At 56.6% G+C, this 57,671-nt stretch carries 44 protein-coding genes and 1 riboswitch (2 of these 45 running past the window's edge); of the genes, 28 read left to right on the top strand and 16 right to left on the bottom strand.

Translation table 11 applies throughout. The features are described 5' to 3' along the window. The 4 genes in view from A8B84_RS20265 to lpxL are tightly spaced (at most 47 nt apart) and all read right to left on the bottom strand, a layout consistent with a single transcriptional unit that may run on beyond the window. A protein-coding gene (locus A8B84_RS20265; RefSeq protein WP_064230294.1) for a glycosyltransferase crosses the window boundary here: on the bottom strand, window positions 1–442 show its 5' portion. 620 nt of this gene lie to the left of the window's left edge; the window shows 442 of its 1,062 coding nt (coding positions 1–442); its start codon is at window positions 440–442; its stop codon lies off the left edge, out of view. Continuing rightward, a complete protein-coding gene (locus A8B84_RS20260) occupies window positions 439–1,554 on the bottom strand; it encodes a glycosyltransferase family 4 protein (protein WP_064230293.1) in 1,116 nt (371 codons plus the stop codon). The genes A8B84_RS20265 and A8B84_RS20260 overlap by 4 nt, the downstream gene beginning before the upstream one ends. Before the next feature lie 2 nt (window positions 1,555–1,556). Then, window positions 1,557–2,546, bottom strand: a complete 990-nt coding sequence (locus A8B84_RS20255) for a mitochondrial fission ELM1 family protein (RefSeq protein ID WP_064230292.1) — start codon at window positions 2,544–2,546, stop codon at window positions 1,557–1,559. Between the two features lie 47 nt (window positions 2,547–2,593). Beyond that, window positions 2,594–3,541, bottom strand: coding sequence for an LpxL/LpxP family Kdo(2)-lipid IV(A) lauroyl/palmitoleoyl acyltransferase (gene lpxL / locus A8B84_RS20250; protein WP_082905244.1), 948 nt, complete (start codon window positions 3,539–3,541; stop codon window positions 2,594–2,596). Window positions 3,542–3,662: 121 nt separating this feature from the next. Here lpxL and waaA point away from each other — a divergent pair, with 121 nt between their 5' ends. Next, window positions 3,663–4,916 carry a lipid IV(A) 3-deoxy-D-manno-octulosonic acid transferase gene (waaA, locus tag A8B84_RS20245; protein ID WP_064230291.1) on the top strand — a complete coding sequence of 418 codons (1,254 nt, stop codon included), beginning with the start codon at window positions 3,663–3,665 and terminating at the stop codon, window positions 4,914–4,916. Window positions 4,917–4,965: 49 nt separating this feature from the next. Here waaA and A8B84_RS20240 read toward each other — a convergent pair whose 3' ends face one another. Beyond that, complete coding sequence (locus A8B84_RS20240; RefSeq protein ID WP_064230290.1) at window positions 4,966–6,348, bottom strand: TolC family outer membrane protein; 1,383 nt, start codon at window positions 6,346–6,348, stop codon at window positions 4,966–4,968. 181 nt (window positions 6,349–6,529) lie between these two features. After that, window positions 6,530–6,652: riboswitch (TPP riboswitch) on the top strand. 88 nt (window positions 6,653–6,740) lie between these two features. Between A8B84_RS20240 and thiC the strand changes: the two genes are divergently transcribed. The 4 genes from thiC to cpdA all read left to right on the top strand — a co-directional run bounded on the left by thiC (window position 6,741) and on the right by cpdA (window position 10,790). Next, the gene (gene thiC, locus A8B84_RS20235; RefSeq protein ID WP_064230289.1) at window positions 6,741–8,618 is read left to right on the top strand and encodes a phosphomethylpyrimidine synthase ThiC; all 1,878 of its coding nucleotides are present in this window, start codon (window positions 6,741–6,743) and stop codon (window positions 8,616–8,618) included. A 61-nt stretch (window positions 8,619–8,679) separates the two neighbouring features. Continuing rightward, complete coding sequence (locus A8B84_RS20230) at window positions 8,680–9,303, top strand: NUDIX domain-containing protein (protein ID WP_064230288.1); 624 nt, start codon at window positions 8,680–8,682, stop codon at window positions 9,301–9,303. After that, the gene (locus A8B84_RS20225; RefSeq protein ID WP_064230287.1) at window positions 9,296–9,781 is read left to right on the top strand and encodes a DUF1249 domain-containing protein; all 486 of its coding nucleotides are present in this window, start codon (window positions 9,296–9,298) and stop codon (window positions 9,779–9,781) included. Before A8B84_RS20230 ends, A8B84_RS20225 begins: the two co-directional genes overlap by 8 nt. Before the next feature lie 202 nt (window positions 9,782–9,983). Further along, window positions 9,984–10,790, top strand: a complete 807-nt coding sequence (gene cpdA, locus A8B84_RS20220; RefSeq protein ID WP_064230286.1) for a 3',5'-cyclic-AMP phosphodiesterase — start codon at window positions 9,984–9,986, stop codon at window positions 10,788–10,790. On the opposite strand, the gene metE is transcribed toward cpdA, so the two are convergent. Continuing rightward, window positions 10,784–13,063: a 5-methyltetrahydropteroyltriglutamate--homocysteine S-methyltransferase gene (gene metE / locus A8B84_RS20215; protein ID WP_064230285.1), complete on the bottom strand. Its 2,280-nt coding sequence runs from the start codon at window positions 13,061–13,063 to the stop codon at window positions 10,784–10,786. The two genes, cpdA and metE, sit on opposite strands and share 7 nt — an antisense overlap. Before the next feature lie 118 nt (window positions 13,064–13,181). Between metE and A8B84_RS20210 the strand changes: the two genes are divergently transcribed. The 3 genes from A8B84_RS20210 (at window position 13,182) to A8B84_RS20200 (ending at window position 15,901) form a co-directional block, all read left to right on the top strand. Then, a complete protein-coding gene (locus tag A8B84_RS20210) occupies window positions 13,182–14,072 on the top strand; it encodes a LysR family transcriptional regulator (protein ID WP_064230284.1) in 891 nt (296 codons plus the stop codon). A gap of 46 nt (window positions 14,073–14,118) precedes the next feature. Beyond that, window positions 14,119–14,511 carry a glycine cleavage system protein GcvH gene (gene gcvH, locus A8B84_RS20205; protein WP_064230283.1) on the top strand — a complete coding sequence of 131 codons (393 nt, stop codon included), beginning with the start codon at window positions 14,119–14,121 and terminating at the stop codon, window positions 14,509–14,511. A gap of 193 nt (window positions 14,512–14,704) precedes the next feature. Further along, window positions 14,705–15,901 (top strand): class I SAM-dependent rRNA methyltransferase, encoded by a 1,197-nt coding sequence (locus A8B84_RS20200; protein WP_064230282.1) that lies wholly within the window; start codon window positions 14,705–14,707, stop codon window positions 15,899–15,901. A gap of 54 nt (window positions 15,902–15,955) precedes the next feature. On the opposite strand, the gene A8B84_RS20195 is transcribed toward A8B84_RS20200, so the two are convergent. Continuing rightward, window positions 15,956–16,612 carry an HAD family hydrolase gene (locus A8B84_RS20195; RefSeq protein ID WP_064230281.1) on the bottom strand — a complete coding sequence of 219 codons (657 nt, stop codon included), beginning with the start codon at window positions 16,610–16,612 and terminating at the stop codon, window positions 15,956–15,958. 172 nt (window positions 16,613–16,784) lie between these two features. Between A8B84_RS20195 and A8B84_RS20190 the strand changes: the two genes are divergently transcribed. The 3 genes from A8B84_RS20190 (at window position 16,785) to A8B84_RS20180 (ending at window position 21,000) form a co-directional block, all read left to right on the top strand. Continuing rightward, window positions 16,785–17,315 (top strand): RNA pyrophosphohydrolase, encoded by a 531-nt coding sequence (locus A8B84_RS20190; RefSeq protein WP_064230280.1) that lies wholly within the window; start codon window positions 16,785–16,787, stop codon window positions 17,313–17,315. 15 nt (window positions 17,316–17,330) lie between these two features. Then, window positions 17,331–19,637, top strand: a complete 2,307-nt coding sequence (gene ptsP / locus A8B84_RS20185; RefSeq protein WP_064230279.1) for a phosphoenolpyruvate--protein phosphotransferase — start codon at window positions 17,331–17,333, stop codon at window positions 19,635–19,637. 121 nt (window positions 19,638–19,758) lie between these two features. Then, the gene (locus A8B84_RS20180; RefSeq protein ID WP_064230278.1) at window positions 19,759–21,000 is read left to right on the top strand and encodes a patatin-like phospholipase family protein; all 1,242 of its coding nucleotides are present in this window, start codon (window positions 19,759–19,761) and stop codon (window positions 20,998–21,000) included. A gap of 53 nt (window positions 21,001–21,053) precedes the next feature. On the opposite strand, the gene hslU is transcribed toward A8B84_RS20180, so the two are convergent. From hslU to A8B84_RS20150, 6 genes are all read right to left on the bottom strand, one after another. Continuing rightward, a complete protein-coding gene (gene hslU / locus A8B84_RS20175) occupies window positions 21,054–22,382 on the bottom strand; it encodes an HslU--HslV peptidase ATPase subunit (RefSeq protein WP_064230277.1) in 1,329 nt (442 codons plus the stop codon). Between the two features lie 12 nt (window positions 22,383–22,394). Then, on the bottom strand, window positions 22,395–22,925 hold the full coding sequence (hslV, locus tag A8B84_RS20170) for an ATP-dependent protease subunit HslV (RefSeq protein ID WP_008170810.1): 531 nt from the start codon (window positions 22,923–22,925) through the stop codon (window positions 22,395–22,397). Window positions 22,926–23,015: 90 nt separating this feature from the next. Continuing rightward, the gene (locus A8B84_RS20165; RefSeq protein WP_064230276.1) at window positions 23,016–23,654 is read right to left on the bottom strand and encodes an SPOR domain-containing protein; all 639 of its coding nucleotides are present in this window, start codon (window positions 23,652–23,654) and stop codon (window positions 23,016–23,018) included. A gap of 5 nt (window positions 23,655–23,659) precedes the next feature. Further along, window positions 23,660–25,345 (bottom strand): arginine--tRNA ligase, encoded by a 1,686-nt coding sequence (gene argS / locus A8B84_RS20160; protein WP_064230275.1) that lies wholly within the window; start codon window positions 25,343–25,345, stop codon window positions 23,660–23,662. A gap of 151 nt (window positions 25,346–25,496) precedes the next feature. Next, the gene (locus A8B84_RS20155; RefSeq protein ID WP_064230274.1) at window positions 25,497–27,383 is read right to left on the bottom strand and encodes an Ig-like domain-containing protein; all 1,887 of its coding nucleotides are present in this window, start codon (window positions 27,381–27,383) and stop codon (window positions 25,497–25,499) included. 197 nt (window positions 27,384–27,580) lie between these two features. After that, window positions 27,581–29,755, bottom strand: a complete 2,175-nt coding sequence (locus A8B84_RS20150; RefSeq protein ID WP_138103209.1) for a primosomal protein N' — start codon at window positions 29,753–29,755, stop codon at window positions 27,581–27,583. A gap of 265 nt (window positions 29,756–30,020) precedes the next feature. Here A8B84_RS20150 and rpmE point away from each other — a divergent pair, with 265 nt between their 5' ends. Both rpmE and A8B84_RS20140 read left to right on the top strand, forming a co-directional pair. Then, a complete protein-coding gene (gene rpmE / locus A8B84_RS20145; protein ID WP_064230272.1) occupies window positions 30,021–30,242 on the top strand; it encodes a 50S ribosomal protein L31 in 222 nt (73 codons plus the stop codon). A 215-nt stretch (window positions 30,243–30,457) separates the two neighbouring features. Further along, window positions 30,458–31,723 carry a malic enzyme-like NAD(P)-binding protein gene (locus tag A8B84_RS20140; protein WP_064230271.1) on the top strand — a complete coding sequence of 422 codons (1,266 nt, stop codon included), beginning with the start codon at window positions 30,458–30,460 and terminating at the stop codon, window positions 31,721–31,723. 66 nt (window positions 31,724–31,789) lie between these two features. Here the strand turns inward: A8B84_RS20140 and A8B84_RS20135 are convergent, their stop codons facing one another. Next, a complete protein-coding gene (locus tag A8B84_RS20135) occupies window positions 31,790–34,318 on the bottom strand; it encodes a penicillin-binding protein 1A (protein ID WP_064230270.1) in 2,529 nt (842 codons plus the stop codon). Between the two features lie 195 nt (window positions 34,319–34,513). On the opposite strand from A8B84_RS20135, the gene A8B84_RS20130 reads away from it, so the two are divergent. From A8B84_RS20130 to A8B84_RS20075, 12 genes are all read left to right on the top strand, one after another. Then, complete coding sequence (locus tag A8B84_RS20130; protein ID WP_064230269.1) at window positions 34,514–35,575, top strand: pilus assembly protein PilM; 1,062 nt, start codon at window positions 34,514–34,516, stop codon at window positions 35,573–35,575. Continuing rightward, complete coding sequence (locus tag A8B84_RS20125; RefSeq protein WP_064230268.1) at window positions 35,575–36,138, top strand: PilN domain-containing protein; 564 nt, start codon at window positions 35,575–35,577, stop codon at window positions 36,136–36,138. Before A8B84_RS20130 ends, A8B84_RS20125 begins: the two co-directional genes overlap by 1 nt. Further along, window positions 36,138–36,749 carry a type 4a pilus biogenesis protein PilO gene (locus A8B84_RS20120; RefSeq protein ID WP_064230267.1) on the top strand — a complete coding sequence of 204 codons (612 nt, stop codon included), beginning with the start codon at window positions 36,138–36,140 and terminating at the stop codon, window positions 36,747–36,749. The genes A8B84_RS20125 and A8B84_RS20120 overlap by 1 nt, the downstream gene beginning before the upstream one ends. Before the next feature lie 2 nt (window positions 36,750–36,751). Then, the gene (locus A8B84_RS20115) at window positions 36,752–37,300 is read left to right on the top strand and encodes a pilus assembly protein PilP (RefSeq protein ID WP_064230266.1); all 549 of its coding nucleotides are present in this window, start codon (window positions 36,752–36,754) and stop codon (window positions 37,298–37,300) included. A gap of 65 nt (window positions 37,301–37,365) precedes the next feature. Next, window positions 37,366–39,432, top strand: a complete 2,067-nt coding sequence (pilQ, locus tag A8B84_RS20110; RefSeq protein ID WP_201257921.1) for a type IV pilus secretin PilQ — start codon at window positions 37,366–37,368, stop codon at window positions 39,430–39,432. Between the two features lie 136 nt (window positions 39,433–39,568). After that, complete coding sequence (gene aroK / locus A8B84_RS20105; RefSeq protein WP_064230264.1) at window positions 39,569–40,135, top strand: shikimate kinase AroK; 567 nt, start codon at window positions 39,569–39,571, stop codon at window positions 40,133–40,135. Then, window positions 40,128–41,222, top strand: a complete 1,095-nt coding sequence (gene aroB, locus A8B84_RS20100; RefSeq protein ID WP_064230263.1) for a 3-dehydroquinate synthase — start codon at window positions 40,128–40,130, stop codon at window positions 41,220–41,222. Before aroK ends, aroB begins: the two co-directional genes overlap by 8 nt. 55 nt (window positions 41,223–41,277) lie before the next feature. Next, entirely contained in the window at window positions 41,278–42,666 is a 1,389-nt protein-coding gene (locus A8B84_RS20095; protein WP_064230262.1) for an AAA family ATPase, read from the top strand. Window positions 42,667–42,878: 212 nt separating this feature from the next. Continuing rightward, the gene (gene gltB / locus A8B84_RS20090; protein ID WP_064230261.1) at window positions 42,879–47,327 is read left to right on the top strand and encodes a glutamate synthase large subunit; all 4,449 of its coding nucleotides are present in this window, start codon (window positions 42,879–42,881) and stop codon (window positions 47,325–47,327) included. Between the two features lie 73 nt (window positions 47,328–47,400). Beyond that, on the top strand, window positions 47,401–48,819 hold the full coding sequence (locus A8B84_RS20085; RefSeq protein WP_064230260.1) for an FAD-dependent oxidoreductase: 1,419 nt from the start codon (window positions 47,401–47,403) through the stop codon (window positions 48,817–48,819). Between the two features lie 128 nt (window positions 48,820–48,947). Continuing rightward, on the top strand, window positions 48,948–50,012 hold the full coding sequence (hemE, locus tag A8B84_RS20080; protein WP_064230259.1) for a uroporphyrinogen decarboxylase: 1,065 nt from the start codon (window positions 48,948–48,950) through the stop codon (window positions 50,010–50,012). 457 nt (window positions 50,013–50,469) lie between these two features. Further along, window positions 50,470–50,838, top strand: a complete 369-nt coding sequence (locus A8B84_RS20075) for a PilZ domain-containing protein (protein ID WP_064230258.1) — start codon at window positions 50,470–50,472, stop codon at window positions 50,836–50,838. Window positions 50,839–50,844: 6 nt separating this feature from the next. Here the strand turns inward: A8B84_RS20075 and radA are convergent, their stop codons facing one another. Both radA and ettA read right to left on the bottom strand, forming a co-directional pair. After that, a complete protein-coding gene (radA, locus tag A8B84_RS20070) occupies window positions 50,845–52,221 on the bottom strand; it encodes a DNA repair protein RadA (RefSeq protein ID WP_064230257.1) in 1,377 nt (458 codons plus the stop codon). Window positions 52,222–52,345: 124 nt separating this feature from the next. Then, on the bottom strand, window positions 52,346–54,034 hold the full coding sequence (gene ettA, locus A8B84_RS20065) for an energy-dependent translational throttle protein EttA (protein WP_064230256.1): 1,689 nt from the start codon (window positions 54,032–54,034) through the stop codon (window positions 52,346–52,348). 147 nt (window positions 54,035–54,181) lie between these two features. Between ettA and A8B84_RS20060 the strand changes: the two genes are divergently transcribed. The 3 genes in view from A8B84_RS20060 to A8B84_RS20050 are tightly spaced (each overlapping or abutting the next) and all read left to right on the top strand, a layout consistent with a single transcriptional unit that may run on beyond the window. Next, a complete protein-coding gene (locus A8B84_RS20060) occupies window positions 54,182–55,453 on the top strand; it encodes a site-specific integrase (RefSeq protein ID WP_064230255.1) in 1,272 nt (423 codons plus the stop codon). Next, on the top strand, window positions 55,450–57,036 hold the full coding sequence (locus A8B84_RS20055) for a hypothetical protein (RefSeq protein WP_064230254.1): 1,587 nt from the start codon (window positions 55,450–55,452) through the stop codon (window positions 57,034–57,036). Before A8B84_RS20060 ends, A8B84_RS20055 begins: the two co-directional genes overlap by 4 nt. Continuing rightward, window positions 57,033–57,671 carry the start of a hypothetical protein gene (locus tag A8B84_RS20050; protein WP_064230253.1) on the top strand. It continues 1,575 nt past the right edge of the window, so 639 of the gene's 2,214 nt are visible here — the first part of the coding sequence; it begins with the start codon at window positions 57,033–57,035; its stop codon lies off the right edge, out of view. Before A8B84_RS20055 ends, A8B84_RS20050 begins: the two co-directional genes overlap by 4 nt.

Below are 57,671 nucleotides of genomic sequence, written 5' to 3'. Positions count from 1 at the left end.
GGTGTGTATGGGGGTGTCGCAGAGATCCCAGGATCCGTGGGCTTACTGCAACGATCTCGTCGAGGCGATCAAATGCCTTGTGGCTGGACTTGGTGCCGTGCACTGTGCCGATGCGCACACGGGCAAGCTTTCCGGTTTTACCGGCCAGTTGCGCTGCCTTATTGCCCTGGGCGTGCAGGATATCGGGCGATAATTCTCGAAGTCGCCGGCGGAGGGCCAGTTGGAGCCAGAGGTTCCGTCGCCCGAGTTGAACCGGCAGTGGATGAAACTGTACGCCGGCAGGGAACTTGTCCCGATAGGTTTTATGGCCCAGCACATGGACGCTATGCCCGCGTACCGCCAGTGCACCCGCCAGATCCGCGGTGTGCTGTTCCATGCCGCCCCAGGTGGTTCCGGGTGTGGCGACAAGAAGGACAATGGTTAATTTGCCGGGAGAAGTCATGATCGGCCGGCTGCGTTTTTCAGCACGTTCTCATAAACCCGCAATGTTGCCTCGGTTTGCGCTTCCAACCTGAACCGATAGGGGATCTCGATGGCCGGCGGTTTGGCATCCAGCAGCCGGGAAACCGCCTGGGCAAATTCCTCCACGTTATCCGGTGTCACCAGCCCCTCCCTGAAACAGGCCTGCAGGGTTTCTGCTGCACCGCCCCGATTATAGGCCACGACCGGTGTTCCGGAGGCCAGGGCTTCGGTCACCGTCCGGCCAAAGGGTTCCGGTTTGGTGCTCATATGACAGACCACCTCGGCGAGCAGGTAAAGGTTGGTCATGTCATTGCGCTGGCCAAGGAAGCTGACCTTGTCGGTCAGATCCAGGCGCGCCCGTTCCTTTTCCAGTTCATCCAGGAAATGCTCTTTGCCGGGTTCCGCTCCACCGACAATGATGCCATGGCAATCTGGCCGGTCCCGCACCAGTTTCGACATCATGGCCAGGAAGTCCAGTTGCCCTTTCCAGCGGGAAATCCGCCCGGGCATCATGATGATTTTCTTCCCGGCAAGCTGCGGATATTGACGGAACCAGCGGTCCAGCCATTGCTGTGTAAGCTCCCGTTGATGGAAGGCATCCACATCGACACCCCGCTGGATGACAGTGAGCTTTTCCTCGGGGACCGGGTAGTTGTTTATCACGTAATCCCGGACACACTGGGACACCGCTATGATGTGATTGGCGCGGGTCATGATGGCACTGTAGGGCGTTACCGAGTACATACCATGGAAGGTAGATACGACCGCCGGGCGTTGCTGCTTTGGAATGCTTTTCAGGGCCAGGAAGATGATCCAGGCGGGCATGCGCGAGCGGACATGAACGATGTCCGGCTTCAATTCAAGAAGCAGTTTTCGCATCGGCAGAATCTGACCGAAGGATGCGGGGGTTTTCCGGTGAATCGGCATGAAAATATGCTTCGAACCCTGTCCCCGCAGTTGTTCCGCCATGGGGCCGCCCTTGGAGACGACAAAAGATTCGTGGCCGCGTTTGACGAGGTCGGCGGCGAACTCGACGGTACCTCTTTCCACGCCGCCGCTGTACAGCGCCGGAAGTGCCTGGAGAATTCTCAAGGTTAGGCCCCCTGGTGCAGGCGTTGATTGGTTTTGTGGCTCTTTGGCAGAAACCCGTTCTCGAGTACCCATCGGGCTGCGCGGTTGGCTTCCCAGATGGACCGGTCGTGGTCGGCCCGGCCTGCCATGACGCTGGCGTGGTCCGTCCACTTGGCAACATACCCGTCCCGTGCCAACCGTTCCACACCTTCCACAACCCGGCTGCCGGATCTGGCCGGTAGCTCGAAAAGTCCCGTTGGCACCCCGGAGGTTGCTGCCTCACAGACCATGGACATGCTGTCCGGGGTCACCCAGGCCGCCCGTGAGGCGGAAAGTTGGTGGCTTAGCCAGTCCTCGTGGGTCTGCTGGGGGTGAACAACGGTAATCCGCAGTCCGGCCATGTCGTCGAGGCGGTCCTGCAGGGACTTCGGTGTTCGCCGTGAGGTACTGATGGTCCAGCGCCAGTCGGGGTACTGACCAATCAGGTGTGATATCTGGCCCAGGACGACATCATCGTCCCAGTCGAAGTGCGGCGAAGGCCCACCAATGAGTAATAGCGCTTCTAGTTTCTCAGTGATTCTGGCCAGGGGTGTGATGGTATTCAGAACGCCCTCGGTTAACAGCACCCGCGGGCCCGGTTGGACGCGATCGTGGGCCGGAATCAGGGCGCCGCTGACCAGAGACAGCGGAAACGCTGGCTTCATAATGACCAGCGTTCGGGTTCCGCGAAGTTTTCGCAGTGCAAGCAGTAGGCGGTGAGTACCAGACCCGGCCGCGATGACCAGATCGGGGCGAGGCAGTGACGCCTCCATGCGTGGTGCGGAACCCAGCAATGCACGCCACAGCGGCACCGGTACCGTGGAAGCATCAACCCAGTAGGTGCTTGCCCCGGCCAGGACACGAAGCCGATTGCCAAGCCCCTTCAGCTGATTCCGGTGGCCCGGCTTGTTGTCGGTGAGAAGCCACACCACGGGTGTGGATGCATCCTGCGTTCTGGGGTCGGGTTTGGCCATGGTGTTCCGGCATGCACTGCCGGCCTCCGTGTTGCCTGAATTCTTCGTTACCGGCGTTTGTAGAATCCCGGATCGTTCTCATCCGGGCGTGTTTTGAAGCGCCGATGCATCCACAGATATTGATCAGGGGCGCGCCGCACTTCCCGCTCTATAGCCTGGTTGATCAATGTTGCATCCTTGAGATCGTCCCCGCTGGGAAAGTTCTCAAGGGCAGGGTGGAAGTAAATGTCGTAACCCGGGCCATCCTCGCGCCGGAAATGACTGAACGGAACCACTGCGCATCCGCTACGCTCGGCAATCCTTGACGTAGCGGTAATCGTGCCCGCTGGTATTCCGAAGAACGGCGCAAAGACAATATCCTTGCGGCCGTAATCCTGGTCGGTGGCATACCAAACCGCCCGGTTTTTCTTCAGGCTGCGAAACAGGCCCCGCAGGTCTCTTGCGCCCAGCACAGTGCCATAGCGGCGTTCACGGGCTCTCGTCATCACGGCGTTCATCAGCGGATTATTGTGATCGCGCTGCATGACGTCTGCCTCAATAAATTCGGTCACCAGGCTCCCGCCCAGGTCCAGGGTGCTGTAATGGCCCCCCAATAATAAAACGCCTTTGCCCTGGGCCAGAGCATGCTCGAAATGCTCAAGGCCATGGACTTGCGTGATGCCTGTCAGTTTGGCTGGATCGCGAAACCAGGCGATGCCCAGTTCCAGCAAACCGATGCCATTGGCAATAAACGCATTCCGAACCAGCGCCGATTGCTGGGCGGCAGTAAGTTCCGGAAAACAAAGCTGGATATTCACCTCGGCGATGTGTCGGCGACTGCGGGCAAAGCGTAGCGCCAGCAGTCCCGCCAGCTTGCCCAGCCACCACTGAACACGTATTGGCAACCGGGACACACACCACATCAAAAAGATTCCCAGCCAGGTGGGCCACCAGCGGGGATGGCGATAGGCCGAGTAATCCGTGTTGCGCGGTAATTTGCGGTATTTCTTTTTCACGTAGAGCACGTCCTGCAACGTCTGAATTAATCAAAGGTGGCACAATGGCCCGAGCGATCAATCGGAAGCAAATCAATAGGTTTTGCGATATGATAACGCACTGCTTTGCCCGGAGTCCTGTGTGCTGCAATTTATCTATTCCCAGCTTATTCGGCTGATTCTGCCGTTCATCCTGCTGCGCCTATGGTGGAACGGACGTCGAGCTCCGGAGCTCAGGCGTAACTGGTACCAGCGCCTGGGTGTTGTGCCCCGGGCAAGCGGCACGGTTGTGTGGGTACATGCGGTTTCGGTGGGTGAAACCATTGCGGCGGCGCCGATGGTTCGGCGTCTTCTGGTCCGGAACCCGGGTATTACTATCCTGATGACTGCCATGACCGACACCGGTCTGTCCCAGGCGCGCAAGATGTTCGGTGATCAGGTGCAGTACGCCTACGCACCCTATGACACGCCCGGTGCCATCCGACGCTTCCTGGACCGGGCCAATCCGCGGATCCTGGTTATCATGGAGACCGAAATCTGGCCGAACATGATTCGCCAGTGCCGGGCCCGCCGGGTTCCCGTGTTCCTTATCAACGCCCGTCTGTCAGAGCGATCCGCTCGGGGGTACGAGCGCATCCGTGGCCTCGCCGCTCCCATCATGCAGAGTATCAGCTGGGTGGCTGCCCAGGCCGAGAAAGACGCTGAGCGCTTCCGGCGAATAGGGGTTGCGCCTGCCAAAGTGGCCGTCACAGGTAGCGTTAAATTTGACGTGGATATTCCAGAGGATTTGCGGGCATCGGCCACGAGGCTTCGGCAGAAACTGGCACGTCGGCCAGTCTGGATTGCCGGCAGCACCCACGGCAGCGAGAATGAGCAACTCCTCGCAGCCCATGGAAAAGTTTTGATTGAACATCCGGACGCCCTGCTTATCCTAGTTCCGAGACACCCCGACCGCTTTGAGCCGGTGGCGGAGAAAGCGGTGAAGGAAGGGCTGACTCTGGCCCGCCGATCGCGCGGAGAGGACCCAGCCCAAGCCCAGGTGTATCTGGGAGATACCATGGGGGAGCTGATGATGCTTTACGGAGCCAGCGATCTGGCGTTCGTTGGCGGCTCGTTGATCGAGCGCGGTGGGCATAATCCCCTGGAGCCTGCCGGATGGGGAATTCCGGTGTTTTCAGGCCCCCACATCTTCAATTTCGAGACGATTTACCAGCGCCTGCTGGATGACCGGGGCGTGAAACTGGTTTCTGATGCAGATGATCTGGCCGCTCACGTGTCGTCCCTCTTTAGCGATAGCAGGGAACGCGAAGCGATTGGTCAACGAGCGCTGGAGGTTGTGAACAAGAACCGCGGGGCGCTGGACAAGGTAGTCGATGGTATCATCGAGCGGGTGTAACACATCTGTCGAAAAATATGAGGGCGAGCCTTCAGGCCCGCCCTCATCGTTACTGAGTAGGATCGTCCAGTGTTTCTGTTTCGTTTGCCAGTGCTTCAATGCCGGGTGCGGCAGCGCTCAGCCAGTTGTTCAACTCGATCAGATCCTGAGGGCTTAGAGTGCCAGCGGCCTGTTTCAACTGAAGTGAGTTGATTACATAATCGTAGCGGGCGTTTGCATAATCCAGCAGGGCAACGTAGTAGGCCCTTTCTGCATCCAACACTTCGACAATGTTCCTTGTTCCCACCTCATAACCAGCTCGGGTAGCGTCCAGAGCACTTCGCCGGGAAATGATCGTCTGCTCCAGCGCAGAGGCTGTCTCAACATTATTGTTGACGGTCAGAAACAGGCTTCGAGTAGTAACCCGAACATCCCGCCGAACGGTGTTTAGTGACTGTTCCGCGACCGTTACCAGTGAACGTTGTTGGCGAACGCCCGCCTGCGTGCCACCACCTGAATAGAGGGGGACATTCAGCGTAAGACCGATAGTCCCGCGGGTCGTAGTACCATCCTGCTGGCTGGTAATCGGAGCGTTGGAACCATCAATTCCATTCAAATCTGTTTTGCCGTAAGACGCGTTCAGATCCAAAGTCGGATAGTGCCCGGCTTTTGCTTCCCTGAGGCTGGCTTCGTTGGCATTCAGCTCATAAAGAGCTGACTGGATAGACCAGTTCTGTTCCAGGGCGGTTGTTTCCCAGGCCGAAGGGTCCATTGGATCCGGGCGACCTAGTGGGAAATTCTGGCGCAGGTTGTCCAGCTTTTCAGCGTACTCCCCAGTCAATCGGGCCAGTTGCTCTCTTGCGACATTCAACCGGTTCTCTGCCGCAATACGCTGACTCTTGGTGTCGTCAAAGCTCGCTCGAGCCTCATAAACCTCAGTAATGGCAATCAGCCCTACATCAAAACGCTCCTGAGCTTGTTCATATTGGCGCTGAATCGCTGCTTCGGCGGCCTTGGCAGTCGAAACGGTATCCTTGGCTCTCAGAACATCGAAGTAAGCGGTTGCAACATCCAGGATCAGCTGCTGCTGGGCGAGGTTGTATTCGGCGCGAGCCGATTCTGTTTGGAATTTGCTGGCGTCATACCGGAACCAGGCATCGGCCCGGAACAGTGGCTGGCTAAGCTGAACGCCGTAATTCAGTTCCTGGTAGCTGTTGTCCTGGCTGGGACCATCCACATCGATGTAATTGCCCTCACCAAAGGCGCCGATCTGGGGGAGCAATGCGCTCTGGCTGACATCGCTGGCAGCCTGTTGGGCTTCAAAGCTTGCCTGGGCTGCGGCAATCCCGGAGTCGTAGGAAAGTGCTTTCTCATAGGTCTCGACCAGATCCATGGAAAGGACGGGCTGGGCCGCCATGAGGCCAATAAGTCCTGAAAGCAATCTCTTCTTCATTCTATCTCCTGAATACAGTTACGCATCTTTGCCCGGAAGTCGGGGTGCGTGCCTGGCTGGCGGACACGCAAATTTCCCGTTTGCATGGGCCGACGGGTCTGGTGAGCCATTATGGACAATAATTGCTCGCAGCTCTACACTTGCAAATAGCACCCAGTGTGGGTGTCATGCTTTACAGAATCGCGTCTTGACGGGGTGCTGGCTTGCTTTCCGGATCACTGGAAGCAACCGGCTGAGATTGCATCGCAGAACCCGCGACCTGATCCGGATAATACCGGCGTAGGGATTTAAGACCACAGTGCTGAATGACCAGTGTTCTCCCCCGAGGGAATCCGTGTCGAGAGCTCCGTCATACGCGACCCGAAATCCAAAAATTGTTCCGGGAGCGAATGATGACCAACTTACCTGATTACCTCAGCGATTCCGCCCAGGTGGATTCCGCCGCCATTAAACCCCTGCCAAGCTCACGTAAAATCTACGTACAGGGTAGCCGACCCGATCTGCGCGTGCCCATGCGGGAAATTACCGTGCAGGACACGCCAACCGAGATGGGCGGTGAAAAGAATGCGCCGGTTGTGGTGTACGACACCTCTGGCCCCTACACCGATCCGGAAGCGACCATTGACCTGCGCAAGGGACTCAAGCCTTTAAGGGCTGCATGGATTGAGGAGCGCGGTGATGTGGAACAACTCCCCGGTTATTCCTCCGAATTCACCCGCCGCCGCATGAAGGATCCGCAGCTCGACCCACTGAGGTTTATGGATGAGCGCAAACCCATGCGTGCCAAAACGGGCCATAACGTTTCCCAAATGCATTACGCTCGTCAGGGCATTATTACCCCCGAAATGGAGTACATCGCCATTCGGGAAAACATGAAACTGCAGGAAGCCCGGGAGCAGGGGCTGCTGAAAGACCAGCATCCCGGTCAGTCCTTCGGCGCTAATCTGCCTCCTGAAATTACGCCGGAGTTTGTCCGTGACGAGGTGGCTCGCGGCCGCGCTATCATTCCGGCAAACATCAATCATCCGGAAACCGAGCCAATGATCATTGGCCGTAACTTTTTGGTAAAGATCAACGGCAACATCGGGAACTCGGCAGTCAGTTCCTCCATTGAGGAAGAAGTGGAAAAGCTGACCTGGGGCATCCGCTGGGGCTCGGATACGGTGATGGATTTATCCACCGGCAAGAACATTCATGAAACCCGGGAGTGGATTATTCGCAATTCGCCGGTCCCCATCGGCACTGTGCCGATCTACCAGGCACTGGAAAAAGTCGGCGGTGTGGCCGAGGACCTGACCTGGGAAATCTTCCGGGACACCCTGATTGAACAGGCCGAGCAGGGCGTGGATTACTTCACCATCCACGCGGGCGTTCGTCTTCACCACGTACCACTCACTGCGAAACGAACCACTGGCATCGTCTCCCGTGGCGGTTCCATCATGGCCAAATGGTGCCTGGCGCATCACAAGGAAAGTTTCCTGTACGAGCACTTCGAGGATATCTGCGAAATCATGAAAGCCTATGATGTGTCGTTCAGTCTTGGCGACGGCCTGCGCCCCGGCTCCATTGCCGATGCCAACGACGCAGCGCAGTTCGGTGAATTGGAAACCCTCGGTGAACTCACCAAGATTGCCTGGAAACACGATGTGCAGTGCATGATTGAAGGCCCCGGCCATGTGCCCATGCATCTGGTGAAAGAGAATATGGACAAGCAGCTCGAATGCTGCGACGAAGCGCCGTTCTACACCCTGGGCCCGCTGATTACCGATATTGCGCCGGGCTACGATCACATCACGTCCGGCATTGGTGCCGCCATGATCGGCTGGTTCGGCTGTGCCATGCTTTGCTACGTCACACCCAAGGAACACCTGGGGCTGCCCAACAAGGACGATGTGAAAACCGGAATCATTACTTACAAGATCGCCGCCCACGCCGCCGACCTGGCGAAGGGGCACCCGGGTGCCCAGATTCGCGATAATGCGCTCTCCAAGGCCCGTTTCGAATTCCGTTGGGAAGATCAGTTCAACCTCGGTCTGGACCCGGATACGGCTCGCGCCTACCACGATGAGACCCTGCCGAAGGAATCCGCCAAGGTGGCGCATTTCTGTTCCATGTGCGGTCCGAAGTTCTGCTCCATGCAGATTTCCCAGGAGGTTCGGGATTATGCGAAGGAGCACGGCCTGGATGAGGTATCCGCAGTGGATGCCGGCATGCAGGAGAAATCCCGCGAGTTCGTGGAGTCCGGGAGTAAGCTTTACGACAAGGTTTGAACTTGAAGTAATACCCAACTAAAGGCTATCGTTCCAAGTCGATTCAACGACCGGATGAAAAATGGCCAAACCGTTCCAGTTCAACGCCAACGACGTCAAAGTCGAGAAACGTGAAACCGTCTTCCAGGGCTTCTTCCGCATGGATAAGCTCTGGTTGACCCACCCGCGTTTTGATGGCCGGGACATGCCCGTATTCACCCGCGAACTCTTTATTCGCGGCGATGCCACCTGCGTGCTGCCCTACGATCCGGAACGGGACGAAGTGGTTCTGCTGGAGCAATTCCGCCTCGGTGCCCTGGGCCGCGACCAGTCGCCCTGGCTGCTGGAGCTCGTAGCGGGGATGAACGAAGATGGTGAGAGCCCGGAAGAGGTGGCGCAGCGGGAAGGCCAGGAAGAGGCGGGGCTAACATTTGAACCGCTGGAAAAAATCTGCGATTACCTGGTATCCCCGGGCGGCAGCACCGAGATGATTCATCTGTACTGTGGCCGCGTGAGCACCGAAGATGCCGGCGGGCTCTATGGCATGGAACACGAACACGAGGACATCCGTGCCCATGTGGTGTCTTCGGATGATGCCATAGCGATGATCCACGATGGCCGTATCAACAACGCTGCCGCCATTATTGCCCTCCAGTGGCTCGAACTGAATCGTGCCCGTTTGAGGAAGGGTGGCAGTGATGGGTGAGTGGAGCATGAAGCCCAAGCGGTACGTTCCTGATCTGAGGCAACTTGGTGCCCTGTGTGATGGGAACTATCAGCGGCTACAGAAATTGCGGCAGCTGGAAGTGGACGGCAAGCCCGTCTGCGAATTTGAGCTGCACCGTGAAAACCTTTATCTGGGACGAGTCCGGATTCAGGTGCTTCAGACAGCCAAATTCACCGAAACCCTGCTTCTTGAACAGGTCCACAATTCCGGGCGCTGGCTCAATAATCCTCAAATGACCGTGCGGGTCTACCACGACGCCACTATGGCAGAAGTGATCAGTTGCTACCGTGATCGCCAGATTGCCCCCGTCAATGATTACCCCAATCGCTTCATGCACCACCCGGATGAGAAGGTTCAGGTCAACGGTTTCCTTGCCGATTGGCTGGATTACTGTCTTCGGTTTGGTCACCTTCCCATGGAGCATGCCGCCTGGTCTGCCGGTGAAGGCGTCGACTGAGGCGGGCTGTCATAGGCTCATCCCGTACTAAAGTGGTGTGGCTATGGCTCTACGATGTGCCATAGTTGTCAAAAATTGCAATATTTCGCCAAAGTCTGGCCAGAATGTGACTCCGGTTCGATTCCAAAGTGATAAATCCGCGAACCGGCGTCGTACACTTGGTTTAACACCACGTATTGCCAGTGAGTAGATCCAGAAAGCCATGACCATAAAGGAACAAGCCCGGCCACTGCGGGTACTGCAGCTGACTGATCCCCACCTGATGGCGCGTGCCGATGGAGACCTGTTGGGCGTCAGAACCCGGGAAAGCCTGCAAGCGGTTATTGCAGAGGTACTGAAAGTACACGGCCAGCCGGACCTGATTCTGGCCACCGGAGACCTTGCCCAGGATGGGTCGGTGGAAGCCTACCGTGTGTTTGGCGAGAGCCTGAAAGTATTTTCCTGCCCATCAGTCTGGATTGCCGGTAACCATGATCATGCGGCTAACCTGGTGACAGTCGCTGGCGAGTATGATGCCTGCGCCCGGCATGTGATCCGGGGTGGCTGGCAGTTCATCATGCTGGACTCCTCCGTGCCCGGTAGGGTTTTTGGGGCTCTGGCCGATTCAGAGCTGGATTTCCTGGCCCAAGCCCTGGAGCGGCACCCGGATATGCCAGCGGTCGTTGCTTTGCATCACCACCCGGTGGATATTGGTTCTGACTGGATGGAAAAAATTGGACTTACCAACCGGGACGCGTTCTGGCAGGTGGTCGATCGATTCCCTCAGGTAAGGATCGTGTTGTGGGGGCACATTCACCAGGAGCATGAGCGCGAACGTAACGGCGTGCAACTTCTGGCCACGCCGTCCACCTGTATCCAGTTTACCTCAGGTTCCAGCAAGTTTTCGGTTGAGGACCTTCCGCCTGGCTACCGTTGGCTCGAATTCCACGAGTCCGGGGACTTCACCACGGAAGTCCGCCGGGCGAAAGATTTCCAGTTCGAGCTGGATCAGAACAGTACGGGTTACTGAAGGCTTGTCCGCAGTTCCCGAGCAGCAGCGACCATGCTTCTCAAGGCGGGAAGCACCTCCTCCCATTGGCGAGTCTTCAGGCCACAGTCCGGGTTAACCCATAGCCGCTCCGCCGGTATCCGCTCTGCTGCTTTCACCATCAATGATCGGATCTGCTCGCTGTCCGGAATGTTGGGTGAGTGGATGTCGTAGACTCCTGGGCCGATGTCGTTTGGATACTGGAAGCCACGGAAGGCATCGAGAAGTTCCATGTCCGAGCGGGAGGTTTCGATGGTGATAACGTCCGCATCCATTCGGGCGATGGCTTCAATAATGTCGTTGAATTCCGAGTAGCACATGTGGGTGTGGATCTGGGTTTCGTCGCGAACGCCATTTGCAGCAATCCGGAAGGCTTCGATGGCCCAGCCCAGGTAGTCGTTCCAATCGGATTGCCTTAGCGGCAGGCCTTCCCTCAGGGCGGCTTCATCAATCTGGATAATGCCAACCCCGGCGGCCTCCAGATCAAGTACCTCCTCCCGGATTGCCAGTGCCAACTGAAGACAACTCTCCCGTCGTGGCTGATCGTCTCGTACGAACGACCAGTTAAGAATGGTGACGGGGCCCGTCAGCATGCCCTTCAGAGGCTTTTCGGTGAGCGACTGGGCGTAGCGGATCCACTCGACGGTCATGGGGTTCGGGCGTGAGATGTCACCGAACAGGATGGGGGGCTTCACGCACCGGGACCCGTAGGACTGTACCCAACCGAATTGGCTGAAGGCATAGCCGTCCAACTGCTCGCCGAAATACTCGACCATGTCATTGCGCTCGGCCTCGCCGTGGACAAGAACATCGAGCCCGAGGGCCTCCTGCTCGGCGACGCAGCGACGCACTTCTTCCCGAATCCGACGGGTGTAATCCGCTTCTGTCAGCTCGCCCCTGCGGAACTGTAGCCGGGTCTGGCGAATATCCCGCGTCTGGGGAAAGGAGCCGATGGTGGTGGTAGGGAAGCGTGGTAAACCAAGCTTCTGCTGTTGGGTGTTGATGCGGTCCGGGTACGGGCTTTGGCGCTGTCCGAGTACCGGGCTGATGTCAGCGATTCGGGCCCGGACAGAGGCATCGTGCACTCGTGCGGACGTTTTCCGGTTATTCACGGCGACCGTCGATTCTGCCAGCTGTTTGCGAACGGCTGCTCTGCCGTGATTCAACGCCGTGGAGAGAGTATTCAGCTCGTCCAACTTTTGAATTGCAAATGCCAGCCAGCTGCGGATTTCCGGATCCAGCTTTTCTTCGCTCGCGAGATCGACAGGCACATGGAGCAGAGAGCAGGATGGCGCGAGCCAGAGACGATTCCCCAACTTTTCGTAGACCGGTTCCAGCCAGTCCAGGACTTTCTCCAGATCCGTTTTCCAGATATTCCGGCCATTAATGACGCCCAGAGACAGATGCTTGTGCGGAGGCAGCCAATCGACCACCCGGGCGACTTCCTGCGGGGCGCTGATGGCGTCCAGATGCAATCCCGCCACAGGTAGCTCACAGGCCAGTTGCAGGTTTTCACGCAACTCACCGAAGTAAGTGGTTACCAACAGCTTTGGAGCGCTGGTTTTAAGGTGGTGGTAGGCCAGGCTGAAGGCGTGGCGCCAGTCTGCGTCCAGGTCGGTCACAAGCGCGGGTTCGTCTACCTGAACCCACTCAATGTCATGCTCTGCCAGTAGATCCAGAAGCTGTGAGTAAACAGGCAGCAGCGATTCCAGCAGCGAAAGCCGATCACTCTCATCTTTGGCTTTGCCCAGCCAGAGGTAGGTGACCGGTCCGATGATCACCGGCTTCGGGGTGAGCCCCTGAGCCCGGGCCTCGGTGATCTGTTCGATCAGCCGGTTGCCATTGAGTTGGAAACGTGTGTGCTGGTGAAACTCGGGCACGATGTAGTGGTAATTGGTGTCGAACCATTTGGTCATTTCCCCGGCCTGAACACCACAGCATGCTGATTCCCGCCCGGAGCGGCCCCGGGCCACTCGAAAATAGCGGTCAAGCTCATTGCCGCCGGTGTCGCCCACCCGCTCGGGCACATTGCCCAGGGTGAAGCTCATGTCCAGTACCTGATCGTAAAAGGAGAAGTCGCCGACGGGCACCTGGTCAAGTTGGTGTTGGTTCTGCCAATGCCTGCGCCGAAGATCGGCACCGGTAATCTGCAGTTCCTCCTCGTTGATCTGGCCTTTCCAGAAGGCTTCCTGGGCAAATTTCAACTCGCGGCGGGCGCCAATACGGGGGAAGCCGAGAGAGTGTGTAGTTACCATGATGTGTCCTCTGCTTGGTTCTTTGGTTTGCAACAAGGGCAGAGTATCTGTCTGGATGGATGAAAAATAATGGTATTATTTCAGGCAACGATGAATATTAGTCATATATGGGGTGTCGATGATCGAGCGGAGCCATCTGGAAATTCTCAGGGCGGTCAATCAGCAGGGTTCTCTGACGTCAGCCGCCGAACGCCTGCATCTGACCCAGTCTGCCCTCAGCCATTCCATTCGTAAGCTGGAACAGCTGCTGGGTACCGACATCTGGGTGCGGGAAGGGCGGCAGCTCAGGCTCACTCAGTCTGGTGAGTATTTGCTGTCACTCGCCAACAGACTGTTGCCGCAGATGGAGCATGCGGAAATGCTGATTGGTCAGTTTGCCAGGGGGCAGCGTGGCACGCTGCGAATCGGGATGGAGTGTCATCCGTGCTATCAATGGTTGCTGAAAGTGGTCGGGCCCTACCTGGAAGACTGGCCCGGGGTGGATGTGGATGTGAAGCAGAAATTCCAGTTTGGCGGCATTGGCGCACTGTTTGGTCACGACATCGACATGCTGGTGACTCCGGACCCGTTGCACCGCCCGGGCTTGGTTTTCGAGCCTGTGTTCGACTACGAGCAGGTGCTGGTGGTGGCAGCGGACCACGTGCTGGCAGAAAAAGCGTGGGCTGAACCCGAGGATCTGGAAAAAGAAACCCTGATCACCTACCCGGTAGAGATCGAGCGTCTCGATATCTACACGCGGTTCCTGTTGCCGGCCCATGCCAGTCCTGCGCGACATAAAACTATCGAGACCACCGATATCATGTTGCAAATGGTTGCCGCAGGTCGTGGGGTAGCTGCGCTTCCGCGGTGGCTGGTTGAGGATTACGGGGGCCGGATTCCGGTTCGGCCGGTGCAGTTGGGTGAGGCGGGGATTCACAAACAGATCTTCCTGGGCCTTCGTGAACGGGATCGGGAGGTAGATTACCTGAATTCGTTCATGAAGCTGGCAAGTGAGGTTCGCTGGAGTTAACGTCTTCAGTTAAACTGCGCAAAAAATTCGTTCAGGAAACCAGACTATGAGTGAGATACCCGCAGACCTGAAATACATTGAGACCCATCAATGGGTTCGCGTGTCAGATGATGGCACGGCGACGGTCGGCATTACCGATTTTGCCCAGGAGCAGCTGGGCGATGTGGTTTATATCGGTGTTCCGGATGTGGGCGCCACCGTGAATGGTGGCGAGGAAGCCGGCGTTGCGGAGTCGGTCAAGTCGGCTTCGGATGTGTTCAGCCCTGTGACTGGTGAGGTTATCGAGGTGAATGAGAGCCTCGAGGATGAGCCGGAGAAGGTTAACGAAGATCCTTATGGCGACGGCTGGCTTTACAAGGTTCGGCTTGAGGATGCCGGTGAGCTGGATGGCCTGATGGATTCTGCAGCTTATGCGGAGCATGTGGCGGCCGAGGAGTAACGCTTCCACTTGGGAGGCTGGCCTGACGTGGCGGGCCTTCCAAAACACGCTGTGAATACGTCCTTGTACGCTTGGCTCCGCCATCCCTGGCTCCGCACAGTTTTGGAAGGCCAGCCACGTCAGACCGTCATACATCGGTATCAGTTTCAACTCATCTTGTATAATCCCTGTCTTTCCCTTCCAGGTGGTCTTTATGAATTTTCCGGTTCTGTATCTTCGAAAAGGCGCAGAGCGCCGTCTCCGTGCTGGCCATCTCTGGGTATACAGTAATGAGGTGGATACCCGCCGCAGCCCGCTGACGGATTTCGAGGCTGGTGTTCAGGCGGAGCTTCGGGCTTCGAATGACAAGCCACTGGGTACGGTGTTCGTGAACCCCCATGCGCTGATTTGTGGCCGGCTGATCAGTCGGGACCCGGGGCACGGTATGACACCTCAGCGGTTGACCCAGCGGATGGAGGCTGCGCTTGCGCTGCGGGAGCGGCTTTTTGACAAGCCGTTTTACCGTTGGGTATTTGGCGACAGTGACGGGCTTTCGGGGCTGGTGATTGACCGGTTTGATGCCACGGTGGTGGTGCAGATTTCCACGGCCGGTATGGAGGCCATGAAGGACGCGGTTGTCCGGGCGGTACAGCGGCTGGTGCACCCGGAGGCGATCATCCTCAAGAACGATGGCAAGATGCGCAAGGTGGAGGGGCTGGATTCCTACGTGGAGCAGGCCCATGGCGCTGAAATCAGTCTGCTGGAAGTTGAGGAGAACGGGGTCCGTTTCGAGGTGCCCCTGGAAGGCGGGCAGAAGACGGGCTGGTTCTATGATCATCGGATGAATCGTGCCCGTTTGCAGGCTTATGCGCCGGGTAAGCGGGTACTGGATGTGTTCAGTTACGTTGGTGGTTGGGGTATCCAGGCAGCCTGTGCGGGGGCCACCCAGGTTACCTGTGTGGACAGCTCGGCCAGTGCCATTGATTCGGTCCACCACAACGCCAGGCTCAACGGCCTGGACAATGTGGAAACGATAGAGGGCGACGCCTTCGAAGCCCTGAAGGCGCTGGCGGATGACAAGGAGAAGTTTGATGTGGTGGTGCTGGATCCGCCGGCACTGATTCCCCGGCGCCGGGACCAGAAAGCGGGGGAAGAGGCCTATGCACGGCTGAATCAGCTCGGTCTGCGGTTGCTGGAGCGCGACGGCATACTGGTGTCCGCATCCTGTTCCATGCACCTCTCGCAGGAGAAGCTGGTGGACATCATTCGTGGCAGCGGCCGGAAGATCGACCGCTTTGTCCAGTTGTTGGAGCAGGGGCATCAGGCTCCGGATCATCCAGTGATCCCGGGTATTCCCGAGACCGATTACATCAAATCCTGCTTTGTCCGCTCACTGACAGGCTTCTTCTGAAGCATTTGAAGTCGGGGTCAGATGAAAGCTTTCATCTGACCTCATATTCACGTTTCAGCCTCTCAGTGACATCACCTTCCAGCCGTTGTCCCGGGCAAATTGCTCCAGGGTCGGGTCTGGGTCGACCGCTACCGGGTTATCCACTTTCTTCAGCAGCGGCAGGTCGTTGTGGGAGTCGCTGTAAAACCACGCCCCCTCAAGGGTCCTGTTATGGGCTGCCAGCCAGTCATCCAGCCGCGTGACCTTGCCATCCTGAAAGCTCGGAGTACCAGCCACTTCGCCTGTATAACGGCCGTTGACCAGTTCCGGTTCGGTGGCAATAAGGTGTTCAATGCCAAGGGCTTCTGCGATCGGCTCTGTCACAAAACGGTTGGTTGCGGTAATGATCATCAGGGTATGACCCTGGTCCCGGTGGCTGTCCAGCAGCGCATTGGCACTGGTCTGCATCATGGGACGCACCTTTTTCTCCATGAAGGCTTCCCGCCAGGTCAGTAGCTCCTCCATGTTGTGGCTGGCCAGCGGCTGAAGAGCAAAGCCCAGGTAATGCAGGATATCCAGCTCGCCGTTCAGGTATTCCTGGTAGAAGCGGTCGTTGGCCCGGCGGTATTCCTCGGCATCAACGATGCCTTCCTCTACCAGAAATTCGCCCCAGGCATGGTCGCTATCGCCGGCCAGAAGGGTGTTGTCCAGATCAAAAATTGCGAGCGTCAAGCGGCTACCTCCGGTGATCACAGGGCTTGCAGGAAAACGCCAAGTCTACCACGACCTGTCCCCAACGGCTCCGTTTGCCGAACCCTTGGGATTCTGTAAGAATGAGAGCAACTTGGACAAATCCGACCGGTGAATTTTTGACCGGTCCACCGACTTTTGAGAGGACTGTGCCGTGATCGATTCAGACGGTTTCAGACCCAACGTCGGAATCATTCTGGCCAATCACAGAGGAGAAGTTCTCTGGGCAAGGCGAATAGGGCAGGACTCCTGGCAGTTCCCTCAGGGCGGCATCAAACATGATGAATCCCCCGAGGATGCACTGTACCGGGAGCTTGGAGAGGAAATCGGCCTGTGTGCAAACGATGTGGAGATCATCAGTTGCACCCGAGGCTGGCTGAGGTATCGACTCCCGAGGAGGATGGTACGCCAAAACTCCCACCCCGTTTGTGTGGGCCAAAAACAGAAATGGTTCCTGCTGAGGATGTTATCTCCGGACGCGCAGGTTTGCGTGGACGGTACGGATTCACCGGAGTTTGATGGCTGGCAATGGGTAAGTTACTGGTATCCGTTGGGCCAGGTGGTCTCATTCAAGCGAGAAGTGTATCGACGCGCGCTGAGAGAGCTTGCCCCGCGGCTGTTCTACAACATGGAGCAGTGGCACAGGGCAGAGCATAATCAGCGTTTACAGGAACACCAGAAATGACGGACTGACACCGCCATGCTGAGCATTCTGCGAAGTCTAGTACAAGAGGTAAACAGCGCCCGCGATCTGCAGGAGGCGCTGGATATCATTGTATCGCGGGTGCAGAAAGCCATGGGGACCGAGGTCTGTTCCGTTTATCTGCTCGACCCGGCGACCAACCGCTACATTCTGATGGCCACCGAGGGCCTTTACCGCAAGGCGGTTGGCCAGGTGAGCCTGGCTTATTCCGAGGGCCTTGTCGGGCTCGTGGGTTCCCGCGAAGAACCCATCAACCTTGAAGATGCGCCGTCTCACCCGCGCTACCGCTATTTCCCCGAGACCGGGGAGGAACGGTTCCGCTCTTTCCTGGGTGTTCCTATCATTCACCATCGCCGGGTGTTGGGCGTGCTCGTTGTCCAGCAGCGGGAAAGTTCCCGGTGCTTTGATGAAGGCGAAGAGGCCTTTCTGGTAACTGTTTCCGCCCAGTTGGCGGGGGTTATTGCCCACAGTGAGGCCACCGGAGCCATCAGCGGTCTGTCCCTGACCGGTGAGGAGGCTCATGATGTCAGTTTCAATGGCGTCCCCGGGGCGCCGGGCGTAGCCATCGGCAGTGGCGTTGTGGTTTATCCGTCTGCCGATCTTGATGTGGTTCCGGAGAAGCCCACCGACGATATCGATCAGGAGCTGGCCCTGTTTGGAGCCTCGGTGAAAGCGGTCAGGGAAGATATCGAACGCGTTGCCAAACGGTTGGCATCACAATTGCGCCCCGAAGAGCAGGCCTTGTTCGATGTTTACCTGAGAATGCTGGGCGATGATGCCATGCCCGGTGAGGTGTCGAACAAGATCAAGGAAGGGATCTGGGCCCAGGGCGCCCTCAAACAGGTTGTCCAGCAATACATCCGTCACTTCGAGATGATGGACGATCACTACCTGCAGGAGCGTGCTGTTGACATACGTGATCTTGGCCGCCGCCTGTTGTCCCACCTGCAGGAGGGTGAGCAGAAACACCTGAACTACCCCGAGCGCACGGTACTGGTCAGCGAGGAGCTGACGCCGGCAATGCTTGGTGAGGTTCCCAAGGGGCAGTTGGTTGGATTGGTGTCGGTCAAAGGGTCCAGTAACTCCCACGTGGCCATCCTTGCCCGTGCCATGGGCGTTCCTACCGTCATGGGTCTGGTCGATATTCCCGTAAATCAGCTTGATGGCAAAGAGCTGATCGTCGACGGTTTTGAGGGTCAGATCTTTGCCTCACCCTCCGCAGATCTGCGCTCCTATTATCAGGCGATCTGCGATGAAGAAGACGAGCTCATCCGGGGGCTTGAGGTCCTCAAGGATAAGCCCTGTGAAACCACCGATCACCACCGGGTCTCGTTGCTGGTGAACACCGGACTGATGACCGATGTGGTGCGCTCGCTCTCGCACGGTGCCGAGGGTATCGGCCTGTACCGTACCGAAGTGCCCTTCATGATCAAGGACCGCTTCCCCTCGGAGCAGGAACAGCGAGAGTATTACCGGGAGCAGCTCGAAGCCTTTGCGCCGAGTCCCGTTACCATGCGTACGCTGGATATTGGCGGCGACAAGGCACTGACCTATTTCCCGATCCAGGAGGAAAACCCTTTCCTGGGCTGGCGGGGTATCCGGGTTACCCTCGACCATCCGGAGATTTTTCTGGTTCAGGTCCGGGCCATGCTCAAGGCCAGCGAGGGGCTGAACAACCTCCAGATCATGCTACCGATGATCTCCAACATCTCGGAAGTGGAAGAGTCCCTGCATCTGATTTACCGGGTGTATCACGAGGTTCGCGAGGAAGGCTATGACATTCACATGCCCAAAGTGGGTGTGATGGTCGAGATTCCCGCTGCGGTCTACCAGATCCGGGAGCTGGCGGACCGGGTGGACTTCCTCTCTGTTGGTTCCAACGACCTGACCCAATACCTGCTGGCAGTGGATAGGAACAACCCTCGGGTAGCCCAGCTCTATCATTCTTACCATCCTGCGGTGCTCCAGGCGCTGGTCCGGATTGCCCAGGATGCTCACTCTGTCGGTAAACCGGTTGGTATCTGTGGCGAGCTGGCGGGTGATCCCGGTGGTGCGCTGCTGCTGATGGCCATGGGGTACGATTCCCTGTCCATGAACGCGGCCAGTCTGCCCAAGGTCAAGTCGGTGATTCGCAGTGTCAGCCGGGAATGGGCCATCCAGTTGCTGGAAGATGTGCTGCTTCTGGATTCGCCTCACGTCATCAAGAGCTGTGTCGATCTGGCGTTGCGAAATGCCGGTTTTGGCCGCTATCTGCGCCCCGGTAAATCGACGGCCATGGCGGTATCCGAGGCCGCCGTTTCCTGATTACGGGACGGATTTCGGCAATATAGGGTGTGCACTCTAAATACGGTTGTTATCTTGATAACTGAAGTATCCGGCGGTCCGCATAGCGGACCCGCACTTTTTATCCGGAAAAGGGAAGGCTATGAGCTCGCCAACTGATCATAAACCCGCTCCCCGCATCGGGCTTGCCCTTGGTGGCGGTGGTCCTTTGGGTGGGATTTATGAAATCGGGGCGCTCCGGGCGCTGGATGAGGCGCTTGATGGTCTCGATTTCAACAACATTGATGTTTATGTTGGCGTTAATGGCGGCTCTTTTGTGGCGGCGAATCTTGCCAATCAGATGACCACGGCGCAACTCTGCCGGATCTTCGTGCGCAATGAGGCGGAAGTGCACCCGTTCCATCCGGAAGTGTTCTATCGCCCGGCTTTCCGGGAGATCGGCAGTCGATTGCTGGCAATTCCGGGCCTGGTTTCGACGGCGGTGAGTCGCTTCATCAACAACCCCTACGATCAGAGCCTGCTGGAAGCCATGACCATCCTGGCCCAGGCAGCCCCGGCCGGATTGTTTGATAACGAGGGCCTGCATGAGTATCTCAAGCGGGCCTTTACCATGCTTGGCCGTACCAACGATTTCCGTCAGCTAAAGCGCAGCCTCTACATAGTGGCTGCCGATGTTGAGAGTACCGAAGCCGTTTGCTTTGGCGCTCCCGGCTTTGACCACGTGCCCATTTCCAAAGCCATTCAGGCCAGTACTGCCTCGCCGGGTCTGTATGTGCCAGTGGAAATTGATGGCCGCTATTATGTGGATGGCACGCTTCGTAAGGGGCTGCACGCCTCTGTGGCCTTTGAAGACGGTGCCGATCTGGTTTTCGCCGTGAATCCGCAGGTTCCTATCGATGCCAGCGCCGCGGTCCGGGCCGGCTCCATGAAACCCGGCGAGCTGACCCGCTCAGGTATGCCGAATCTTCTGTCACAAACTTTCAGGACCATCGTGTACTCGCGGATGCAGTCAGGCATTGCCCAGTATGCCCGGGATTATCCCGACAAGGACATTCTCCTGTTTGAGCCGACTCGTGACGACGCCAAGCTGTTCTTCTCTAACGTTTTCAGCTTTCAGTCCCGAAGAATGGTGTGTGAGCACGCCTATCAGATGACCCGGCGGGATCTTCTGAACCGTGCCGATCAACTGGAGCCAAAGCTGGCAAAATACGGCATCACGCTGAGACGGGATCGTCTTGAAGACGAACAGCGGACGATCAGTACCAGCCTTTATGGCGAAATGCTGCCACTGTATGTGGCCAAGGGCAGGAAGAAAAAAGCCGAGAAGGGCCGATTGGCGGGTAGCTTGAGCAACGTGTCGCACCTCTTCTCGAAGGCGCAATAATTCTCAGTGGGTGAGGGGCCAGATGAGCTTTTCACCTGACCCCTCGTTCACGCTTACAGGATATACCGGCTCAGATCCTCGTCTTCGGACAACTCTCCAAGTTTTTCATCCACGTATTCAGCGGTTACCTCGAAGCCATCGGTAACCTTGTCGCCGGCATCAAAGGACAGGGTTTCAAGCAACCGCTCAAGGACGGTATGCAGCCTACGGGCACCGATGTTTTCAGTGCTTTCGTTCACCTTCCAGGCAACCTCGGCAATGCGCGCAATGGCATCTTCCCGGAAGGTCAGTTTTACGCCTTCGGTCAGCATCAGTGCTTCGTATTGCTGGACCAGGGAGGCATCGGGTTCGGTCAGGATGCGCTTGAAGTCCTCGGGTGTCAGTGCCTGAAGCTCAACGCGGATCGGCAAGCGGCCCTGCAGCTCCGGAATGAGATCCGAGGGCTTGGACAGATGGAACGCGCCGGAGGCAATAAACAGAATATGATCGGTGCGCACAGAGCCGTATTTCGTGCTCACGGTGCTGCCCTCGATCAACGGGAGCAGGTCGCGCTGGACGCCCTCGCGGGAAACATCTGACGAGGTGTTCTCGGACCGCTTGGCCACCTTGTCGATCTCATCCACGAATACGATGCCATTCTGCTCCACCGCCTGGATGGCTTTCTGCTTGATCTCTTCTTCGTTGACCAGCTTGGCAGCCTCTTCTTCTTTGGCGCGCTTGAGTGCGTCCGCAACCTTCATCTTCCGGGTCTTGCGCTTGTCGGAAGACAGGTTTGAGAACATGCTCTGTAGCTGGTTGGTCATCTCTTCCATGCCTGGAGGGGCCATGATTTCCACCCCGGCGCTGGAGTTGCGAAGGTCAATCTCGATCTCCTTGTCATCCAGCTCGCCTTCCCGGAGTTTCTTCCGGAACAGTTGGCGCGTGGATGAATCGGAGGTGCGCTGGCTGTCCTCACCAAAATCTCGGGGCGGCGGAATCAGTGCGTCCAGAATACGCTCTTCCGCAGCATCCAGTGCCCGTTCTTCGTGGCGTTTCATCTCTGCTTCGCGCAGCATTTTGACGGCCATATCCGCCAGATCGCGGATAATGGATTCCACGTCACGGCCGACATAACCGACTTCCGTGAATTTCGTGGCTTCTACTTTCAGAAACGGTGCGTCGGCCAATTTGGCGAGGCGCCGGGCGATCTCGGTTTTACCCACACCCGTAGGGCCGATCATCAGGATGTTCTTGGGTGTGATCTCTTCGCGCAGGCTGCTGTCCAGCTGCATCCGGCGCCAGCGATTTCTCAGGGCGATGGCCACCGCCCGCTTGGCTTCTTCCTGGCCCACGATGTGTTTGTTGAGCTCGTGGACAATCTCACGGGGAGTCATTGCAGACATGGTCGCTCCGGATCAGTCGTTTTTGGAGAGCACTTCAAGGGTGCGATTGTGATTGGTGTAGATACAGATGTCGGCGGCGATATCCAGACCTTTCTCGACTATCTCGTGGGCGGACAGATCGGTATTTTCCAGCAGAGCGCGGGCCGAAGCCTGGGCAAAGGGGCCGCCCGAACCGATGGCAATCAGGCCCTGTTCCGGCTCTATCACATCGCCGTTGCCGGTGATGATCAGCGAGGCAGTCTTGTCCGCTACAGCCAATAAGGCCTCGAGCCTGCGTAGGGCTCGGTCTGTGCGCCAGTCTTTCGCCAATTCCACTGCGGCTCTGGTGAGGTTGCCCTGGTGTTTCTCAAGCTGGGCTTCGAATCGCTCAAACAGGGTGAAAGCATCCGCGGTGCCGCCTGCAAAACCGGCGATCACTTGGCCGTTATACAGGCGGCGAACCTTTCGGGCATTGCCTTTCATTACGGTGTTGCCCAGGGAAACCTGGCCGTCGCCACCCATGGCAACTTCGTCATCGCGCCTGACGGAAAGAATGGTAGTCATTTGGGCTCCAATTGCCTGATTGAAATTGGTATCCCGTTGTTATGGAGGCTTATGGTGCGAATTCAAGGTGTTCGCACCAGGCCCGAAAGATCAGCCTTCCTTGGGGATCTTCCGGACCAGTGGCTGGATATTCAGGGAAACCAGTTTGTCGATGGCGGAGTTCATCTGGCTTCGGGAGGTGAAGGGGCCAACGTTGACGCGGTACCAGACCGAACCGTTGTCCAGGTCAATTCTCTGGGTACTTGCCCGCAAACCCTGGAAGGCAATCTGGGCCCGCTGTCGTTCGGCGTCCTCTTTGCTGCGGAAGGAGCCGGACTGAAGCAGATAATTGAAATCCGTTTGTGTCGGTCCGGGTGTGTATTCTTCGACTTTCGGTGGCACCACCTCCGATTCCGGCAGCATCTCGTAGAAGCGGAACCCGGGTTTGTCTTCTTCCTTGGCGGTCTCTGTGGGCGTCTTCGCAGGTTTCTGGGCCGGCTTTTCAGTGACCGGTTGTTGCTGCGAACCCGGACTCGTTGGCAAGGAGTTCAGGTAGACGATAAACCCGATAAAACCACCCACCGCAGCCAGGGACAGTATCCACTTGAGCGACAGGCCGCCGTGCTGGGAGCGAGCGCTGGCTGCAGGCTTGGGCCGGGCAGCCTTCGGCTTCGCCTGTTTCGCAGGCTTTTTGCGCGAAGTGGCTGACGCTTTGGCAGGCCTGTCCTTCCGGGCGTAATCTCGGGACATTCGTCTTACATCTCTTCCGGTGCGCTGACGCCCAGCAAGTCCAGACCGTTGGCGATAACCTGCCTGATGGCAAGGTAAAGGCTGACCCTGGCATCACGAACGGCGGTATCTTCAATCAATACCTTATGGGCGTTGTAATACGTATGGAACTGGCCCGCCAGGTCCCGCAGGTAGTGCGTGAGGTGGTGCGGTTCACGTTGCGCGGCGGAATTGGCAATGAGCTCCGGATACTTGGTCAACTGGTTGGCCAGATCCTTTTCCTCGTCAAGCGTTAACAGTGAGAGGTCGCCGATGCATTCGTTGCGGCCGCGCTCTACACCTTCCTCGGCCAGTTTTCGAAGCACGCTGCAGATGCGCGCATGGGCATACTGCACGTAATAAACCGGGTTTTCATTGGTCTGGGAGCGAGCCAGATCGATATCGAAGGTCAACTGGGAATCCACCCGGCGCGCGGCCAGGAAGAAACGGGTCGCGTCGCGGCCAACCTCATCAATCAGGTCCCGGACGGTCACGTAGCTGCCGGCGCGTTTGGAGATTTTCACCTCCTGGCCGGAGCGGGTCACCATCACCATCTGGTGCAGCACGTAGTCCGGCCAGCCTTCCGGAATACCGGCATTCAGCGCCTGCAAGCCGGCGCGAACGCGGGTAACGGTAGAGTGGTGGTCGGCACCCTGTTCGTTGATAACGGTGGTAAAGCCCCGTTGCCACTTGTCCAGGTGATAGGCGACATCCGGCAGGAAGTAGGTGTAGCCACCGTCCTTCTTGCGCATGACCCGATCCTTGTCGTCGCCGAACTCGGTGGTTTTCAGCCACATGGCGCCATCCTGCTCGTAGGTGTAGCCATTTTCCTGCAGGCGTTTGACCGTGGCTTCAACCTTGCCGTCCTCGTACAGGGAGGATTCCAGGAAATAGACATCAAACTGAACGCCGAAGGCTTTCAGATCCAGGTCCTGCTCCCGGCGCAGGTAGGCGACGGCGAATTCGCGGATGGCGTCACGGTCTTCCGGGTCCGCCTTGGCGGTCACTTCCCGATCGTCTGCGGTGACGGTGTCGCCAGCAAGGTAGGCCTTGGCGACATCAACGATGTAGTCGCCCCGGTAACCGTCCGCCGGCCAGCTCTCGTCATCCGGCGTCAGACCTTTCACCCGCGCCTGAACCGAGCGCGCCAGGTTGTCAATCTGAGCCCCAGCGTCATTGTAGTAGAACTCCCGGGTCACATCGTAGCCGTTTGCTTCCAGCAGCCGGCAAAGGCAGTCGCCAATCGCCGCGCCACGGCCGTGGCCAACGTGGAGAGGGCCTGTAGGGTTGGCCGAAACAAACTCCACCTGAACTTTTTCACCCTGGCCCTGGTTGTTGCGGCCGAAACGGTCGCCTTCATCCAGTATGGTGTTGACCACTTCAAAAGCACTGGCCGTGCTCATAAAGAAGTTGATGAAGCCGGGCCCGGCAATCTCCACTTTCTCCACTGCTTTGCTCTGCGGCAGCTTCTCGATCAGCGCCTCCGCCAGTTTGCGAGGCGGGCAACCGGCAGCTTTTGAGGCAACCAGGGCAATGTTGCAGGCATAGTCGCCGTGGGACTTGTCCTTGGTACTGCCCACCTGTGGAGTGAAGGACTGGTCCGCAGGCAAAGTGCCATCGGCTTGGAGTGCTGCCAGTGCAGACTGGAGCAGATCGGAAACGGTCTCTTTCATGCTGTCAGATGACTCGGTTTACAGGAGAATTGGATTTGGGGCAGGGGCCCGCTGAAAACAGAAGGCAGTTATTATCGCGGAAAGGTGTTTTTTACTCAAACATGAAAAGCGGAGAGGCCTGGTCGCCTCTCCGTTTTCTGCTCAGAATGTTCTATTCAGGATTGGCGCAGGATGTGGCTGTACCATACGGGCTATCGCCACCCCCCGGAGGTGCAGGCGAATCCAGGTCGTCCGCAGTGCAGGACAGAGTAAATCGCTGTCTAGCCTGGGATTCGGTGCCCTGAACACTGGTGGTGGCAATTAGGTCCACTTCAATCCATGAACATTCACTTTTAAGATAGGTGAGATCGAACGTAACGGTTCCATCAGCGCCGGTTGTCAGGCTCATAGGTACGGTTGCTGAGGGGTCAGGTTCTAGAGCTCCATTGCCATTCTCGTCATTGTCTGAGGCGTCAAGGATGCCGTTATTATTGATGTCTTCAGACACGCAGCCGTCAGCAACCGTGTATGACGCGACCCAAGGGTCACTGGAAGTCGGTTTGACATAGAACCCCTTGAAATAGCGCACTGGGACAACGCTGACCTGTACTGACCGATTAGCGGATGCGTTGCCGTTTGCGTCCGTGACAATTGCCGTCCACGGCTGCTTGTACAGGGTTAGCCCGGACTCAACGATCTCGTTTCCGGTGCCAATATTTATCCGCAGGGCTTGCCCTCCTACTGTCAAAGATAGACTCTCTGATATCGCCGTATTAGGAACTGTAGCGAAAATGGTTACACCATTTAAAGAGCTGGAAACTGAGCTGGACGTATAGGTTACTTGCGTCTGACCTTGGCTATTGGTTTCGCCTGAGCCTGCGGAGAGTGAACCGCCAGTTACGTCGTCTAGGGTGAAGTTTACGGTAGCGTTCTTGACCAGGTTGTTGTTCGCATCACGCACTGTAGCCAGAATTACTGCAGATTCATTTTGGCCGATTTGTGTCTTGTCTGCTTGCAGATTAAGCTGCGTTGGAGTTGTAGATACGAACTCAAAAGTTCTTTGTGCTGACGGCCCGCCTGCCGCTTCACTGCGTGCGGTAACAGATGCTGGGCCGACATTGGTAGATGAAATATCCACGGTGGCAATGCCTCCAGTGGTCGTCACAGTGGCTGTGCTAGAGCTGCTTTGAGTGAAGACTCCTCGGGTTGTCTCAAAAACCACGCTGGAACCATCTGCAACGGCTACCCCACTGGAAAGCCACTCTACTTCCAGGGTCTGCGTGGCATTCAACTCGATTTCGGTATTTGCAGTTGGGGAAGTGAAGCTGAATTGATCTGGTGAGATGGTAACTGCTCTTTCCGCAGATACAAGGCTCTCGCCGCTATAGGCTGAGACGGTTATTGCCTCTGATCCTCCGGACTGTGCGACTAGGTCGAACGTTACAGTGCCATCAAGGGCGGTTGCGAAGGTTGCCGCATTTGAAATCTGATTTCCAAGCTCCGTTGATACGTCAATCGTTTCTCCGACAATCGGGTCGTTATCTGCATCGACAAGCCGAGCAGTATAGGTAGCCGATGCGCCAGCAACGATGGAAGAGGGCCCTGTTATTGAAATCGACGTTCCCGTCGCGGAGATAGATGTTGTTCTTGATACGTCGCCGGCAGTCACGGTCACAGTGATCGTGCGGTTCCTTGGATCGTTGCCAGCGGAAACCTGAGCTGATGCTTGGCCGTTAGCACCTGTAACTGCTGTTTGGACCAAGACAGTGCCGGCGTTATCGGCAGCAAAGCCAACGTTTATGTCCGGCATTACTCGACCATCAGTGTCCTTTATGATTGCAGTAATCGAAGAACTGTCTGACCCGTCAGTAGCGATCTGGGGTGATTCATTAATCAATTGGATAGTGCCTACAGAAGCCGTTTCAGTGGTATCGCCTGGTTCGCTTGTACCACTGCCACCGACACCCGATAGTGAGCTCGATCCACTATCTCCTCCGCACGCAGCAAGCACGAGGGTCAGCAACAGGGCTGTAACTCGTGCAAATAGTTTCCCTGACATTATTTTTTCTCCAGTTTCCGTTTACAGCGAAAGCTTTTATGCACATTCCCAAACAAGAACGGCAAGCTCAGGTATTTTCACAAGATTGGTATTTAGTTTGCTGAAAATCATAGCACAGGATATTGCCGCGCAATGATGATTAGTATTCATTTATGAAAAACTTTGTAACCTGCATATGCATCCAGATCTACTGATCGTTAGCCCGTTTCCTGAGGATCAACATCAATCATCCATTTCACCCCGGCAGGCAGCTTTCTCTGGTCCAGTTCCTGGCAAATTCCGGTCAGCAAGCTGTTCAGCTTTTTCCGGTTGCGGGCGTTGAGGATGAGTTGTGCCCGGTGCTTGTCGGCGCGTCGGGCAATCATGGCTGGCAGTGGGCCCCAGGTTTCGATGCCTGTGGTATTGGTAAGAGGCTTTATTGTATCCAGCACCTGCAGGCTCTTTTCCATGGTGTCGGCCTCAGCCCTGAAGATGGCCATGGCGCGGAATGGCGGGAATTGTCCTTCTTCCCGTTCTTTGAGAAGTTGATCGGCGATATCGAGATACTGGCCTTCGCAGAGCGTTTTCAGTAACGGGTGGTCACTGTGGCAGGTTTGCACCAGAACTTTGCCGGGTTTTGTGCCGCGGCCGGCGCGGCCGCTGACCTGCAGAAGGGTCTGAATCAGTTGTTCGGGTGCCCGGAAGTCCACGCTGAACAGTCCGCCGTCGGCGTTGACCACCACCACGAGGGTAACGTTGGGGAAGTCGTGCCCCTTGGCTAACATCTGGGTGCCGACAAGCACGCACGGCTTTCCACTGTTCACCTGCTTCAGAATGCCCTGGATGCTGCCTTTGCGCTGTGTGCTGTCGCGATCCACTCGCACAACCGGCGTATCCGGGAAAGCGTTGGCGAGAATATCTTCTGTTCTTTCTGTGCCCTGTCCAACAGGTTTGAAGGCCTCGCTTTGGCACTTCGGGCAGTGTTCTGTAGCTGCCGTCTGGTAGTCGCAGTGGTGGCATCGCATTGCCCGGTCCCGGCGGTGGTAGGTCAGCCGCGTGTCGCAACGGGGGCACTCAACCATGTGGCCGCAGTCGAAGCACATCATGATCGGGGCAAATCCGCGACGATTGACAAAGACGAGTGCCTGCTCACCTCTGGCCAGGGCTTGCTCGATGGCATTCAGGGCGGGCCGTGACAGGCCGCCTTCCAGTGGGCGACTTCGTATATCCAGCAGACTGATGATTGGTGGCGCCGCATTGCCGGCACGTTCTTCAAGTTTCACCAGGTGATATTTGGCCTGCTCGGCGTTGTGCACGGATTCCAGTGACGGAGTCGCCGACCCGAGGATGACGGGGCAGTTGTTCAGGTGCGCGCGATAGACAGCCAGGTCGCGGCCGGAATAACGGAAACCTTCGCCCTGTTTGTATGAGCTGTCGTGTTCCTCATCGACAATGATGGTGCGCAAGTTGGTGAAGGGCAGTAAAACAGCCGATCGGGTGCCTACCAGGATAACCGGTTCACCGTTGCGGACTTTCAGCCAGGTTGTCAGGCGCTCACCGTCGTTAAGCGCTGAGTGCCACACTACAATCCGGCTGCCGAAGTAGTGTTGGAATCGGGCAACCGTTTGCGGCGTAAGATTGATCTCTGGAACCAGTACCAGGGCCTGATCCTGGGCGCCGAGGTGTTGTTTCAGATAGTGTAGGTAGATCTCGGTTTTTCCGCTGCCGGTGATGCCGTATAAGAGAAAGGCACCAAACCCTTCGCCTGGAGCAGCCAGCTCTTCTGCGGCTGAAGCCTGGGCCGTGGACAATTCCGGTCTGCGAGCAAGAAGCTCAGGTTCCTCACCGCGTGAATTCGTCCGGGGCGGCGAAACGGCCTCAATCAGTTGCTTCTCGTGCAGTGCGTTGAGCTGTGCCCGGGCGAAACCGGCCTGCAGAATATCCTTTGTCGGGGCACCCCTGGAGTGCTGGCTTAGCCAATCGAAAAGCGCCTTCTGTTTATAGGCGTTTGCAGGAAGTGTTGCTGCGTCGTCGAGTGCACGCCACCAATGTTCCGTTTTTTCTTCGGCGATTCGCCCTCGTCTGAGAGCCGGGGGTAGGGCAGTGAACAGGCATTCGCCCAAGGGGTGTTGATAATAGTCGCTGGCCCAGCTGAGAAGTTTGAACGTTTCTTGCGGTAATGCGGGCCAGTCCTCCATAACCGATGACAGCGGCTTGAGCTTTATTCCCGGAGGCGGCTCAACGCCGACCTCTACAACCAGGCCCGTTGCCTGCTGCCGGCCGAAGGGGATCCGCACTCTCTGACCCGGCGCCAATTCGAGGTCTTCTGGAATGATGTAATCAAAGAGTCGACGCAGAGGACGATTCAGGGCGATGCGTGCAATCAATGGCACTGAGTGCTCCACTGGATGACGGGTGTCACGGTTTTTCCTTATCCTGTTTCAGTCGGCGGCCTGCCGCGAAATCCGGGGAGGGCGAGTCCGGAAGTCAGGTGTGGTGCTTGCCTGCAGCAATAATTGCAAGTAAGATTCGCGGTCTGTTTCCGGCAGGGCATGATTGTGCCCCGTCTTCTCAATTGATTCAAACATGCGGTGCCTGGCGCCTGGGTAATCAAGATACCCCGCGATCAGGTAGCGGCATGACCTAACGAGGTTCGCCATGAAAGAAGGTATCCACCCCAAGTACGAAGAAATTACCGCCACCTGTTCCTGCGGTAACACATTCAAGACCCGTTCTACCTACACACATGATCTGCAGCTGGATGTTTGTTCGCAGTGCCACCCTTTCTACACCGGCAAGCAGAAAGTTATGGATACCGGTGGTCGTATCGACCGTTTCCAGAAGCGTTTCGGTGGCCGTATTGGCGGCAAGAAAGACTGATCGCAGTGGATTCGGGAAAGCGCCTTCGGGCGCTTTTTTTGTGTCCGAAATTCATAGTGTATTCATAAGATACATACGCAATTAGCACTATTGACTGTTCACAAAATGTTCATGGCCCACTTGTCGTTTCGGGTCTGGCGGGCCATAATGGCGCGCTCCGCTGGGCAAGCTCCGGCGGTTCATTACCTTTAAACGTGACAAACGGAACAGTGGCAATGTCTCAAGATCTGAAAGAAGCAGCCCTTGAATATCACGCCAAGCCGCGGCCTGGTAAGCTGAGTGTTGAAATCACCAAGCCAACCAAGACTTCCCGCGACCTTTCCCTGGCGTATAGCCCCGGGGTTGCCGAACCGGTCCGCGAGATCGCAAAGGACCCGGAGAACGCATACAAATACACCGCCAAGGGCAACCTGGTGGCTGTTATCTCTGATGGTTCCGCGATTCTTGGTCTGGGTAACCTGGGTCCGCTGGCAAGCAAGCCGGTTATGGAAGGCAAGGGCGTACTGTTCAAGCGCTTTGCCGGAATTGATGTCTTCGATATTGAAGTCAATTCCGAAAGCCCGCAGGCGTTTATTGAAACAGTTGAGCGTATTGCAGACACCTTTGGTGGAATCAACCTGGAAGACATCAAGGCGCCCGAGTGCTTTGAGATTGAGCGTGCTCTTATTGAGAAGTGCAACGTGCCGATCTTCCACGATGACCAGCATGGTACTGCTATCGTAACTGCGGCCGGCATGATCAATGCCCTTGAGCTGCAGGGTAAAAAGATTGAAGAGGCGAAGGTGGTGTGCCTGGGTGCCGGTGCCGCCGCTATTGCCTGCATGAAGTTGCTGATCAGCTGCGGTATTCGCTCTGAGAACATCTTCATGCTCGACCGCAAGGGTGTGATCCATTCTGGTCGTGATGATCTGAACCAGTATAAGGCGATGTTTGCCAACGATACTGACAAGCGCACTCTGGATGATGCTATTGATGGCGCGGATGTATTCCTGGGTCTGTCTGGTCCGGATCTGCTGACCGCTGACCAGCTGAAGAAAATGGCTCCGAAGCCTATCGTATTTGCCTGCTCCAACCCCGATCCGGAGATCAGTCCGGAAGTTGCCCTGGCAACCCGCGATGATCTGATCATGGCCACCGGTCGTTCTGATTATCCGAACCAGGTTAACAACGTGTTGGGCTTCCCGTTCATTTTCCGTGGAGCGTTGGACGTACGTGCCACCGCTATCAATGAGGAAATGAAGGTGGCGGCTGTCAATGCAATCCGCGAGCTGGCGAAAGAGCCTGTGCCCCAGGAGATCTGTGAGGCGTATGGCGTGGATAGCTTCGAGTTCGGGAAAGAGTACATCATTCCCAAGCCGATGGATGTCCGCTTGCTTGAAGTGGTGCCCGCGGCGGTTGCCCGCGCTGCGGTGGATTCCGGGGTTGCCCGTAATGCATACCCTGCGCACTACCCGCTCAAGTCCATGGACGACATTATCTGATCTGTCGTTCAGGGTGATAAAAAACCGGCGGTGATCCCGCCGGTTTTTTTGTGCCTGTCCAGGGTGTCAGAAGATTCTTCGTGAGAGGTCGTCTTCCTCGGAACCGCCGTTACCATCGTTCTCGGTTTCTGATGTCAGCGGTGGTGGCGCGTCTTCTTCGCGGAAGACCTCAAATACGCCGTCTTCACCGGGCCTTGCCCGCTGTCCGGTCTCTGGGTTGATCCGGATATTTACGATGCCGTTGGGACGAGGCATAAGGGAGGAGGGTGCTCCTTCGAGAGCTACTTCCATGTAGTCCAGCCAGATGGGTAGCGCGGTGCTGGCGCCGAACTCACGTCTGCCAAGCGGTGCCGGTTGGTCGAATCCTACCCAGGTGGTTGTGGCCACTTCATGATTGAAGCCAGCGAACCAGGTGTCTTTCTGCTCGTTCGTGGTACCGGTTTTACCGGCAATGTCATCCCGGCCCAGTGCCAGTGCTCGTCTGCCTGTGCCGCGGCGAATTACATCCTGCATCATCGAGTGCAGAATGAAGACGGCGCGCTCGTCTGCCAGTCGGCGCATCACGCGAACTTCTGGCGACTCGTCGTTGCTCTCGGAGGAATCCGCCGCCGTAGCTACGTCGCTTTCTTTCTCATCTGAAGTCGCTTGTTCTGAAAGCTCATTGCAGTTTTCCTCGCACAGAACGGTTTCAGGGGCCTGGTAGATGATCTCACCGTTGAAGTTGCTGATGGTCTCGATCAGGTAAGGTTCAACGTCATAACCGCCGTTGGCGATTACGGCCATGCCTCTCGCCAGTTCCATGGGGGTAAGCTGGCCGCTTCCGAGCGACAGCGACAGGTTGTCGGGCATGTTTTCGGTCGGAATTTCCAGCTGCGCCAGGTAGTCGAGAGTTTTCTCTATGCCCAGATCGCGCAGGAGCCGGATTGAAACCAGGTTGCGTGAGCGATAGAGCGCTTCCCGAAGCCGGGTCGGACCATAAAACTGTCCGGAGGAGTTCTGGGGCCGCCATGCGGTCTCAAGTTCGGAGTCGTCGAATACGATTGGCGCATCATTATAAATAGTGGCTGGCGTCATGCCGCTTTCGAGGGCGCTCAGGTAGAGGAAGGGCTTGAAGGTTGAGCCTGGCTGTCTCCGTGCCTGAGTGGCCCGGTTGTATTTGCTCTGACCAAAGCTGTAGCCCCCTGTCAGTGCCTCAATGGCTCCGGTTTTGGCTTCCAGTGAGATCAATGCGCCCTCCACCCTCGGAATCTGGGCGAGTGCGACGTTCACTGCTGCGGGCTGCTCCGGCTCGTCAACCTGTGGCTGTTGCTCGTTGGTGTCAGCTTCCGGGGAAGCCTGGAGCGGGTCCTGGGCGCGCACATAGATAACATCGCCTGGCGAAACAACATCTGAAGGTTTCTCGGGCTCCGGGCCAGTGAGGTTTTCGGTCTTGTAGCGCTTTGCCCAGGTCATGGTTTCAAAGGGCATGACGGCGGAGCCGATGCGGCGTGCGTGTACACTCACTTCGCCAGATTCGTCGTCAACATCCTTGACGATTGCGGGCAGCAAGGACTCGATCCGAGGGTAATTCAGAATCAGGTCGGACAATTCGCTGTTGGCGAGTGTTTCCTGGTCGATCTGCCCGACGGGGCCACGGAAGCCGTGGCGTCGATCATAGGCTTCGAGGCCGTTCCTCAGCGCTTCGGTGGCAACTTGTTGCTTTTTGCCATCAACTGTAAGGGTGACGGTGTAGCCATCTGTGTAGGCGTCTTCCCCAAATCGCCGAACCATCTCAGATCTTGCCATTTCAGCAACGTAGTCGGCGTCGACTTCCGTTTCTGTACTGTTATAACTGGCGGTAATGGGGGCTGAAACCGCAAGCTCATGGGCATCCGAAGTGATATATTCCAGATCTCGCATGCGCCCGAGAATCCAGTTCCGGCGAATCATCGCACGGTCCGGGTTGGCCAGGGGATTGAACGCCGATGGCGCTTTGGGAAGGCCGGCGAGCATGGCCATCTGGGCCAGTGACAATTCTGATACCGGCTTGTTGTAATAAACCTGCGCGGCAGCGGCAATCCCGTAGGCCCGATTGCCCAGATAGATCTTGTTCAGATAGAGCTCGAGAATGCGGTTTTTATCCAGTTCACGTTCGATCTGAAGAGCCAGAAGTATCTCGTTGAACTTCCGGATAAAGGTTCGGTCCCGTGACAAAAAGTAATTTTTTGCAACCTGCATTGTGATGGTACTACCTCCGGACTGGATCTCGCCGGTAGAGACCAGTTCGATTGCAGCCCGCGCCAGGCCTTTGATGTCGACCCCGAAGTGCTCGTAAAAACGCGAGTCTTCAGCCGCCATAAAGGCTTGTAACTGAATTGTTGGGATCTGTTCGATTGTGATGGGTGCCCTTCTCTTTTCACCGAATTCTGCTATTAATCTGTTGTCTTTGCTATAGACCCGTAGTGGCGTCTGAAGCTTGATGTCCAGAAGCTGGTGTACCGGCGGAAGGCCAGGGCGAAGGTAAAGATAAAAGCCTGAGGTTACGATAACGGCGACACTCAGTCCGGTAAGAAACAACCAGGCAAAAAGGCGAGATGTGCGCAACAAATGAGACATTTTTTTCTGACAACTGTTGGATATAGGTCTATCATTTGAGAAATTGCTTTAGGATGGAAGAGTCTCCTCACCGCCGCAAAAGTTCTCAATTAAAGAAGAACAGGCATTGTAGACGGAATGGTGAAGAAATTCTCTTAAATAAAAAACACATAAGTTACGTAACCGGGTGCATCTAACCAGGTATAGGGCGAGCGCGTGTTTGGATTAGGAAAGAAATCCAGTGCAGTGCTGGGCGTGGATATAAGCTCCAGCTCGGTCAAACTTCTGGAGCTGTCAAAGCAGGGCGACCGCTATAAGGTCGAGAGCTACGCGGTAGAGCCATTGCCGGCCAATGCCGTAGTGGAAAAGAATATTACGGACGTTGAGGCCGTGGGCGAAGTGATGAAGCGAGTTGCTTCCAAGTCCCGCTCAGGCGTTAAACAGGTTGCAGTGGCGGTCTCAGGCTCTGCGGTTATTACCAAGGTCATCCAGATGGATGGAGGTCTCAACGAATTCGAAATGGAAGACCAGATTGCCCTTGAGGCCGATCAGTATATTCCATACCCGCTGGATGAAGTGGCTATCGATTTCGAAGTTCAGGGACCTTCTGAAAGCAACCCCGACCAGGTAGATGTGCTTTTGGCTGCGTGCCGGAAGGAAAACGTCGATATTCGAGAAGATGCGCTCGAGATTGCTTCTCTGACGACCAAGGTAGTTGACGTTGAGGCTTACGCCCTTGAGCGCGCCTACGCTCTGATTGAGCCTCAGCTGGACTCGCAGGGCGAGGAGCTGGTAGTGGCGATTGTGGATATCGGTGCAACCATGACCACGCTGAGCGTTCTGGCAGGTGGAAAAACCGTCTACACCCGTGAGCAGATATTTGGCGGTAAGCAGCTGACCGAGGAAATCCAGCGCCGCTACGGTCTTTCTCTGGAAGAGGCCGGCCTTGCCAAAAAGCAGGGCGGGCTGCCCGATGACTACGAGTCTGAAGTGCTGACCCCGTTCCGCGAGGCTGTGGTGCAGCAAGTTGCCCGAGCACTTCAGTTCTTCTTTGGCGCCAGCCAGTACAATGCTGTCGATTATGTGGTTCTGGCAGGAGGCACTGCCTCGATTCAGGGGCTGACGGAGATGGTCGAAGAAAAGACGGGAACGCCGACCATGGTCGCGAATCCTTTTGCAGACATGGCAGTAGGGTCACGGGTCAACGCATCGGCACTGGGTAATGATGCGCCTTCCCTGATGATTGCCTGCGGCCTGGCAATGAGGAGCTTCGACTGATGGCAAAGATTAACCTTCGACCGTGGCGCGAGGAGCTTCGCGCCGAGAAACAGAAGCAGTTTGTGGTCATGATTCTTGGCGCCGCGATCATTGCCGGCGGCCTGGTTTTCCTGTGGAAGACCGATATGGACAGCCGGATTGCTTACCAGCAATCCCGGAACGCCTATATCGAGACAGCCACGAAGAAACTGGACCAGCAGATCAAGGAAATCGAGAATCTCAAGCGCAAGCGGGATGAGCTTCTTGCCCGGATGCAGGTGATCCAGGATCTTCAGGGCAAGCGCCCGGTTATTGTACGCGTCTTCGATGAGTTGGTGAGAACTCTGCCTGATGGTCTCTTCTACACGGATCTGACCCGGTCAGGCGAGCGTGTTGATATTGTTGGAATGGCTGAGTCTAATAGCCGGGTTTCGGCCCTCATGCGTCAGTTCGAGGAGTCCGAGTGGTTTACGGATCCCAACCTCTCAAATGTGTCAGCTGCTGATAGTCGCCGGGCCGGTTACAGCCAGTTCAACCTGTCAGTTAAACAGAAAACGCCCGAGCCCGAAGGGGAGGATGAGTAATGAGCCTCGCGGACTCTCTGAAAAGCCTTAATGAATTTGATATAAACGATCTCGACGTTAACAACGCTGGTATATGGCCTGCACCAATCAAGGCGATCGTCGTACTGATCATTTTTGGACTTATCGCCGGAGGTGGTTACTGGTTCTTCATCAAGGATCAGTACGCCCAACTTGAACGGGTGGAGCGCACCGAGCAGGAACTGCGCAAGAAATATGAGGAAAAAGCTTATCAGGTAGCCAATCTTGAGGTCTTTAAGGCCCAGATGGCTGAAATGGAAGAAACCTTTGGCGCTCTGGTAAGACAACTTCCGAGTGAGACAGAAGTGCCTGGGCTGCTCGAAGATATAACCAACACGGCTCTAGGCAACGGCCTCGCACTTCAGGAAGTGAAGCTGCAGCCAGAGCAGCGCCGGGACTTCTATTCCGAGCTGCCAATCAACATTCGTGTGTCTGGCTCGTATCATGAGTTGGCATCTTTCGTCAGCAGTGTTGCGAGCCTGCCACGGATTGTGACGCTGCACGACTTGACCATAAAACCAACTGGCGGAGACGGAGAACGGCTTGATATGCAGGTTGTGGCTCGTACTTACCGCTACCGGGCTGGAGAATGAGCATGACAGGAAAGCATGCGGTAAAGGCCTGGCTGGGTGTTTGTCTGGTGTCTCTCCTGACAGCATGTTCCCAGGGCAGTGGATTCTCAGATCTTGATCAATTCATGGCCGAGACGAGGGCGAAACCGAGAGGCTATGTTGAGCCCTTGCCGGAGTTCAAAGCTTACGAGGCTTTCAGCTATTCCGCAGCAGATCGCCGCGCGCCGTTTGAACCTCCCATCGACGTTCAACTGACCATGGTGGACCAGCAACCGGTCAGCGATGTTGAACCGGATATGGATAGACCGAGAGAAGTTCTTGAGAATTTTGACCTGAAAACGCTTGAAATGGTCGGCACACTTCAGGGCGCATCGGGTAACCTTTTTGCCCTGATTGAAGATGAGACCGGCGGAATCCATAGGGTCCGTACCGGAAATTACATGGGGCAGAACTACGGCCGCATTGTGGGCGTCAGTGAAACCCGTATCGAGCTTATTGAAATCGTTCCCAATGGCCGGGGTGGCTGGGTTGAGCGTCCTCGCTCCCTGACCCTGGAAGAGGGCGCAGGCTAAGGAGCGGCTGGATGAAAGTTGAAAGAAACATGCACGTACAAAAAAGTTTAGGGTCGAGGCTAGCGATGTTCAGAAAACTCAATGTATACGTCAGCGTGATTGCTTTTGGGTTGTTCTCCGGCCTGGCCAACGCGGTCACGCTGGAAGACGTGTCGTTTTCGTCGCTACCGGGCGAGCGGCTTGAAGTTACACTGCAATTTGATGGAGCGCCGCCGGAACCCTCCGGTTACACCATTGAGCGTCCTGCTCGTATCGCGGTGGACCTTCGGGACACGACCAGTGGTCTTGAAAGTCGCAGTGTTCCTCTGGGATCAGGCAACGCCCAGAGCATGACCGTGGTGGAAACCAAGGACCGCACCCGGCTGATATTCAACCTGGTCGAGCTGGTCCCCTATGACACAGTTCGTTCGGGCAACTCCCTGGTCATGACAATTGGCGGCCAGGCCGATGGCGTTGTCGCGAGTTCCTCTGCTCCCGCGTCTCAAAGTAGTTCAACATCGGGCTCCATGTCTGCCAACGCTCTGGCCGGTGTGGATTTCCGTAGGGGCAAGGACGGTGAAGGTCGCGTTCTTGTTGATCTGGGTAGCTCCAGCACGCCGGTGGACCTGATAGAGCGCGCCGGCAAGATCCGCCTGACAATGGATAATATTGAAGTTCCCTCGGATCTGCGGCGCCGGCTCGATGTTACAGACTTTGCAACACCGGTGACCCGTATTGACACCTTTGTGGAAGATGGCAATGCCGTAGTCGAGATCACCCCCGAAGGCAATTACGACTACATCGCCTACCAGTCTGGTAGCCAGTTTACTGTGAGTGTTGAGGAACTGAGTCAGGAAGAAGCGGAGTCCCGTAGGGAAGAGAAATTCCCGTACACCGGCGACAAGCTGTCCCTGAACTTCCAGGATATTGAAGTTCGCTCGGTTCTTCAGCTGATTGCAGACTTCACAGGCTTGAACCTGGTGGCCAGTGATACGGTAGGCGGCAGCATTACCCTGCGGCTTCAGAACGTTCCCTGGGATCAGGCGCTGGATCTGATTCTCAAGACTAAAGGGCTTGATAAGCGTCAGATCGGTAACGTGTTGCTGGTAGCGCCTGCCGATGAGATAGCCGCGAGGGAGAAATTGGAGCTCGAAACTAACAAGCAAATTGCCGAACTGGCTCCGGTTCGTCTGGACATTATTCAGGTCAACTACGCCAAGGCGGCTGACATTGTTGCCTTGATCAAGGAAGACGAAGAGCTGATCTCTGACCGCGGCTTTGTCTCCTCTGACGTCCGCACCAACACTATCAGTGTTCGTGAAACTGCGGAAAAGCTTGATGAAATTCGCCGCCTGGTATCGACATGGGATGTGCCGGTACGTCAGGTATCTATTGAGGCCCGTATTGTTCGGGCTCAGACTAATGTGGCTGAGAACCTGGGTGTTCGCTGGGGTGGAGCAGCATACGATGTAAGCGGCGACAACGTTTTCTCCATAGGTGGCTCTCAGGGCGCGGTTGAGGAGGCTCGGCAGGCCGCTGGCGGGACAAACAATACTATTACTTTCCCTGGAGCGCTGGCAGTTGATCTTGGCGTTACAGGTGAAGGTGCGTCATCCTTCGCTATCGGTTGGGGCAGCGACGACTTCCTGGTGGATCTGGAACTCTCAGCTCTTGAGAGCGACGGTCAGGCCGAGGTGGTCTCCCAGCCGAGAGTTGTGACTGCCGATCGTCAGACGGCGTCCATCAAGTCTGGTGAGGAAATTCCCTATCAGGAAGCGTCCTCAAGTGGTGCAACGTCGGTTTCGTTCAAGGAAGCCGTGCTCTCTCTGGAAGTAACACCGCAGATTACTCCGGATGACAAGATCATCATGGACTTGGTGGTTAATCAGGACTCCCGAGGTGAGGTGACTGCCGGTATTCCTTCGATCAATACCAATGAAGTCACCACGCAGGTTCTGGTTGGGAATGGCGAGACGGTCGTTCTGGGCGGTATCTTCCAGTCGGAAGTCGCGACCCAGACTACCAAGACGCCGTTCCTTGGAGATATCCCTTACCTGGGTCGTATCTTCAAGCGCACCGAGCACATCGATGAGCGCAGCGAGTTGCTGATCTTCATCACCCCCAAGATCATCAAGAACGATCTACTTCGCTAACCGGTGAAGTTCAAAGGCCGCCGCTTAAAACCGGCGGCTTTTTTGTGCCTGAAACAGGCTCGAGTCGGGTCCTGAACTTATGCAATCACCGGCCCTGTGATATTCTCACCCGCCTGAACAAAACTGAGCGGAAGTTATGTCTTTGCCGAAACGCGTTGTCCTCGTTGGCCCAATGGGAGCAGGGAAAAGCACGATAGGCCGGATGCTCGCCAAAGAGCTCGGCTATCGTTTTCTCGATTCTGATCGCATCATTGAAGAACGATGCGGGGCCAACATCCCGTGGATTTTCGATGTTGAGGGGGAGGATGGCTTTCGTCTGCGGGAAACGGCCATGCTGGATGAGTTGTCCCGCGAGGATAACACCGTGCTGGCCACAGGGGGCGGGGCGGTCATGCGCCAGGAAAACCATCCTATCCTGAAGAGGGATGCGATGGTGATCTATCTGAAAACGTCGATAGAGCAACAGGTAGAGCGAACGCGCAAAGACCGAAATCGACCCTTGCTTCAGAACGACGATCCGGAGGCGGTTCTTCGGAAACTTTTCTCGATCCGCGATCCGCTTTATTCGAGCCTGGCAGACATAATCATGTACACAGACAGGAAAAGCCCGAGGCTTGTCGTTCGTCAGTTGGTCAATCGGCTGAACCCGAAAACCCCACGTCATAAAAGGCAGGTCCGGAAGGAAGGTCGTAATCATGTCTGATCGGTATCGCGAACTCTCGGTGGAGCTCGGTGAACGCAGCTATCCCATTTTTATCGGCGAAGATCTTCTCGGTACCCAGGATCTGTCATCTTACGTGTCCGGGGCACAGGTCATGATTGTCACCAACGAGACGGTGGCACCGCTCTATCTTGACCGGGCGAAGGCCTGTTTCCCGGGGAAGCGGGTTGATACCGTCACCCTTCCAGATGGCGAGAAGTTCAAGGACTGGCAGACCCTTAACAGTATTTTTGATGGTCTTCTCGAGCAGCGGCATACCCGGAAAACCACTCTGGTTGCACTCGGTGGCGGTGTCGTTGGTGATATGGCAGGTTTTGCTGCCGCCTGCTACCAGCGGGGTGTTCCTTTTATCCAGATTCCAACTACCCTGCTTTCCCAGGTGGACTCTTCTGTCGGAGGCAAAACCGGCATCAATCACCCTCTTGGCAAGAATATGATTGGCGCTTTTCATCAGCCACAGGTGGTATTGATAGACACCGCAAGCCTGCAGACCTTGCCAGCTCGGGAGGTTTCAGCGGGGCTGGCAGAAGTCATCAAGTATGGGCTGATTCGGGACCAAGCCTTTCTTGCCTGGCTTGAGGAGCATATGGATTCTCTGGTCAGCCTCAATCCGGAAGCGCTCGCAGAGGCTATCTTCCGGTCCTGCGCGTGCAAGGCAGAGGTTGTTGCCCTCGACGAACGTGAAGGTGGTCTCAGGGCCATACTGAATCTGGGTCATACCTTCGGGCATGCGATAGAAACCTATGCGGGCTATGGCAACTGGCTGCACGGAGAGGCAGTAGGAACCGGTATGCTCATGGCCGCTGAATTGTCCGCTCTTGAGGGGATGATCAGCCGTGAGGATTGTGACCGGATAAACCGACTTATCTTGTGCGCCGGGTTGCCTGATAAGCCTCCGGTCGGAATGACTGCAGATGACTTTATGAGCTTGATGGCTGTCGACAAGAAAAACGTGGACGGCCTGCTCAGGCTGGTCCTGCTTCGCTCGGTTGGCGATGCGGTTGTCACATCCGACGCAAGCCCTGAAAACCTGGCTTTGACGTTTGCCCGTTTTTGCAGCTCGACATGATGCCGGCCAGAAGGCTTCATTAATCTGGTAACGGACCAGCGAACAAGGAAGACCCGTGACTGAAGAAAGCTTGAACAGTCTTGATGGCGGCGGCCTTTTCCCCAGGCTTCAGCAACGTTATAGCCTCCGTGCCAATCCCCTGGAGATGGAGACTCCGTTTTTTCCGGATGCGATGCGTCATCATGCTCTGGAGGCGTTACGCCATCTTTGCGGTTTTGGCGATATGGCCCTGCTACTCACCGGTGCTGCCGGTGCGGGCAAAACCCGGATCTTAGCGGAACTGGTCCGCAGCGAGTCGTCCAGGCTTGATTTTCACCGCATACCTGCTGCAGCGTTGACCAGCGCCCAGGCGCTTGCCCGGGACCTGAAAGCGGTGGCTCGTTCCAGCCTCGGACCGGAAGACAGCCCGCGAGATCTGGTTTATCACTTCTTCAGATGGTCGGAATCCCGGGTTCGAAAGGGGCAGCGTATGGTCCTTTTGATTGACGATGCAGACCGGGCGCCGACGGAGTTGCTCAGGCTGATTCTGTCCGCGTACCTGGCTTCAGAGCGCGGCTCTTCAGCCGTTCCTGTATTTGCCGGTACTGATAACCTGGTTCAGATGCTGGGCCTGGATGATTCCAGCACAAGTGTTCATCAGATACATCTCCGGCCACTGACGAAAGACGAAATTCTTGCCTATCTTGAGCCAAGGGTTCATTCAGCCGGCGGTAAGGCGGGCGAGCTTCTCAGTCCGGCCCGGGTTTCGAAAATGCACGCATTGAGCCAGGGGAGTTTTTCGAGGCTGAAGCGTGTAACGCCAGGCGTTTGGCTGGACATGGTGTCGGCACCGAGTGCGGGTCGATCCCGTGAAGTGCCCTGGATAAGGCTTCTGTGGCCGTCGTTGGCCCTGGTTCTGCTTGCGGGCTCCTGGTGGTTCGTATCGCGCCAATATGATGAGTCGGTTGCCGAAGAGGTTGTGAAAGCGCCAGAGCCGGTGAGAAAGAGCATTACCATTGGTCCGGAAACCGGGGATATCGAGCCCGCTCCCGATGATCCACCGATTGCGACCGAAACTCTGTTGACAGAGCCGGCAACCGAGCCGGACCCTGTCCAGCCAGAGCCAGAGCCAGAGCCAGAGCCAGAGCCAGAGCCAGAAGCCGCGCCCGAGTTCACTCCGGCCGATCCGGAGCATTTTGCAGCCATCGACCAGGTTCGGGCGCGAGGAGGCTGGACCGTACAGCTGGTCGCCGGCAATCTGGAGCAGACTGCACTAAATGTCATATCCAGCTATTCAGAGCTCGACGATCTGGTGTATACCCGAGGGGAAAGGCAGGGCCAGCCCTGGTTTATGGTATTCTATGGCGAGTTCCCTAGCCGGGAGGCAGCGAATGCCGCAGCATCCGGTTTGCCGGAAGAGCTGGCTTCCCGGTCGCCCTGGGTGCGTCCGGTCGACAATTTATAACGCCGTCATTTCCGGCGCTAACTTGTTGTTCCGTAACCTTGTCGATTGGTAATTCCGGTTTCGGCTTCCCACAATAACTCCACGCCGATTTGAGTACGTATTTCTACGTGTGTAAAATAGCCAGCCCCCATTTTCAGTGTCAAAGGGTGGTTGTATGGCCGCGCGCCAATTAACTCTTTGATTGAAAAGCATTTCTACGTGAGAGAACGCTTATGATGACAGGTTTGTATCATCCCGATGAATTCAGGGACAACTGTGGATTCGGTCTGATTGCCCACATGAAGGGCGAGGCCAGCCATAAGTTGTTGCAAACTGCCATCGAGTCTCTGACCTGCATGACCCACCGAGGTGGTATCGCTGCAGACGGCAAGACCGGCGATGGTTGTGGCCTGCTGATCCAGAGCCCGGATGGCTTCCTGAAAAAGGCCGCCAAGGCAGCCTTTGGCAAGGAGCCAGGCGACCTCTTTGCCGTGGGCCAGGTGTTTCTTAACCCCGACGAGAACAAGGCTGCCGCCGGTCGCGCGGCTATTGAAAAAAGGCTAACCGAACAGGGTCTGGAAATCCTCGGCTGGCGTGAAGTACCGGTGGATGACAGTTGCCTGGGCCCTATGGCGCTGGATTGCCTGCCCCGAATTGAACAGGTGTTTGTGGTGCCTGATGGCAAGGAAGAGCGTGACTTTGCGATCAGTCTGTTCGTCGGTCGCCGGCACGCCGAAAGCGATATGGCCGACGATCCGGAATTCTATATTTGTAGCCTGTCGCACCGCACTCTGGCCTATAAGGGCCTGATGATGCCGGCGGATCTGGCCAATTTCTACAAGGATCTGGGTGACCCGGATCTTGAGACCGCTATCTGTGTATTCCATCAGCGGTTCTCGACCAACACCATGCCCCGGTGGCCGCTGGCCCAGCCGTTCCGGTATCTGGCCCATAACGGTGAGATCAACACCATTGACGGCAACCGCAACTGGGCCATCGCCCGAGCCGCCAAGTTCAGCTCTCCGGAACTACCGGATTTGCAGACCCTGCAGCCGCTGGTGAATCTCACCGGTTCCGACTCCTCGAGTATGGACAACATGCTGGAAGTGCTGCTTGCCGGAGGTGTAGATCTTTTCCGTGCCGTTCGCATGATGATTCCGCCGGCCTGGCAGAATGTCGACAGTATGGACTCGGAGCTGCGAGCGTTTTACGAGTACAACTCCATGCATATGGAGCCCTGGGATGGCCCCGCTGGGCTGGTCATGTCGGACGGCCGCTATGCTGTGTGCATGCTGGATCGGAACGGCCTGCGCCCGGCTCGCTGGGTCATCACCAAGGATGACTTTATTACTCTGGCATCAGAGATTGGTACCTACGGGTACCAGCCTGACGACGTGGTTGCCAAGGGCCGTGTCGGGCCAGGTCAGATGCTGGCAATCGACACTGAATCCGGTGAAGTCCTGCACACCAAGGACATCGATCAGCGGCTGAAGACCGCCCAGCCGTACAAGCGCTGGTTGCGTGAGAACGCGCTGCGCGTGGAAACCACGCTGAACCAGGATACCCCGGATTTCAGGCTGATGGACTCCGACGAACTTCTGGTGCATCAGAAGATGTTCATGGTCTCCTTCGAGGAGCGTGACCAGGTGTTGCGCCCGCTGGCGGAAAACGGCCAGGAAGCCGTTGGCTCCATGGGTGACGATACCCCGATGGCCGTGCTTTCAAGCAAGGTCCGCCACGTTGCTGACTACTTCCGCCAGAAGTTCGCCCAGGTGACCAATCCGGCCATCGATCCTTTGCGTGAGTCGATTGTCATGTCCCTGGAGACCTGTCTGGGGGCTGAGCGCAACGTGTTCGAGGAAACTGCCGATCACGCAGATCGCATAATTCTGACTACGCCCGTACTGTCTCCGGCCAAGTTCCTGAAGATCGCCAACAACGAACGTCCCGGATTCGAGGTGGCTCGTATCTCCATGAGCTACCGTCCAGAGCAGGGGCTGGAGCAGGCGCTTCGTCAGGTATGTGACGAAGCGGAGCAGGCCGTCCGTGATGGCAAGGTACTGCTGATCCTCACCGATAAAGATCTGAAAGAAGGTGAACTGCCGGTCAACGCCCTGATGGCTACCGGTGCGGTTCACCATCACCTGGTCCAGAAGGGGCTGCGCTGCGATTCCAATATCATTGTTGAAACCGGTTGGGCCCGGGATCCCCACCATTTCGCTGTGCTTTTCGGTTTTGGTGCGACGGCGGTGTATCCGTATCTTGCCTACCAGGTGCTGAATGATCTGATTCGCACCGGCGAACTGCTGATGGATCCGATTGACGCCAAGAACAACTATCGGAAGGGCATCAACAAAGGGCTGCTGAAGATCCTCTCCAAGATGGGTATCTCGACCATCACCTCCTACCGGGGCGCCCAGCTTTTCGAGGCGATCGGTCTGGCTGACGATGTCGTTGACCTGTGCTTCAAGGGTGTGCCGAGCAGGATCCAGGGTGCTGGCTTCTACGATTTCCAGCACGACCAGGAGCAACTGGCCTCTGCAGCCTGGAAGCCGCGCAAGCCGATTGTCCAGGGTGGTCTGCTGAAGTATGTCCACGGTCAGGAATATCATGCCTTTAATCCGGATGTCGTCGGCAAACTGCAGGAAGCGGTAACCAGTGGCGACTATGGTCACTACAAAGAATATGCCGGTCTGGTCAATGAACGTCCGGTAGCAACCCTGCGGGATCTCCTGGGCTTCCGGAAAGACCTCAAGCCGATTGACCTTTCCGAGGTTGAGCCGGCAGAGAACATTTTCCCGCGCTTTGATTCTGCGGCCATGTCCCTGGGTGCGCTGTCTCCAGAGGCTCACGAGGCCCTGGCAGTCGCTATGAACACTCTGGGTGGTCGCTCGAACTCCGGCGAGGGCGGTGAAGATCCGGCCCGCTATGGCACCGAAAAGCGCTCCAAAATCAAGCAGGTGGCTTCCGGGCGTTTCGGCGTCACTGCCGAATACCTGCGTAGTGCTGATGTCATGCAGATCAAGGTGGCCCAGGGCGCCAAGCCCGGCGAGGGTGGCCAGTTGCCGGGGGGCAAGGTCAACGATCTGATCGCCCGCCTGCGCTATTCGGTGCCCGGTGTAACACTGATTTCACCGCCACCGCACCACGATATCTATTCTATTGAGGATCTGGCTCAGCTGATTTTTGACCTCAAACAGGTCAATCCCCAGGCCCTGGTGTCAGTGAAGCTGGTCTCCGAACCAGGTGTCGGTACGATTGCGGCGGGTGTGGCCAAGGCCTACGCCGACCTGATCACCGTTTCAGGTTACGATGGCGGCACCGCAGCAAGCCCGCTGACGTCCATCCGCTACGCTGGCTCCCCCTGGGAGCTGGGGCTGACGGAAACCCAGCAGGCCCTGCGGGCCAACGATCTGCGGGGCAAGATCCGTCTGCAGACCGATGGCGGCATCAAGACCGGTCTGGATGTGGTGAAAGGCGCGATCCTGGGTGCCGAGAGCTTTGGCTTCGGCACCACGCCCATGGTGGCGCTGGGCTGCAAATACCTCCGAATCTGCCACCTGAACAACTGCGCGACCGGTGTGGCTACCCAGAACGATCACCTCCGTGAAGAGCACTTCAAGGGCACGGTGGAAATGGCCATGAATTTCTTCCGTTTCGTGGCTGAGGAAACCCGCGAGTGGATGGCGAAGCTGGGCGTGCGCAGCCTGGAGGAACTGGTCGGTCGCGTTGATCTGCTGGAACGTCTGCCGGGCGATACCGAGCGCCAGAAGAAGCTGGATCTCAGTCGCCTGTTGTCCAATGACCATATTCCGGCGGACAAGCCTCAGACCTGTCAGGTGGAGCGGAACCATCCGTTCGACGAGGGCAAGCTGGCGGAACAGATGGTTCAGGATACCGCTGCAGCCATCAAGGAAAAGAGTGGTGGCGCCTGGTCCTACCGGGTAACCAATTGCGACCGCTCCATTGGCGCGCGTCTGTCTGGCGAAATCGCCCAGCTGCATGGGAACCAGGGCATGGTCGATGCGCCCATTACCCTGGACCTTACCGGCACCGCCGGCCAGAGCTTCGGTGTCTGGAACGTGGGTGGCCTCAACCTGATCCTCGAGGGCGATGCCAACGACTACGTCGGTAAGGGCATGACCGGTGGCAAGCTGGTGGTCAAGCCTCCCCGGGGCAGTGTCTTCAAGAGCCAGGAAACCTCTATTGTCGGCAACACCTGCCTGTACGGGGCAACTGGAGGCAAGCTCTTTGCGGCAGGAACCGCTGGTGAGCGCTTTGCCGTTCGTAACTCTGGCGCCCATGCGGTTGTGGAAGGCGCTGGTGATCACTGTTGCGAGTATATGACCGGCGGTCTGGTGACCGTTCTTGGCTCTACCGGGCACAATTTCGGTGCTGGTATGACCGGTGGCTTTGCCTATGTGATGGATCTCAACAACACCTTCGTGGACAAGTACAACCACGAGCTGGTCGAGATTCAGCGGATTTCCAGTGAAGATATGGAGTCCTACCGTAATCACCTGCGGGGTGTGATCCGTGAGCATATCTCGGAAACCGGCAGCGAGTGGGCTGAGCACATTCTTGAGAATTTCGACGACTACATTGGCCGTTTCTGGCTGGTGAAACCCAAGGCGGCGAACCTGCGCAGCCTACTGGCCAGCACCCGGGCGCGTCCGGAATAAGAAGCTGAGAGGGTTTTGGGGTGTGCAGCCTGGCTGCGGCCCTTGTCGAAATTGAGTTGATGAGAGCATCCTGATGAAAGAACGACTGAGTAACGACTTCCAGTTTGTTGAAGTAGGACGGGTTGACCCGAAGAAGGTCCCGGCCAAGAAGCGGAAAAAAGAGTTTGGTGAAATCTACCACCCTTTCACGGCAGATAGCGCGGCATCCCAGTCCCACCGCTGTCTTGAATGTGGTAATCCCTATTGCGAGTGGAAGTGCCCGGTTCACAACTACATCCCGAACTGGCTCAAGCTGGTTTCCGAAGGCAATATCATGCGGGCCGTCGAGTTGTGTCATCAGACCAACTCCCTACCTGAGGTTTGTGGTCGCGTATGTCCGCAGGATCGCCTGTGCGAGGGTGCCTGTACGCTGAACGACGGCTATGGTGCGGTCACCATCGGGTCTGTCGAAAAGTACATTACCGACACCGCTTTTGCCCTTGGTTGGAAGCCGGATATGTCCGCGGTGAAGTGGACAGACAAGAAGGTTGCGGTTATCGGCGCCGGCCCTGCGGGTCTGGGGTGCGCGGACGTTCTGGTTCGCAATGGCGTCAAGCCGGTGGTATTCGATATCTATCCGGAAATCGGCGGTCTGCTGACGTTCGGCATTCCCGAGTTCAAGCTGGAAAAATCCGTTATGACCCGCCGCCGCAAGGTGTTCGAGGAGATGGGCGTGGAATTCCGCCTGTCTACCGAGGTGGGCAAGGACGTTCAGCTGAAGGAGATCATTGACGAGTACGATGCCGTTTTCATGGGCATGGGCACCTACACCTACATGAAGGGCGGTTTCCCGGGCGAGAACCTGCCGGGCGTTTACGACGCGCTGCCGTTCCTGGTTTCCAACGTCAACCGCCGCCTTGGCTTCGAGAAAGACGAAGCGGACTTCATTGACATGAAAGGCAAGCGGGTTGTTGTCCTGGGTGGTGGTGACACGGCCATGGACTGTAACCGCACGTCGATCCGTCAGCAGGCCGAGAGCGTCACCTGTGCCTACCGCCGGGATGAGGCCAATATGCCTGGGTCCCGTCGTGAAGTGGCCAACGCCAAGGAAGAGGGCGTCAAGTTCCTCTTCAACCGTCAGCCCATTGCCATCATCGGCGAAGACAGGGTTGAAGGTGTGAAAGTGGTTCAGACCCGACTGGGTGATCCTGATGAAAATGGCCGTCGCCGTCCGGAAGTGGTTCCGGGCAGTGAGGAAGTCATTCCTGCCGACGCGGTTCTGGTGGCCTTTGGCTTCCGTCCGAGCCCGGCCGACTGGTTTGATGAACTGAAGGTGAATACAGACGATTCGGGCCGGGTAACCGCGCCGGAAGAGTCCGAGTTCATGTTCCAGACCAGCAACGAGAAAATCTTCGCAGGCGGTGACATGGTCCGCGGTTCGGATCTGGTCGTAACCGCTATCTGGGAAGGCCGTCAGGCTGCCGAAGGTATCATGGATTACCTCGATATCTGATCGCGGGATTGATCCTGATCAGAAGGGCGGTTTCCTAAGGGAAAGCCGCCCTTTTTTATTCCCGCAAACCGGGTATTATGGCTCCCCATCCAAATTTGCCCTTTTGTACAGAACACGCTGGATTTCCTATGACAGAGCTGAAAAATGATCGTTTCCTGCGCGCCCTGATGCGCCAGCCCGTGGACCGCACACCGGTTTGGATGATGCGACAGGCAGGGCGATACCTGCCGGAGTACCGTGCGACCAGGGCAAAAGCCGGCGACTTTCTCAGCCTGTGCAAGAACACGCCGTTGGCCTGCGAGGTAACGCTGCAGCCTCTGGAGCGTTTCCCACTGGACGCCGCAATCCTGTTTTCAGATATCCTGACGATTCCGGACGCTCTGGGTCTCGGCCTGTACTTCGAAACCGGCGAAGGCCCGAAATTCCGGAATACGATCCGCTCCGAAGCCGATGTCGCGGCCCTGCCGAAGATCAACGCCGAGATGGATCTGGACTACGTTATGAATGCGGTTTCCACCATCCGCGGAGCCCTGAACGGTAGCGTTCCCCTGATCGGTTTCTCCGGCAGCCCCTGGACCCTGGCGACTTACATGATTGAAGGTGGCTCTTCCAAGGATTTCCGGGAGGCCAAGAAGCTCATGTACGGTCAGCCGGAGGTTATGCATCGCCTGTTGGACCATCTTGCGGATGCGGTCATTGATTACCTCAACAGCCAGATCAAGGCGGGTGCCCAGGCTGTACAGATTTTCGATACCTGGGGCGGCGTTTTGAGCAGTTGGGCTTACGAAGAGTTCTCGCTCCGCTACATGAAGAAGATCGTTGACGGTCTGATTCGCGAGAGCGACGGTCGCCGGGTGCCGGTGATCCTGTTTACCAAGAATGGCGGTCAGTGGCTGGAATCCATTGCCGATTCCGGTGCAGATGCGGTTGGTCTGGACTGGACGACCGATATAGGTAATGCCCGGGCCCGCATTGGTGATCGAGTGGCCCTTCAGGGCAACATGGATCCGGCAATGCTGTATGCACCGCCTGAGCGGATTCGCCAGGAAGTGGCCGATATCCTGAGGCGCTTCGGTTCCGGCCCCGGCCATATCTTCAACCTTGGTCACGGCATTACGCCGGATGTGGATCCTGAGCATGCCAAGGCGTTCATTGAGGCCGTGGTTGAACTGAGCCCAGAGTATCATCGCTGAGGGGCTGGGGCTTCGTTCCTAGCCTTCGAGCCTGGAGTCTGAGTCTGTTGTAGGGCCCTTTCCAAAAACCGCTACGAGCACCCCTCCGGGGTCCAGCCTGCAATCATAGATTGCAGTCGTTCGGCTGTCGCATGAAGCTTCGCTTCATAAACGCTCGGCCTCACCCCTGTGGGCTTGTCTCCGGCCGTCCATGGCCTCCGACATTTTTGGAAAGGGCCCCACAACAGCCTCGCTCTCACATCGGAGATATGTCTGCCTATTCCACGGCCCTTGCTGGGCTCAAGATCCCCGGGATGCATTAAACTGTCCGGACCATAGTCAATCCCGTAGGTCGGATTAGGTGCGCAGCGCGTGCCGTAATCCGACAACCTTAGTCCCACTCAAAATCTACTCTGGATGCAATCTCCTGTCCGGTCTATAGTCAGGTAAAACAAGACCGGTAAACAGGAGTAACCACTTGCCCACAAAGACCCCAGAAAAGCGCCGGTTCCATCGGATCGAATTCGATGCGCCTTGCGAACTCCACTGTCAGGAGTCCGTCTGGACGACGGAGGTGCTGGATATTTCGCTGAAAGGTGTTCTGGTCAGGCGGCCGGAGGGGTGGCAGGTGCCGTTAAAGCAGCCCTGTGAGGTGATTATCCACCTGAACGACCATGAGGTGGGAATCGTTATGGCCGTCGAGCTTCGACACGTGGAGCCCCACAGGCTGGGTTTTAAATGCCAGTACATTGACCTCGACAGCGCGACCCACCTCAAGCGCCTCGTTGAGCTCAACCTTGGGGACCAGGCGTTGCTCGAACGAGAGTTCGCGCATCTTATCGACTAGATCCCTCTAAAGTTCTTCCAGAGCCGTGAGCGCATCACTGAGCTTGGTCACCGGAATCACCTTCATGCCGTCGATGGCCTTCCTCGGGGCATTGGATTTTGGCACCAAGGCCCGGGTAAAGCCGTGCTTGGCGGCTTCATAGATGCGTTCTTGGCCGCTGGGCACCGGGCGGATTTCGCCAGAGAGGCCCACTTCTCCGAAGATCACCAGGTCCTGGGGTAGGGCGCGGTCGCGGAAGGAGGAGACGATGGCGGCCAGCAGGGCCAGGTCGGCGCTGGTTTCGTTTACCTTTACGCCGCCAACCACGTTCACGAACACGTCCTGATCGGACACGTGCATGCCGCCGTGGCGGTGCAATACAGCAAGGAGCATGGCCAGCCGGTTCTGATCAAGGCCAACCGCGACCCGTCTCGGGTAGCCGCCCTGAGCCATATCGACCAGAGCCTGGATTTCCACCAACATGGGGCGGGTACCTTCCCAGACCACCATCACCACGCTTCCCGGGGCCGCGTCTTCGCCGCGGTTCAGGAAGATCGCGCTGGGGTTCTTCACTTCCTTCAGGCCCTGCTCCAGCATGGCGAACACGCCCAGCTCATTCACCGCACCGAACCGGTTCTTGATGCCACGGAGCGTTCGATAACGACTGTCGCTGGAACCTTCCAGCAGGATCGAGCAGTCAATCATGTGTTCCAGGACTTTCGGGCCTGCCAGGCTGCCGTCCTTGGTGACATGGCCGACCAGGAACAGGATGGTGCCGGTCTGCTTGGCAAACCGGGTCAGGTAGGCTGCGCTTTCCCGCACCTGGGAGACGCTTCCAGGAGCGGACTCGATATCCGCCATGTGCATCACCTGAATACTGTCTACCACCAGAATCCGGGGTTTTTCCGCCTCGGCCACCTGCATGACTCGTTCGACACTGGTTTCGGACAGCATTTTCAGGTCTTTGGTGGGCAGGCCCAGCCGCTTGGCGCGCATGGCGACCTGTTGCAGGGATTCCTCGCCAGTCACATATAAAGCGGGGACGCTTGCAGCGAGATGGCAGACGGCCTGGAGAAGAAGGGTGCTCTTACCGGCGCCCGGGTGGCCTCCCATAAGCACGGCAGAGCCTTCCACCAGTCCGCCGCCCAGGACTCGATCGAACTCCTGCATGCCGGAGCTGATGCGGGGCTGCTCGGCGAGGCTGACGTCGTCCAGGCTTTGAACCTCGGATAAACTGCCGGCAAACCCCTCAAAGCGGGCACCGCGGGCGCCCTTGCTGTTGCTGCTGACACCGCGGACTTCGCTGATGGTGTTCCAGGCCTGGCAAGCCGTGCACTGGCCCTGCCACTTGGAGTAGTCTGCACCACATTCGGTGCAGACAAAGGCGGTTTTGGTTTTTGCCATGAGGGGTAGTTGCCTGATTGTTCGTCGGATTACGGCTTTGCCTAATCCGACCTACGGTCTGGTTCTGGCGTTTGTAGTTTGTAGGTCGGATTAGGCCCGCAGGGCCGTAATCCGACAAAGGGCCTTACGCAAGCTTCTTGTACTTCATGCGCTGGGGCTGCATAGCAGAGTCACCCTTGCGCTTCTTGAAGTCCTCATCGTACTCAGTGAAGTTCCCCTCGAAGTACACCACCTCGCCATCATCCTCGAACGCTAGAATATGGCTGGCTACACGGTCAAGGAACCAGCGATCGTGTGAGATCACCAGGGCAGAACCGGGGAAGTTCAGCAGGGCTTCTTCCAGGGCCCGGAGGGTTTCCACGTCCAGATCGTTGGTCGGCTCATCCAGCAGCAGCACGTTGCCGCCCTGTTTCAGCAGCTTGGCCAGGTGCAGGCGGTTGCGCTCACCGCCGGACAGGTCGCCAACCCGCTTTTGCTGGTCGCTGCCCTTGAAGTTGAAGCGGCCAACGTAGGCCCGCGATGGCGTCTCGTAGTTGCCAACCTTGATGATGTCGTTGCCGTCGGAGAGTTCCTCCCAGACGGTTTTGCTGCCGTCGAGGTCGCGCATCTGGTCCACGTAGGCCAGTTCCACGGTTTCGCCGACGGTAATGTCACCGGAGTCCGGCTTGTCGAAACCGGCAATCATCTTGAACAGGGTGGATTTACCGGCACCGTTACCGCCGATAATGCCTACGATGGCACCGGGCGGTACGCTGAAGGACACGTCTTCATACAGCAGGCGGTCACCGAAGGACTTGCTGATGCCGTCCACCTCGATCACCTTGTTGCCCAGCCGTGGTCCGGGCGGAATGTAGAGTTCGTTGGTTTCGTTGCGCTTCTGGAATTCCTGGGAGCTCATCTCCTCAAAGCGGGCCAGACGGGCCTTGCTCTTGGACTGACGGCCCTTGGCGTTGCTACGTACCCACTCCAGTTCCTGCTTGATGGCTTTCTGGTGAGAAGCCTCCTGCTTGGACTCCATCTCCAGGCGCTTTTCCTTGTTCTCCAGCCACTGGCTGTAGTTGCCTTCAAACGGAATGCCGTGGCCACGGTCCAGTTCCAGGATCCAGCCGGCGACGTTGTCGAGGAAGTAGCGGTCGTGGGTGATGGCGACCACGGTGCCTTCGTAGTCGTGCAGGAAGCGCTCGAGCCAGGCCACGGATTCGGCATCCAGATGGTTGGTGGGCTCGTCCAGCAGCAGCATGTCCGGGCCGGACAGCAGCAGACGGCACAGAGCTACCCGGCGGCGTTCACCACCGGAAAGAACGCTGACTTTTTGATCCCAGGGTGGAAGACGCAGGGCGTCCGCGGCAACTTCCATCTTGCGCTCAATATCGTGGCCATCGGTGGCCTGGATATAGGCCTCCAGCTCGCCCTGCTTCTTGGCCAGGGCATCAAAATCAGCATCCGGTTCGGCGTAGGCTGCGTACACCTGGTCCAGTTCGGCCAGGGCGTCGTGGACGCCGGAAACCGCCTCGTCGACGATCTCCTTGACGGTTTTCTCTTCGTCCAGCTCCGGCTCCTGGGGCAGGTAGCCCACGTTGATGCCGGGCTGCGGACGGGCTTCACCGATGTAATCCTGGTCTACGCCCGCCATAATGCGGAGCAGGGTGGATTTACCGGCACCGTTGAGGCCCAGAACGCCGATCTTGGCGCCGGGGAAGAAACTCAGTGAGATGTCTTTCAGAATCTCGCGCTTGGGCGGTACCACCTTGCCCACGCGGTTCATGGTGTAAACGTAAGAGCCTGTTTTACCGGTTTTGTCACTTTTCGACATAGTCTGTTTCGCCTTTAAGTTAGTTATCATGCGGCTTTGAGGGAGATGATAAGCGCTCAAAGCAGAAAAACAAAAAGTTAAGTTTTTCTTGCGCATTCCCCTGTTCGTTACTATGCTTAAAAAAGTCACGTTTAAGGGAAGTACAATGTGGGTCATCAAGTTATCGAGCAAGTGGTGAATGCTGCGCGAAGAAAGCTGCTTGTGCAAGACCTCATCCCCCTCTACTACCCAAATCTGTACGCAACATTTGAACTGTCAGGCAAGGCCCTCGAAACCACTAAAAAGTATCTTGAGCACTTGGCCGTGTTCGAGGGCTTTCTCGCTTTCTCATCCATCGATTTGATTTCCCGCCTAGAACAGCGTCCTAAGTCAAACTACCTGACGGACAGCGAAATTTCTCGGTTTGTGTCAGACGCAGGGTTTCTCAAGGAAACCTTGGCTAAGAAGTATGCGGGTATGCGCTTGCATCCAACTGCATACAAGTCGGTTGGTAAGGTCCATGCGAAACAGCGCCTTGAAGCAGTGCGTGATTACCTGATTTTCCTATACGACAAGCTCGGTGATCACTCCACGCGATATGAAGCGGTTGACGACGTTCGGCGGCGATTCAACCGCAAGATTAAAGCGGCGAGTCCAGGTTGGAAAAAGACGCGAATTGATGAGATGAAAGGTCTCACAAGTCAGGAGCGGGATCGATTGTTAGAAATCATGAATCCTAAGAGTGCCGAGAACCCATTCGCAAATGACGCAGTTAAACTACGTAATTACATCATTTTGCTGCTAGGCCTCGATATGGGGTTGCGCCGTTCTGAGATGCTTCTGATCAAGACCAGCGATATTCATTGGCACAGTCGTCAGCTAGCGGTGGTCAATCTTGAAGATGAAAGCCTCGACCCGCGCAAGGTTGCACCGCAATTCAAAACCCACGAGCGAATGCTGGAAATGAGCGGTGACCTAGATGAAGCGATCAATGAATATGAGGCGAAATATCGCTTCAGAATTACCCATAAAGGTTCATCGCAGGCGAGAAAGCACCCGTTTTTGCTAGTGTCTCATAGACGGAATGAAGGCAAGCCTATGAGTATCAAAGCGCTGGATGGCGTTTTCCCCCGGGTCGGAAAAGTAGCGCCTGATCTGGCTCACATCCACCCTCATATTTTGAGGCATGACTCGGTCTGCACGATGCTCGAAAGCATGCGTCAGGAACTTGAACAGCTAACTCCAGAGGATCGCACAACTCAAGTTCAAAAGACCCTCACGTGGATGTTTGGGTGGAGTCCTGAATCGAGCATGCCAGGTCTCTACGGAGCGAAGTTTTGGAAGGAAGAGACAGATAAAGCGATGAAGAAGCGCTCCGATAAGTTTAAGACGGTCCGTCAGACTGTTGAGGACAGAATTCGAAAAGGTGTTGTGAAGTGAGTATTTCCGTCGATTCACTCCAAGCGCCAACGCAGGAGACTCTCGATGCTTGGTTGAACACGCCACGCCTCGCTAGATGTGGGAAGTTTTTCACGCCGTCTGAACCGATGTGGCGGCCTGATAGAGCGCGTTGCGGTGTTGTTAATTGGCAAGCTGCAATTGTCTGTGTCTCGCCCGAATGGCAGCGTTGGTTACACGCCACCTTGGCATACCGGATGGCAGATGTGTCACAGGGGACTGTTGAAATCGTTGCCAGTGTGCTGTCGAGGTCTGCGCAGGCAGGGCTTAATCCCCTCAATGAGGACCACCTGATCGATCTGCGGGAACGCTTTAACGTCGGGGAATTTGCCTGTCTTTTTACTTTCATGGAGTATTGGAAGGACTGCGAATCCGTCGAACAGAGACCCATGCAATCCCTGATGGATGCCTACAACTCGCTGCCAAGGAAAAAGCACTCCAGCAAAGATGTCGTTCTCAGTTTGGACCCTGAAAAAGGTCCTTTTACGCAGGTGGAGCAAGACGCACTGCACCAGTGGATGCATGGGCAGTTTTGCCATGGTCAGTTAGATCCCGAGCAGTACCTTTACTTGCGACTGCTGATGATTTATGGGCAGCGCCGCGTACAGATGCGCATGATGGTTTTTGATGATTTCATCAAGACTGATCAGGGCCACAAGGTCAGGCTCTTCTGGGCGAAGCAACGAAACGACGATGCGGGTTGGCGAGCAAAGGCTGAGATGTTCAGCCTGGATGAGGATCTTTATACCACCGTGCAGGCCTATAAGGCACTTATCTTGGCCCGACTCTGGGAGGAATATCCGGATCGCGCCAATTGGGATAAGGCTATCAACCATGTGCCCCTTTTTCGACGTAAGTTAGAGTCTTCCGGCTATAGATCTAGACTACCAGTTTTGATCGATCTCCCCAACCAAAAAGCACTGGAAAACGCGCCGCAACCGGAGTTTCATGTTTCAGAAGGCTCGATAAGAGCTTGGGCTCAGCGTGCCGAGAGTATGGCTGACTTTCCGATCTCGCATCGTACGCATCAGCCACTTAAGATAAGTCGAGGTCATCGGTTCAAGTATACCCTCGGCACGGACCTCTCCAATGCAGGGCTGGATGAGTGGTCGATAGCAAGAGCACTGATGCACAGCAATACTCGGACAGTACGAAAGTACCGAGCGGTCTCCGCCGAGTTGATGAATTTTATTGACGCGAAGATGAGTGATCATCTCGCGTTGGTTGTGGGTGCGTTTACCGGCACCATTGTGGCGGACCGTGCCTCAGCGAAGAACGGGGATCGAGTGGATCGGCAGATTGAGGATCTGGCCGTTTGTGGTGCCGATTCAGCCTGCAACCTGGACGCGCCCTTTACCTGTTATGGTTGCGGTAAATTTCAGCCGCTTCTGGAGGCCGATCACGCTGCCGTCCTTGAACGGCTGGAGCGTCGTCGGGCGCAAACCATTGCCATGGACAAAACCACAGGTGTGCTCTGGGATCGCGCCATTCTGGCTTGTCGTAAGGTTATTCTCGACTGTCGGGCCCTGCGCCAATCAACCAGTTCAGTGGAGGGTGACGCATGACTAATATCGTCGATTTTAAGGCGAAGAGTCACCTGAGTGCTGAAGCGCAGTTAAATGCGTTTATTGAGTGGGCAAAAGAGACCCTTCCAAAGGGTATTCCGAACCTGGTTCACGACAGTATTCGCTGGGAAGCCAGGAGCTGGCACTCTCATGGTGTTCGGAATTGTGCCTTCACGGTTTGGAAATCGACCCGTAACACTTCCACTGAGATGCTCCCTCCTTTCGTAGACTTCGCCAAGGCAATGACCGTGTACCGCCGTGTGTATCTGACAAAGACATCGGCACGTACGTGGATCGACCCCATAAAGGCCCTCGAGGTCGCACTGGTTGAGGTGAGCGGTACGCGGGATGTGACGCAGGTTTCAGCAGCTGTATGCAACCGGGCCTGCGAGCACATGAAAAACCACTGGACAAACGGCGATACCGCATACAGGTGCAGTAAGGCTCTTGAGGCGATCATCACCCTGATGAGGGAGAAACAACTGCTAAAGTCGGCTTTTCGGTGGACCTCTCCGCTTAAAGTAAAGACCCGTGGCACGCTTAAGCAACAAAAAGCGGATCGTAAACATAAGCTTCCCAGTCCTGAAGCGATAAAAGCCCTGGGGGAGATTTTTAATAACGATTTGACCAGCCCA

The sequence above is a fragment of the Marinobacter sp. EhC06 genome, assembly GCF_001650915.1.
Classification (GTDB): Bacteria; Pseudomonadota; Gammaproteobacteria; order Pseudomonadales; family Oleiphilaceae; genus Marinobacter.
Note: the sequence above shows the minus strand (reverse complement) of the source record. Positions and strands in the feature narration are given on the sequence as shown.

Bases quoted from the DNA above. Each gene is read 5' to 3' on its own strand.
- ptsP (WP_064230279.1), top strand. From the start codon at position 17,331: ATGCTGAGCATTCTGCGAAGTCTAGTACAAGAGGTAAACAGCGCCCGC.
- A8B84_RS20140 (WP_064230271.1), top strand. From the start codon at position 30,458: ATGTCTCAAGATCTGAAAGAAGCAGCCCTTGAATATCACGCCAAGCCG.
- A8B84_RS20200 (WP_064230282.1), top strand. From the start codon at position 14,705: ATGAATTTTCCGGTTCTGTATCTTCGAAAAGGCGCAGAGCGCCGTCTC.
- A8B84_RS20115 (WP_064230266.1), top strand. From the start codon at position 36,752: ATGACAGGAAAGCATGCGGTAAAGGCCTGGCTGGGTGTTTGTCTGGTG.
- A8B84_RS20120 (WP_064230267.1), top strand. From the start codon at position 36,138: ATGAGCCTCGCGGACTCTCTGAAAAGCCTTAATGAATTTGATATAAAC.
- A8B84_RS20255 (WP_064230292.1), bottom strand. From the start codon at position 2,546: ATGGCCAAACCCGACCCCAGAACGCAGGATGCATCCACACCCGTGGTG.
- hemE (WP_064230259.1), top strand. From the start codon at position 48,948: ATGACAGAGCTGAAAAATGATCGTTTCCTGCGCGCCCTGATGCGCCAG.
- argS (WP_064230275.1), bottom strand. From the start codon at position 25,345: ATGAAAGAGACCGTTTCCGATCTGCTCCAGTCTGCACTGGCAGCACTC.
- A8B84_RS20165 (WP_064230276.1), bottom strand. From the start codon at position 23,654: ATGTCCCGAGATTACGCCCGGAAGGACAGGCCTGCCAAAGCGTCAGCC.
- A8B84_RS20125 (WP_064230268.1), top strand. From the start codon at position 35,575: ATGGCAAAGATTAACCTTCGACCGTGGCGCGAGGAGCTTCGCGCCGAG.
- rpmE (WP_064230272.1), top strand. From the start codon at position 30,021: ATGAAAGAAGGTATCCACCCCAAGTACGAAGAAATTACCGCCACCTGT.
- A8B84_RS20210 (WP_064230284.1), top strand. From the start codon at position 13,182: ATGATCGAGCGGAGCCATCTGGAAATTCTCAGGGCGGTCAATCAGCAG.
- gltB (WP_064230261.1), top strand. From the start codon at position 42,879: ATGATGACAGGTTTGTATCATCCCGATGAATTCAGGGACAACTGTGGA.
- A8B84_RS20155 (WP_064230274.1), bottom strand. From the start codon at position 27,383: ATGTCAGGGAAACTATTTGCACGAGTTACAGCCCTGTTGCTGACCCTC.
- A8B84_RS20240 (WP_064230290.1), bottom strand. From the start codon at position 6,348: ATGAAGAAGAGATTGCTTTCAGGACTTATTGGCCTCATGGCGGCCCAG.
- thiC (WP_064230289.1), top strand. From the start codon at position 6,741: ATGACCAACTTACCTGATTACCTCAGCGATTCCGCCCAGGTGGATTCC.
- pilQ (WP_201257921.1), top strand. From the start codon at position 37,366: ATGTTCAGAAAACTCAATGTATACGTCAGCGTGATTGCTTTTGGGTTG.
- radA (WP_064230257.1), bottom strand. From the start codon at position 52,221: ATGGCAAAAACCAAAACCGCCTTTGTCTGCACCGAATGTGGTGCAGAC.
- aroK (WP_064230264.1), top strand. From the start codon at position 39,569: ATGTCTTTGCCGAAACGCGTTGTCCTCGTTGGCCCAATGGGAGCAGGG.
- A8B84_RS20085 (WP_064230260.1), top strand. From the start codon at position 47,401: ATGAAAGAACGACTGAGTAACGACTTCCAGTTTGTTGAAGTAGGACGG.
- cpdA (WP_064230286.1), top strand. From the start codon at position 9,984: ATGACCATAAAGGAACAAGCCCGGCCACTGCGGGTACTGCAGCTGACT.
- A8B84_RS20180 (WP_064230278.1), top strand. From the start codon at position 19,759: ATGAGCTCGCCAACTGATCATAAACCCGCTCCCCGCATCGGGCTTGCC.
- A8B84_RS20225 (WP_064230287.1), top strand. From the start codon at position 9,296: ATGGGTGAGTGGAGCATGAAGCCCAAGCGGTACGTTCCTGATCTGAGG.
- A8B84_RS20230 (WP_064230288.1), top strand. From the start codon at position 8,680: ATGGCCAAACCGTTCCAGTTCAACGCCAACGACGTCAAAGTCGAGAAA.
- A8B84_RS20135 (WP_064230270.1), bottom strand. From the start codon at position 34,318: ATGTCTCATTTGTTGCGCACATCTCGCCTTTTTGCCTGGTTGTTTCTT.
- metE (WP_064230285.1), bottom strand. From the start codon at position 13,063: ATGGTAACTACACACTCTCTCGGCTTCCCCCGTATTGGCGCCCGCCGC.
- hslV (WP_008170810.1), bottom strand. From the start codon at position 22,925: ATGACTACCATTCTTTCCGTCAGGCGCGATGACGAAGTTGCCATGGGT.
- gcvH (WP_064230283.1), top strand. From the start codon at position 14,119: ATGAGTGAGATACCCGCAGACCTGAAATACATTGAGACCCATCAATGG.
- hslU (WP_064230277.1), bottom strand. From the start codon at position 22,382: ATGTCTGCAATGACTCCCCGTGAGATTGTCCACGAGCTCAACAAACAC.
- aroB (WP_064230263.1), top strand. From the start codon at position 40,128: ATGTCTGATCGGTATCGCGAACTCTCGGTGGAGCTCGGTGAACGCAGC.
- ettA (WP_064230256.1), bottom strand. From the start codon at position 54,034: ATGTCGAAAAGTGACAAAACCGGTAAAACAGGCTCTTACGTTTACACC.